At 68.8% G+C, this 56,981-nt stretch carries 52 protein-coding genes (2 of these 52 cut by a window edge); 19 read left to right on the forward strand and 33 right to left on the reverse strand.

The window, feature by feature from the left end:
* The 6 genes from ABZ348_RS19015 to ABZ348_RS19040 form a co-directional block, all read left to right on the forward strand.
* Window positions 1–390, forward strand: the 3' portion of a protein-coding gene (locus ABZ348_RS19015; protein WP_358934433.1) for a carbonic anhydrase. The gene continues 99 nt to the left of window position 1, outside the view; only the last 390 of its 489 coding nucleotides appear in the window; the start codon falls outside the window, past its left edge; its stop codon occupies window positions 388–390.
* Between the two features lie 182 nt (window positions 391–572).
* Window positions 573–1,676 carry a helix-turn-helix domain-containing protein gene (locus ABZ348_RS19020; protein ID WP_358934435.1) on the forward strand — a complete coding sequence of 368 codons (1,104 nt, stop codon included), beginning with the start codon at window positions 573–575 and terminating at the stop codon, window positions 1,674–1,676.
* On the forward strand, window positions 1,673–2,305 hold the full coding sequence (locus ABZ348_RS19025) for a transcriptional regulator (RefSeq protein ID WP_358934437.1): 633 nt from the start codon (window positions 1,673–1,675) through the stop codon (window positions 2,303–2,305). Before ABZ348_RS19020 ends, ABZ348_RS19025 begins: the two co-directional genes overlap by 4 nt.
* 76 nt (window positions 2,306–2,381) lie before the next feature.
* Complete coding sequence (locus ABZ348_RS19030) at window positions 2,382–4,010, forward strand: pyruvate, phosphate dikinase (RefSeq protein ID WP_358934439.1); 1,629 nt, start codon at window positions 2,382–2,384, stop codon at window positions 4,008–4,010.
* A 363-nt stretch (window positions 4,011–4,373) separates the two neighbouring features.
* A complete protein-coding gene (locus tag ABZ348_RS19035) occupies window positions 4,374–7,772 on the forward strand; it encodes a phosphodiester glycosidase family protein (protein WP_358934642.1) in 3,399 nt (1,132 codons plus the stop codon).
* A gap of 299 nt (window positions 7,773–8,071) precedes the next feature.
* Complete coding sequence (locus ABZ348_RS19040) at window positions 8,072–10,114, forward strand: SpoIIE family protein phosphatase (protein WP_358934643.1); 2,043 nt, start codon at window positions 8,072–8,074, stop codon at window positions 10,112–10,114.
* Window positions 10,115–10,201: 87 nt separating this feature from the next.
* Here ABZ348_RS19040 and ABZ348_RS19045 read toward each other — a convergent pair whose 3' ends face one another.
* The 3 genes from ABZ348_RS19045 to ABZ348_RS19055 form a co-directional block, all read right to left on the reverse strand.
* A complete protein-coding gene (locus ABZ348_RS19045; protein ID WP_358934441.1) occupies window positions 10,202–11,248 on the reverse strand; it encodes an enoyl-CoA hydratase/isomerase family protein in 1,047 nt (348 codons plus the stop codon).
* Window positions 11,249–11,349: 101 nt separating this feature from the next.
* On the reverse strand, window positions 11,350–11,970 hold the full coding sequence (locus ABZ348_RS19050) for an L-threonylcarbamoyladenylate synthase (RefSeq protein WP_358934443.1): 621 nt from the start codon (window positions 11,968–11,970) through the stop codon (window positions 11,350–11,352).
* Between the two features lie 9 nt (window positions 11,971–11,979).
* The gene (locus ABZ348_RS19055; RefSeq protein WP_358934445.1) at window positions 11,980–12,945 is read right to left on the reverse strand and encodes a LysR family transcriptional regulator; all 966 of its coding nucleotides are present in this window, start codon (window positions 12,943–12,945) and stop codon (window positions 11,980–11,982) included.
* Window positions 12,946–13,117: 172 nt separating this feature from the next.
* Between ABZ348_RS19055 and ABZ348_RS19060 the strand changes: the two genes are divergently transcribed.
* From ABZ348_RS19060 to ABZ348_RS19085, 6 genes are all read left to right on the forward strand, one after another.
* A complete protein-coding gene (locus ABZ348_RS19060; RefSeq protein WP_358934447.1) occupies window positions 13,118–13,210 on the forward strand; it encodes a putative leader peptide in 93 nt (30 codons plus the stop codon).
* 124 nt (window positions 13,211–13,334) lie between these two features.
* On the forward strand, window positions 13,335–14,495 hold the full coding sequence (sfnG, locus tag ABZ348_RS19065) for a dimethylsulfone monooxygenase SfnG (RefSeq protein ID WP_358934449.1): 1,161 nt from the start codon (window positions 13,335–13,337) through the stop codon (window positions 14,493–14,495).
* 112 nt (window positions 14,496–14,607) lie between these two features.
* The gene (locus ABZ348_RS19070) at window positions 14,608–15,828 is read left to right on the forward strand and encodes an acyl-CoA dehydrogenase family protein (protein WP_358934451.1); all 1,221 of its coding nucleotides are present in this window, start codon (window positions 14,608–14,610) and stop codon (window positions 15,826–15,828) included.
* Window positions 15,829–15,924: 96 nt separating this feature from the next.
* Complete coding sequence (gene ssuE / locus ABZ348_RS19075) at window positions 15,925–16,476, forward strand: NADPH-dependent FMN reductase (RefSeq protein ID WP_358934453.1); 552 nt, start codon at window positions 15,925–15,927, stop codon at window positions 16,474–16,476.
* 1 nt (window position 16,477) lies between these two features.
* The gene (locus tag ABZ348_RS19080) at window positions 16,478–16,612 is read left to right on the forward strand and encodes a hypothetical protein (protein WP_358934455.1); all 135 of its coding nucleotides are present in this window, start codon (window positions 16,478–16,480) and stop codon (window positions 16,610–16,612) included.
* Between the two features lie 383 nt (window positions 16,613–16,995).
* Window positions 16,996–17,166, forward strand: a complete 171-nt coding sequence (locus ABZ348_RS19085; protein WP_358934457.1) for a hypothetical protein — start codon at window positions 16,996–16,998, stop codon at window positions 17,164–17,166.
* A 178-nt stretch (window positions 17,167–17,344) separates the two neighbouring features.
* Here the strand turns inward: ABZ348_RS19085 and ABZ348_RS19090 are convergent, their stop codons facing one another.
* From ABZ348_RS19090 to ABZ348_RS19100, 3 genes are read right to left on the reverse strand one after another with little or no spacing between them, the layout of a single operon-like run.
* The gene (locus ABZ348_RS19090) at window positions 17,345–18,583 is read right to left on the reverse strand and encodes an amidohydrolase family protein (protein WP_358934459.1); all 1,239 of its coding nucleotides are present in this window, start codon (window positions 18,581–18,583) and stop codon (window positions 17,345–17,347) included.
* Window positions 18,576–19,190: a uracil phosphoribosyltransferase gene (locus tag ABZ348_RS19095; protein WP_358934461.1), complete on the reverse strand. Its 615-nt coding sequence runs from the start codon at window positions 19,188–19,190 to the stop codon at window positions 18,576–18,578. The genes ABZ348_RS19090 and ABZ348_RS19095 overlap by 8 nt, the downstream gene beginning before the upstream one ends.
* Window positions 19,187–20,479, reverse strand: coding sequence for a 4Fe-4S cluster-binding domain-containing protein (locus ABZ348_RS19100; RefSeq protein ID WP_358934462.1), 1,293 nt, complete (start codon window positions 20,477–20,479; stop codon window positions 19,187–19,189). The genes ABZ348_RS19095 and ABZ348_RS19100 overlap by 4 nt, the downstream gene beginning before the upstream one ends.
* A 354-nt stretch (window positions 20,480–20,833) precedes the next feature.
* On the opposite strand from ABZ348_RS19100, the gene ABZ348_RS19105 reads away from it, so the two are divergent.
* On the forward strand, window positions 20,834–22,009 hold the full coding sequence (locus ABZ348_RS19105) for an MFS transporter (protein WP_358934464.1): 1,176 nt from the start codon (window positions 20,834–20,836) through the stop codon (window positions 22,007–22,009).
* Between the two features lie 81 nt (window positions 22,010–22,090).
* Here ABZ348_RS19105 and ABZ348_RS19110 read toward each other — a convergent pair whose 3' ends face one another.
* The 5 genes from ABZ348_RS19110 to ABZ348_RS19130 all read right to left on the reverse strand — a co-directional run bounded on the left by ABZ348_RS19110 (window position 22,091) and on the right by ABZ348_RS19130 (window position 27,802).
* Window positions 22,091–22,720: a histidine phosphatase family protein gene (locus ABZ348_RS19110; RefSeq protein WP_358934466.1), complete on the reverse strand. Its 630-nt coding sequence runs from the start codon at window positions 22,718–22,720 to the stop codon at window positions 22,091–22,093.
* Window positions 22,721–22,855: 135 nt separating this feature from the next.
* Window positions 22,856–24,592: an asparagine synthase (glutamine-hydrolyzing) gene (gene asnB, locus ABZ348_RS19115; RefSeq protein ID WP_358934468.1), complete on the reverse strand. Its 1,737-nt coding sequence runs from the start codon at window positions 24,590–24,592 to the stop codon at window positions 22,856–22,858.
* A gap of 58 nt (window positions 24,593–24,650) precedes the next feature.
* Complete coding sequence (locus ABZ348_RS19120; protein ID WP_358934470.1) at window positions 24,651–25,715, reverse strand: hypothetical protein; 1,065 nt, start codon at window positions 25,713–25,715, stop codon at window positions 24,651–24,653.
* 228 nt (window positions 25,716–25,943) lie between these two features.
* The gene (locus ABZ348_RS19125) at window positions 25,944–26,975 is read right to left on the reverse strand and encodes a hypothetical protein (RefSeq protein ID WP_358934472.1); all 1,032 of its coding nucleotides are present in this window, start codon (window positions 26,973–26,975) and stop codon (window positions 25,944–25,946) included.
* 104 nt (window positions 26,976–27,079) lie between these two features.
* The gene (locus tag ABZ348_RS19130; protein WP_358934473.1) at window positions 27,080–27,802 is read right to left on the reverse strand and encodes an SDR family NAD(P)-dependent oxidoreductase; all 723 of its coding nucleotides are present in this window, start codon (window positions 27,800–27,802) and stop codon (window positions 27,080–27,082) included.
* Window positions 27,803–28,063: 261 nt separating this feature from the next.
* Here ABZ348_RS19130 and ABZ348_RS19135 point away from each other — a divergent pair, with 261 nt between their 5' ends.
* Window positions 28,064–28,636, forward strand: coding sequence for a hypothetical protein (locus ABZ348_RS19135; RefSeq protein WP_358934475.1), 573 nt, complete (start codon window positions 28,064–28,066; stop codon window positions 28,634–28,636).
* The gene (locus ABZ348_RS19140; protein WP_358934477.1) at window positions 28,633–29,622 is read left to right on the forward strand and encodes a phosphotransferase; all 990 of its coding nucleotides are present in this window, start codon (window positions 28,633–28,635) and stop codon (window positions 29,620–29,622) included. The genes ABZ348_RS19135 and ABZ348_RS19140 overlap by 4 nt, the downstream gene beginning before the upstream one ends.
* On the opposite strand, the gene ABZ348_RS19145 is transcribed toward ABZ348_RS19140, so the two are convergent.
* From ABZ348_RS19145 to ABZ348_RS19210, 14 genes are all read right to left on the reverse strand, one after another.
* On the reverse strand, window positions 29,617–30,777 hold the full coding sequence (locus ABZ348_RS19145; protein WP_358934478.1) for a hypothetical protein: 1,161 nt from the start codon (window positions 30,775–30,777) through the stop codon (window positions 29,617–29,619). The two genes, ABZ348_RS19140 and ABZ348_RS19145, sit on opposite strands and share 6 nt — an antisense overlap.
* Window positions 30,778–30,803: 26 nt before the next feature.
* Window positions 30,804–31,613, reverse strand: coding sequence for a histidinol-phosphatase (locus ABZ348_RS19150; RefSeq protein ID WP_358934480.1), 810 nt, complete (start codon window positions 31,611–31,613; stop codon window positions 30,804–30,806).
* Between the two features lie 3 nt (window positions 31,614–31,616).
* Window positions 31,617–32,405 (reverse strand): SDR family oxidoreductase, encoded by a 789-nt coding sequence (locus ABZ348_RS19155; protein ID WP_358934482.1) that lies wholly within the window; start codon window positions 32,403–32,405, stop codon window positions 31,617–31,619.
* Window positions 32,402–33,412 (reverse strand): hypothetical protein, encoded by a 1,011-nt coding sequence (locus ABZ348_RS19160; protein WP_358934483.1) that lies wholly within the window; start codon window positions 33,410–33,412, stop codon window positions 32,402–32,404. The genes ABZ348_RS19155 and ABZ348_RS19160 overlap by 4 nt, the downstream gene beginning before the upstream one ends.
* Complete coding sequence (locus tag ABZ348_RS19165; protein ID WP_358934485.1) at window positions 33,409–34,599, reverse strand: methionine adenosyltransferase; 1,191 nt, start codon at window positions 34,597–34,599, stop codon at window positions 33,409–33,411. The genes ABZ348_RS19160 and ABZ348_RS19165 overlap by 4 nt, the downstream gene beginning before the upstream one ends.
* 32 nt (window positions 34,600–34,631) lie before the next feature.
* The gene (locus tag ABZ348_RS19170; protein ID WP_358934487.1) at window positions 34,632–35,699 is read right to left on the reverse strand and encodes an inositol-3-phosphate synthase; all 1,068 of its coding nucleotides are present in this window, start codon (window positions 35,697–35,699) and stop codon (window positions 34,632–34,634) included.
* Window positions 35,700–35,883: 184 nt separating this feature from the next.
* On the reverse strand, window positions 35,884–36,900 hold the full coding sequence (locus ABZ348_RS19175; protein WP_358934488.1) for an NAD(P)-dependent oxidoreductase: 1,017 nt from the start codon (window positions 36,898–36,900) through the stop codon (window positions 35,884–35,886).
* The gene (locus ABZ348_RS19180) at window positions 36,897–37,340 is read right to left on the reverse strand and encodes an SRPBCC family protein (RefSeq protein WP_358934490.1); all 444 of its coding nucleotides are present in this window, start codon (window positions 37,338–37,340) and stop codon (window positions 36,897–36,899) included. Before ABZ348_RS19180 ends, ABZ348_RS19175 begins: the two co-directional genes overlap by 4 nt.
* A 33-nt stretch (window positions 37,341–37,373) precedes the next feature.
* A complete protein-coding gene (locus ABZ348_RS19185; protein WP_358934492.1) occupies window positions 37,374–38,696 on the reverse strand; it encodes an acyl-CoA dehydrogenase family protein in 1,323 nt (440 codons plus the stop codon).
* Between the two features lie 244 nt (window positions 38,697–38,940).
* Window positions 38,941–39,597, reverse strand: a complete 657-nt coding sequence (locus ABZ348_RS19190; protein ID WP_358934494.1) for an HAD family hydrolase — start codon at window positions 39,595–39,597, stop codon at window positions 38,941–38,943.
* A 90-nt stretch (window positions 39,598–39,687) separates the two neighbouring features.
* Complete coding sequence (locus tag ABZ348_RS19195) at window positions 39,688–40,470, reverse strand: ABC transporter permease (protein WP_358934496.1); 783 nt, start codon at window positions 40,468–40,470, stop codon at window positions 39,688–39,690.
* A complete protein-coding gene (locus ABZ348_RS19200; RefSeq protein WP_358934498.1) occupies window positions 40,463–41,566 on the reverse strand; it encodes an ABC transporter ATP-binding protein in 1,104 nt (367 codons plus the stop codon). Before ABZ348_RS19200 ends, ABZ348_RS19195 begins: the two co-directional genes overlap by 8 nt.
* Window positions 41,556–42,128: a hypothetical protein gene (locus ABZ348_RS19205; protein ID WP_358934500.1), complete on the reverse strand. Its 573-nt coding sequence runs from the start codon at window positions 42,126–42,128 to the stop codon at window positions 41,556–41,558. The genes ABZ348_RS19200 and ABZ348_RS19205 overlap by 11 nt, the downstream gene beginning before the upstream one ends.
* Window positions 42,125–43,168 (reverse strand): hypothetical protein, encoded by a 1,044-nt coding sequence (locus tag ABZ348_RS19210; RefSeq protein ID WP_358934502.1) that lies wholly within the window; start codon window positions 43,166–43,168, stop codon window positions 42,125–42,127. The genes ABZ348_RS19205 and ABZ348_RS19210 overlap by 4 nt, the downstream gene beginning before the upstream one ends.
* Window positions 43,169–43,465: 297 nt before the next feature.
* Here ABZ348_RS19210 and ABZ348_RS19215 point away from each other — a divergent pair, with 297 nt between their 5' ends.
* Entirely contained in the window at window positions 43,466–44,737 is a 1,272-nt protein-coding gene (locus tag ABZ348_RS19215) for an aspartate aminotransferase family protein (protein ID WP_358934504.1), read from the forward strand.
* Window positions 44,738–44,940: 203 nt separating this feature from the next.
* Window positions 44,941–45,852, forward strand: coding sequence for a class I SAM-dependent methyltransferase (locus ABZ348_RS19220; RefSeq protein WP_358934506.1), 912 nt, complete (start codon window positions 44,941–44,943; stop codon window positions 45,850–45,852).
* Window positions 45,853–45,948: 96 nt separating this feature from the next.
* Here ABZ348_RS19220 and ABZ348_RS19225 read toward each other — a convergent pair whose 3' ends face one another.
* Together ABZ348_RS19225 and ABZ348_RS19230 are read right to left on the reverse strand one after the other, a co-directional pair.
* On the reverse strand, window positions 45,949–46,686 hold the full coding sequence (locus ABZ348_RS19225; protein WP_358934508.1) for a helix-turn-helix domain-containing protein: 738 nt from the start codon (window positions 46,684–46,686) through the stop codon (window positions 45,949–45,951).
* 680 nt (window positions 46,687–47,366) lie between these two features.
* Complete coding sequence (locus ABZ348_RS19230; protein ID WP_358934510.1) at window positions 47,367–48,470, reverse strand: PP2C family protein-serine/threonine phosphatase; 1,104 nt, start codon at window positions 48,468–48,470, stop codon at window positions 47,367–47,369.
* Window positions 48,471–48,769: 299 nt separating this feature from the next.
* Between ABZ348_RS19230 and ABZ348_RS19235 the strand changes: the two genes are divergently transcribed.
* Window positions 48,770–49,540 carry an SDR family oxidoreductase gene (locus tag ABZ348_RS19235; protein WP_358934512.1) on the forward strand — a complete coding sequence of 257 codons (771 nt, stop codon included), beginning with the start codon at window positions 48,770–48,772 and terminating at the stop codon, window positions 49,538–49,540.
* 76 nt (window positions 49,541–49,616) lie between these two features.
* On the opposite strand, the gene ABZ348_RS19240 is transcribed toward ABZ348_RS19235, so the two are convergent.
* The 5 genes from ABZ348_RS19240 to ABZ348_RS19260 all read right to left on the reverse strand — a co-directional run bounded on the left by ABZ348_RS19240 (window position 49,617) and on the right by ABZ348_RS19260 (window position 54,251).
* Complete coding sequence (locus tag ABZ348_RS19240; protein ID WP_358934514.1) at window positions 49,617–50,585, reverse strand: alpha/beta hydrolase; 969 nt, start codon at window positions 50,583–50,585, stop codon at window positions 49,617–49,619.
* Between the two features lie 89 nt (window positions 50,586–50,674).
* Complete coding sequence (locus ABZ348_RS19245) at window positions 50,675–50,863, reverse strand: hypothetical protein (protein WP_358934516.1); 189 nt, start codon at window positions 50,861–50,863, stop codon at window positions 50,675–50,677.
* 30 nt (window positions 50,864–50,893) lie between these two features.
* Window positions 50,894–52,441 carry an LLM class flavin-dependent oxidoreductase gene (locus ABZ348_RS19250; protein WP_358934518.1) on the reverse strand — a complete coding sequence of 516 codons (1,548 nt, stop codon included), beginning with the start codon at window positions 52,439–52,441 and terminating at the stop codon, window positions 50,894–50,896.
* 79 nt (window positions 52,442–52,520) lie between these two features.
* Entirely contained in the window at window positions 52,521–53,066 is a 546-nt protein-coding gene (locus ABZ348_RS19255) for a MarR family transcriptional regulator (RefSeq protein WP_358934520.1), read from the reverse strand.
* Window positions 53,067–53,180: 114 nt separating this feature from the next.
* Window positions 53,181–54,251: an MBL fold metallo-hydrolase gene (locus ABZ348_RS19260; RefSeq protein WP_358934521.1), complete on the reverse strand. Its 1,071-nt coding sequence runs from the start codon at window positions 54,249–54,251 to the stop codon at window positions 53,181–53,183.
* Window positions 54,252–54,954: 703 nt separating this feature from the next.
* Here ABZ348_RS19260 and ABZ348_RS19265 point away from each other — a divergent pair.
* Complete coding sequence (locus ABZ348_RS19265) at window positions 54,955–55,326, forward strand: hypothetical protein (RefSeq protein WP_358934523.1); 372 nt, start codon at window positions 54,955–54,957, stop codon at window positions 55,324–55,326.
* On the opposite strand, the gene ABZ348_RS19270 is transcribed toward ABZ348_RS19265, so the two are convergent.
* Window positions 55,296–56,981: the 3' portion of an ABC transporter ATP-binding protein gene (locus tag ABZ348_RS19270; protein ID WP_358934525.1), read on the reverse strand. 153 nt of this gene lie beyond the right edge of the window; only the last 1,686 of its 1,839 coding nucleotides appear in the window; its start codon lies off the right edge, out of view; the stop codon is at window positions 55,296–55,298. The two genes, ABZ348_RS19265 and ABZ348_RS19270, sit on opposite strands and share 31 nt — an antisense overlap.

Consider the following 56,981-nt stretch of genomic DNA (forward strand, 5'->3'; position numbering starts at 1 on the left):
GCCTGCATGGACGCACGGCTCAACGTCTACGGCATCCTGGGACTCGAAGAGGGCGAAGCCCACGTCATCCGCAATGCGGGCGGGGTGATCACCGATGATGAGATCCGCTCGCTGGCCATCAGTCAACGACTGCTCGGCACCAGGGAGATCATCCTCATCCACCACACCGACTGCGGAATGCTGACCTTCACCGACGAGTCCTTCGCCGGGCAGTTGGAGAAGGAGACCGGTCACCTCCCGACCTGGGCGGCGGAGGCGTTCCCCGATCTCGACGACGACGTACGGCGGTCCGCGCACCGCATCACATCGAGCCCGTTCCTGCTCCACACCGACTCGGTCCGAGGGTTCGTCTTCGACGTCGCCACCGGAAAGCTCAACGAGGTCGTTTGATCGGACCGGTCCGGCCGCGCCGGCGATCCCGTCACCATGCACCCCGTGCGCCGGTCCGTCCCGCGAGGACCGGCGCACGGGGCTCACTCTCGCCCGGACGGCTCCAAGCATTTCGGATGTCGTAATCATCGGAATGTTCTGTGTATCTTAGTTCTCCCGGAGGAAGAGGGAGGAGCCGAGGCATGGTCCGTCTGACGCGGGCGCAGCAGCAGGAACGCACACGTACGGCCGTGCTGGTGGCGGCGGAGGCCGAGTTCGCCGAACACGGATTCATCGCGGCGAAGGTCGACCGGATCGCCGAGCGCGCCGAGTTGACCCGTGGCGCTGTGTACTCGAACTTCCCGAGCAAACGCGCCCTCTATCTGGCCGTGCTGGTCGACACGGTCGAGCGCGAAGCCAACGACGCTGTCCCTCCGACGTTCCCGCGGGCCATGGCCGATGCGCTGGGTTCGTTCGCCCGTACCTGGCTCGAACGACTGCCTCTCGCCGACGGCACGGGCACTGACGTGCATCCGCGTTCGCTCGCGGCCGTGGTCGATGACGCGCCGACCCGCAACGCACTGGCACGGATCGATCGACTGGAAGTGTTGCTGTTCGCCCTGGCACTGGAGTCGTGCCCGTCCGTGGATGCGGAGCGCACACGGCAGGTGCGCCGGGCCGACCTCGTCCTGAGACTGTTGAAGGGCTCGGGTCCCCTGGCCGATCCGATGCTCGGATCGGATCCCTTCGACGTGACGCACGCCTGCCGGCACCTGGGCGGGCTCGACCTGGCCGACGTCTGGGACCCGCCGCACCTGCCCCACATCGCAGCGGCACACTCCTGCCGAGAACCGTGGACCGCGCCCGGGGAGTTGCCTGACCTGATCACCGGACATCCGGTCGGATTCGAAGGGGACGGCGTGATCGCGGTCCTCGGCACCGACCGCCTGGGCGCGGCGGAGGAGGTCGTCCGCGCTGCCCGCCCGGGCGATCGGGTCACCGTGGCCGTCGTGACGAGCGACCCCGCCGAGATCGGGCGGCTCGTCCGGCTCAGGATCGTCGACTTCACGCGTTGTCTACGCCGTGTGTTCTCGCCGGACGCTGTGTCGCGCCTTCGCCTCGTCCTCGACGACGGCGCCCTGCTCGCCTCGGCCATCGGGGTGGCGGACGCCGCCGACGACACCGAACAGGCGGTACGCATCGACCGGGGCGAGATTGTCGCCCGAGCCCGAGGACGGGGCGCCGCACACGCCGCGGCATCTGCCCGTGCCTCCGCCACCACACGCCCACCCGGGGGGACACCATGACTCTGCCGCTCTCGCCCCACACGTCCAGTACTGACCTGCTCGTGCTGCACACCCTCCGCTGCATCGGCTTCGCCGGCCTCCCCCGCCTGGCCGCAGCCGCGGGGCTGGCCCCGGCCGATGTCGAGTCGGAACTGATCGACCTCGCCGTTGCCGGGCTCGTCACGCACACGGCGGGTGACTTCGGCGGTTGGGGCATCACGGAGGCCGGCCGCGCCCAGGACGCCGAACGGATCACCGCAGAGTTGGATTCGGCCGGTACGCGTGCCGTGGTGGGACAGGCGTACGAGGGCTTCCTGGTCCTCAACCCCGAACTGCTCGACCTCTGCACCGCATGGCAGTTGCGAAGCGTCGACGGTGTGCTGACCACGAACGACCACACCGACCCCGCGTACGACCTGCGGGTCCTGAGTCGGCTCAGGGACTTCGACCAGCGGGCCGAGGACGTCTGTGCCGACCTGTCCGCGGCGATGCTTCGATTCCGACGCTATCGGGTCCGCCTCGCCGATGCGCTGGCCCGTGCCGAGGCCGGTGAGCTCGACTACGTGGCGGACGGCATGGCCTCCTACCACGCCGTGTGGTTCCACCTTCATGAAGACCTGTTGGTCACCCTGGGAATCCCACGACATTGACACCACCTCCCGCCCCTTGGCTCCCGGTCCGGCACCGGAGCAACGGCGAGCGGGCCCTTGGAAGGTCGAGAACGAGATGACGTGGATCCACCCGCTCTCAGCAGAGGTCGACGAGCCGGCGGAAGTCCTGGGTGGCAAGGCCCACGGTCTGGTGGTGCTGCGGCGCCTCCGCCTGCCGGTGCCACCGGGGTTCGTCATCACCACACGGGCCTGTCGAGCCTTCCTCCGTGACGGCCGACCGCCCCGGGGCCTCGATGACGAACTGGCGGCTGCCACGGCCGCACTCGAAGCGACCACACACCGCAACTTGGGAGGTGCGCACAGGCCGTTGGCGGTGTCCGTGCGCTCCGGTGGTGCCGTGTCCATGCCGGGAATGATGAGCACGGTCCTCAACCTCGGCCTCACCGCCGAGGCGACCAGCGGCTTGGCCGCCGAGACGGGGGACCTGCGGTTCGCGCTCGACTCCCGGCTGCGCTTTCTGATCAGCTTCGCCACCGAGGTCTTCGGCGTGGACCGCGACGGCCTCGAAGACATCCGGCGCGAGCTCACCGGACAGGACCGCGGCGGCGAAGCCCGGTTCACCGAGGGCCTGCGAGCCGTCGAAGCACTCATCACCCGACGCGTGGGGGAGTCCGTTCCCCGGAGCGCACCACGACAGTTGGAGCGTGCGGTTGCAGCCGTGTTCTCCTCGTGGGACACCCCTCGGGCGAAGACCTACCGGGAGCTGCACGGCATCCCCGGAGATCGCGGCACGGCCGTCACCGTGCAGACGATGGTGTTCGGGAACCGTGACGACCGCAGTGGGACCGGGGTCGCCTTCAGCCGCAGTCCCAACACCGGGGAGCCCGTGCCGTACGGCGAGGTCCTGTTCGGCAGCCAGGGCGACGAGGTCGTCTCCGGCAGGTCACTGACCCGTCCCCTGCACGATCTGGCCGATCGTGAGCCGACAGTGTGGGCGGCACTCCTTGACGCGTTGCACCGGATCGAGGCGCACTATCGCGATGCGTGCTATGTGGAGTTCACCTTCGAGGCGGGCGAGCTGTGGATCCTACAAGGGCGGACGGGACGACTGGTCGGACGCGCCGCGGTCCGGGTCGCGGTCGACCTCGCCGACGAAGGCGTGATCCACCGCCCCGAGGCACTGTTGCGTGTCTCCCCGTACCAACTCGCACACGTGCGCACTCCGCGCATTGCGGTCTCGGAACCGGTCGACCTCCTCACCCGAGGGCAGGGCGCATCTCCGGGCGTTGCGGTCGGCCGGGTCGCGACCACCGCCGACAGGGCGGTCAGGATGGCTGCGGAGGGCCCGGTCGTCCTGCTGAGGCCGGAGACCTCGCCGCTCGACATGCACGGCCTGGCCGCCGCCACGGGAGTCGTCACGACCCGCGGTGGACCGACCAGCCACGCTGCCGTCGTCGCCCGCGCGCTGGGCAAACCCGCCGTCGTGGGGGCCGTGGAACTCAGCGTCGACGCCGCCGCGGGATGTGTTCGAGCCGGTGAACGCGTCCTTCCCGAAGGCACGCTCATCGCGGTCGACGGGACGGGCGGAGAGGTCGTCGTCGGTGCTCCCCGTCTCGTCTCCGCCGCGGCCGACCCTCATCTGCGTCGGCTGCTCCGCTGGGCGGACGAGGTCGCGGGTGACTCCACGGACCGCAGGGAAACGGCCCGTCTCGCCGCGGCTCACCGGGCCCTCGCCCCCCGCTAGCCGTCCTCTGCAACGGTGCTGAGGTGCAGCGGGGCCCACGGCTGCGCCGGATCACCCAGATGGCCCAGCGGCTACGCGAGTTCGGGTGGCGCCCCGGCCCGGCACGAACCCCGTTGCGGCGCTGCGTCGTTGGAGTCTGCGAGCCCTCGCCGCTCACCCCGCCGCCGGATGCGGCGCGGTCGGTAGCAAGAGCTGAGGTGCCCGAGACCACCGAGTGGCGAGCGGTGCGCGTGATGCCGATCGGGGCACCCCGGGCGCTCGGCCCCGAACAGACCGCAGCCAGGAGTAGTTGTGCACCGAGGCCGTAGAACGCGGCGGACCGTCGTCTTCCTCGCCGCCCTGACCGTGTGGACGGCGGTCCCGATGCCGTCGTCCACCGCGGACTCCACCGTCGATCCGCACCCACAACGGTCGACCGAAGTCCGACGACCCGTTGCGCCTCCACCGCCCAGTGCCACCGCGGGATCTTCCCGTGCGGTGATCGACCCGAACGGCATCGAGACCGCCCGGGCTTCGCGCCCCGTCGCTCCGGGCGTCCGGCTCACCTCGTACGACCGGTTCGAACCGGATGGGTGGCTCCGGGTGGACGCGCTCACCGTCGACCTCACCCGTGACGTCACGGCGGACTACCTCTCCTCCGGCAGGGTCTCCGAGCGACACGTCCTCTCCGAGCTCGCCGCACGACACGATCCCGGACCACGACGCCGAACCGTTGCCGCCGTCAACGCCGACTTCTTCGACATCACCCAGACCGGGGCGCCGCTGGGGCCTGGCATCCGCAACGGCCGTATCGTCCACTCGCCCACACCCGGTGCGCATCGGGCCGTCGGCATCGGGCCCGGGACGGCGGGGCGCATCCTCCAGCTCCACTTCACCGGCACCCTCGAACTGCCGTCGGGCCCACACCCCCTCCACGCCTACAACGCGGCCGACGTGCCCACGGACGGCATCGGCGCCTACACGAGCGCCTGGGGTGCTGCGGACCGCGCCCTCACCGTTGACGCCACCACCACCGCCGAAGCGCTCGTGTCGGCGGGCAGGGTCGTCTCCGTCGCCTCGCGGCCGGGGAGCGGGCCCCTGCCCGCGGACACCACCGCCCTGGTCGGCCGGGGCGCCGGAGCCCGCAAGCTGGCCGCGCTCCGACCGGGGGACCGGGTCACCTGGGAGTTCCGGCCGCGCACCGACGCCGGACCGGTGCCCCGTACCGCGGTGGGTGGTCGCGAACTCCTCGTCGTCGACGGCGTGCCGCGAAGCCACGAGGGCCGGCCCAACAACGCACCGGCACCTCGGACCGCGGTCGGCTTCTCCCGTGACGGTCGTACCCTCCACCTCGTCACCGTCGACGGGCGACAGGCCGACAGCGCGGGAGTCACCCTCACCGAACTCGGCCACCTGCTCCGGCGCGCGGGCGCACACCAGGCGCTGAACCTCGACGGCGGTGGTTCGTCGACGCTCCTGACCCGCCCGGTGGGTCACGACGTCCTCCAGATCGAGAACAGCCCGTCCGACGGCAGCGAACGCACCGTCCCCAACGGGCTCGCACTCACCGTGCCCGACGGCAGCGGGTCGCTGCACGGCTTCCACCTCCACACCCACACCCCCGCGGCCCAGGCACCCACCGCGGACCCGGTCGCCGGCGGCCACCCCGACCGGGTCTTCCCCGGACTCACCCGGCGACTCGACGCAGTGGGACACGACGAGACGTACGGGCCCGCGCCCGGCACACCACGATGGCGGTCCCTGCGGCCCGCCGTCGGACGGGTCGATGCGGAAGGAGTGTTTCGCGCCCGCGCCAGTGGTACCGCGCTGGTCCGGGCCGAACGCGCCGGCGCTCATGGCTCCCTCGCCCTCACGGTCCTCGGCCCGCTCACCCGGATCGACCCCACCGTCCGCCGCGTCTCCCTGGCCGACGCCCGCGGCGCCCGGACCTTCGGCATCGTCGGCCACGATGCTTCCGGCACCAGCGCGCCCGTCGAACCGGACGATGTGCGACTCGACTACGACCGGTCACTCTTCGCCGTGCGTCCGACTGCCACCGGCTCCTTCACGGTGACCTCCCTGACGGGCATCGGTGCGGGGCGGATCACCGCGACGGTCGGGGGCACCACCACCTCCATCGCCGTCAGCACCGGCCTGACCACCCATCGGGCGGCCGACTTCGACGACGCGGACCGCTGGACCTTCAGCCACGCACGAGCAGCCGGCTCCCTGGCCGCCGTCCCCGGCGCCCACCCGGGCACCGGTCTCCAACTGGACTACGACTTCACGCGGTCGACCGCGACCCGCGCCGTCTACGCGGCACCCCCGCGCCCGATCGACGTACCCGGCCAGCCGCAGTCCTTCGGCCTCTGGATCAACGGGGACGGCCGGGGAGCCTGGCCGACCCTGCACCTGAAGGACGCCGCAGGCTCGACCCAACTGCTGCGCGGCCCGTTGGTGACCTGGACCGGCTGGCGGCACATCACCTTCCCGGTCCCGCACGGCGTGGCCCACCCGTTGACGGTCCACCGCTTCTACCTCGCCGAAACCGCCGCGGCGCGCCAGTACCGGGGCCGGCTCGTCATCGACTCGCTCACCGCCGACGTACCGCCCGACGTCACCCTCCCCCCACCGGCCCGCATCGAAGACCCCCTGGTGGACACGGCAGCGCGAACCCGGCACCGGGAGTGGCGGTTCGCGGTGATGTCCGACGCGCAGTTCGTCGCCCGGGAGCCCGACAGCCCCATCGCGCACCGGGCGAGGCGCACGCTGCGGGAGATCAAGGCGGCACGACCCGAGTTCCTGATCATCAACGGGGACCTCGTCGACGAGGGCTCACCCGCGGACCTCACCTTCGCCCGGCGCCTCCTGGTCGAAGAACTCGGCGACGACGTGCCCTGGACCTATGTGCCGGGCAACCACGAGGTCATGGGGGGCCGGATCGACGACTTCACTGCCGCGTTCGGCCCTGCCCACCGCACCTTCGACCACCGCGGGACCCGCTTCCTCACCCTGGACACCTCCCGTCTCTCCCTGCGCGGCGGCGGTTTCCCCCAGATCGCGATGGTGCGGGAACGGCTGGACGCGGCGGCCCGCGACCCGCGCATCGGGTCGGTGGTCCTCGTCCAGCACGTACCGCCCCGCGATCCCACCCCCCAGCGCGGCAGCCAACTCGGCGACCGCAAGGAGGCCGCGCTCCTCGAACGCTGGCTGGCGGACTTCCGGCGTACGACGGGGAAGGGCGCGGTGCTGATCGGCGGGCACGTGGGCGTCTTCCACGCCGATCGGGTCGACGCGGTGCCCCAGCTGATCAACGGGAACTCCGGCAAGACCCCCGCCGGACCGGTCGACGCGGGCGGATTCACCGGCTGGTCGCTCATCGGGATCGACCCGGTCGGAGCCCGCGACCGGATCGCCGCACTGCGACGACCCTGGCTCGGCGGAGCCGACTGGATCTCGGTCCAGACCCGCCCCCATCTCGACTCGCTCGCCCTCGCGGCGCCCGCGGTACTGGTGCCGGGCCGTACCGCTGAGATCCGCGCGACGGTGACACAGGGCACGCGCCGAGTGCCCGTCGACTTCCCCCTGAGCGCGGACTGGAGCGGCTCACCGGACCTGCACATCGGACCGGTGGAGCGCGCCCGCGAACACCACCGGGCGTCCTTCGACCCGACCACCGGCCGGATCACGCCGCTGCGGCCGGGGCATCTGACACTGGCCGTCACGGTGAACACCGCCACGGAGCGCGTACGGATCAGGGTCGGCGCCCAGGGCGGCGGCTGATCGGGCCCGGCGGGCGGGGGAGCGGGCCCGGTCGCGTACGTCCGATGGCGCAGCACAGCCGTCACGGGCATGCACGGGGCGGCCCGGATCCCGTCCCCATCCGGTGTGACGCTCCGGCGGCGAGGGCACGCGCGGTGTGCCGTCCTCACCGTGCGAGAACCCCTCGCAGCGGGCAGCCTTGGTCATGAGCGTTGCGGAGGAGGTGATGCCCTGTGGCCGGGCCGAGTGCCTCCGCGGCGGTGCCCTCCGGCCGTGGGGACGAAGGATTTCCGCCGTTGCTGTCGCTGGCCCTCAGCGGCATGCTGGACGACGTCCGCGCCCAGTCCGGGGGCCTCTACCTGCTCTCGTCGAGTGGACGGATCCTGGAAATGGTGGCGAAGGAGGGACTGCCCCGGGACTTCTCCGCCCCCTGGGAGCGCATCCCCCTCTCGTCACCCATACCGGTGGCGGTCGCCGTACGCGAGCGACAGCTGGTCTGGGTCCCGGGGGAGGAGGAGATGGCCCGCCGCTATCCCCGGATCGCCCTCGTGCTGCCCTATCCGTACTGTCTGGCCGCCCTCCCCATCGCCACCGGGGGAACCGTCTACGGCGCGGTCTACCTCACCTGGCCCATGTCCCACGCGCGCGCACTCTCCCAGGCCGAACGTGAGCAGCTCGTCGCCGCCTGCGATCTGCTGGCCCTCAACCTCCAGCGGGCCGCCGAGCGGGGGAGCCCCATCCTTCCCGAGGCATTCCTCCCGGACACCGACGCCAGTGCCGTGTCAGCCCCGCCGGCCGAGGCGATCCGCACGCTCGCCAGACTGCCCGACGGCATCTGCTCCCTCGATGTCCACGGCCGCATCACCTACGCCAACCCCGCAGCCGCCGACCTCCTCGGCACACCCCCCGCCGCCCTGATCGGACAGCACCTGTGGAGCGCGCTGCCCTGGGTCGACGACCCCCTGTTCGAGGACCGCTACCGGGCGGCGATGCTGAGCCAGCGCGAAACCTCCCTCACCGCACTGCGCCCGCCCCGCACCTGGCTGGCCTTCCGGATGTACCCGGGCCGCGGCGGCATCACCCTGCGCATCACCCCGGCCGCCCGGGAACCCGTGCGCACCCTGACGACCGGCGAATCGGACGCCCCACCCGTACGCCTGGTCACCATCTCCCACATCCTCAGTCTGGCCAGCGCCCTGACCGAAGCGGTGGGCGTCGAAGAAGTGATCGAACTGGTCGCCGACGAGATCATGCCCGCGGTCGGCAGCAGCGCCCTCGCCATGCTGGCCGCCGAGAACGGGCGACTCCGGGTACTGGGACAGCGCGGCTATCAGGACCGCCATCTGGTGGACCGGTTCAACGGCACGCCCCTGACCGCACGGATCCCCGGAACGCAGACGCTGGCCACCGGAATGCCCTCCTTCTTCGCCTCCCGCGCAGAGTTGGAACGCGCCCACCCCGCACGCCACGCCACCCCCGACGGCATGTCCGCGTGGGCCTACCTCCCCCTCATCGCCTCCGGGCGGCCCGTGGGCACCTGCGTACTCGGGTACGACCAGGAACACCGCTTCTCACCGCACGAGCGCGCGGTCCTGACCAGTCTGGGTGGGCTCATCGCCCAAGCCCTGGAACGCGCGATGCTGTACGACGCCAAACACCGGCTCGCCCACGGCCTCCAGGCCGCCCTGCTACCGCGCTCCCTGCCCGCGCTGGACGGTCTGGAAGCCGCCTCCCGCTATCTTCCGATCACCCAGGGCATGGACATCGGCGGCGACTTCTACGATCTTGTTCCCACTGACGGCAAGGCAGCGGCCGTCATCGGTGACGTCCAGGGCCACGACGTGACGGCGGCCGGGCTGATGGGGCAGGTCCGTACGGCCGTCCGCGCCTACACCGCCGTCGGCCAGCCACCGGGAATGGTCCTGGAGTCCACCAACCGACTGCTCATCGAACTGGAAGGGGAACTGCTCGCCAGCTGCATCTATGTGCATCTGGAGCTGGAGGCGCAGCGCGCCCACATCGCCAGGGCGGGCCATCCACCGCCCTTGCTGCGCGACCCGGACGGCCGGGTCCGGGTCCTGGAACTCCCCGGCGGCCCGCTCCTCGGCGTCGACCCGGCGGGCACCTATCCCGTCACCACCATCCCGTTGCACCCGGGGTCGGTCCTCGCGCTCTACACGGACGGGCTCGTGGAAATGCCGGGAATCGACGTCGAAGCGGCCATGGCCGCACTCGCACAACGGCTCAGTCGTGGCGGCGGGGACTCCCTCGAAACCCTCGCCCGTGATCTGACGGGACCGGTGGGCAGCGCAGGGGAACGCGCCGACGACACCACGCTCCTGCTTCTGCGCCCGCTGTACTGAACCGAGGTCACAACGTCAGCGAGCCGCCCCGGCGTCCGATGCCGTACGACTCCTGTGCGTGTGCGTGTGCGTGTGTGGGGAGACCGCTCAGCTGGCCGAGAGACCCAACTCGCCCTCCGCGAGCGGGGCGAAGAAGCGCTCGACGTCTGCGTCCGTCACCCCGTCGAGCGTCGGCGGCGCCCAGCGCGGCGTGCGGTCCTTGTCGATGATCTGTGCCCGTACACCCTCGATGAGATCGGGCGATGCGAGGGCCGCACAGGACACCCGGTACTCCTGGTCCAACACGGCTTCCAGGGTGCCCAGCCCCCGGGCGCGGCGCAGCGCGGCCAGTGTCACCTTCAGCGCCGTGGGCGACCGGGTGAGCAGCACCTCGGCGGCCTCCTTCGCAGCCGGGTCGCCATGATCGAGCAGCCGGGCCACGATGAGCTCCACCGAGTCCTGTGCATAACAGGCGTCGATCCACTCCCGCTGCTCCGCCAGCTCACCCCCGGGCGCGGTCTCCACATGCCGGGGGAGAACCTCCATCACATCCGCCGTTGCGAGTTCGGCGGAGAGCCGCGGCAGCCGATCCGACGGTACGTAGTGGTCGGCGAGCCCGCACAGCAGGGCATCGGCCGCCCCCACCGGGCGACCCGTGAGGGCCAGATGGGTGCCCAGTTCGCCGGGCGCCCGCGCCAAGAGGTGCGTACCGCCCACGTCCGGGACGAAACCGATGCCGGTCTCCGGCATCGCCACCTTCGACGTCTCGGTGACGATACGCACATCACCATGGGCGGAAATGCCGACTCCGCCACCCATCACCAGGCCGTCCATCAGCGCCACATACGGCTTCGGATAGCGCGAGATGCGGGCGTTGAGTCGGTACTCGTCCCGCCAGAAGTCCGCTGACGCACGACCGCCGGCGACCGCATCGGCATGGATCGCCCGGATGTCTCCGCCCGCACAGAGCCCACGGTCGCCCGCACCGGCGATCACCACGGTGGTGATCGTCCCGTCACGTTCCCAGCGGTCGAGTGCGGCGGCAACGGTCAGGACCATGTCGTGGGTGAGTGCATTGAGCGCCCGGGGGCGGTTGAGCAGCACGTACGCCGCACGCCCCTCGGTGCGCAACAACACGGAGTCGTCGTGGACCATCGACTGCCCTTTCCTGCCTTTCCTGGAGGTGGTTGCCGCTCGTGGTCGCCCGGCCTTCGCCCGCCCCCGAGCTGATCGAGCGAACGACAGGGGCGACGTTCCTACTCGAACCGCGAGGGGTCGCCGGCTCCGCGGCGCACGATCTCCGGCTCGCCGCCGGAGAAGTCGATCACGGTGGTGGGCTCGGTGCCGCAGTCGCCCGAGTCGACCACCGCGTCCACCACGTGGTCGAGCCGCTCCTTGATCTCCCAGCCCTGCGTCAACGGTTCGTCCTCGTCGGGCAGCAGCAGGGTGCTGGAGAGCAGGGGCTCACCGAGTTCGGCGAGCAGGGCCTGGGCGACGACGTGGTCGGGAATCCGGACGCCGACCGTCTTCTTCTTCGGGTGCAGCAGTTGGCGCGGCACCTCCTTCGTCGCAGGAAGGATGAAGGTGTACCGACCGGGTGTCGCCGCCTTGATCGAACGGAACACGTCGTTGTCGATGTGGACGAACTGACCGAGCTGGGCGAAGTTCTGGCACACCAAGGTGAAGTGGTGGCGGTCGTCGAGACGCCGGATCGCCCGGATGCGGCTGATCCCGTCACGGCTGCCCAGTTGGCTGCCGAGCGCGTAGCAGGAGTCCGTCGGGTACGCGACGAGCGCCCCGGACCGGATGCTGTCGGCCACACTGCTCAGGGTCCGCCGCTGGGGGTTCTCGGGGTGCACGTCGAAGTACTTAGCCATTGCACGAGTCTACGTGCTGTCCCGCGATCCCCGGCGGTCGCGCGACCGCGGGCGGCCGTGCGCGGACGCCTCATGGGCCGTGTAGTCCGCCGCGCTCCGCACGAACATCGCATGAAGGTCCCGCGCGGCCCTCGTCGTCGTCGCGGACAACGGTCGTTGGATCACCATCAGGACCGCCGGCACATCACCGGCGATGGGGCGTTGGGTGATGATCCCGGACCGCTCCAAAGGGTCCCCGCTGACGCTGAAGTCCGGCAGGACGGTGGCGCCCAGGCCCTCGGCGACCATCAGCTTCCCCATCTCCGCACCGTCCGCGGAGTACGAGAACGCCGGGTTCTGGCCCTCCAAGAGGCGATGGACGTAGCGATGCATCACATGGCCGGAACGCATCACGATGAGCGGCTCGCGCAGGAGGTCCTTGACGGAGACCGTGCGCAAGGAGGCGAGAGGGCTGTCGGCGCGTATGCAGACCACGGGACGTCCGCGCAGCAGTTCGGTGGTCTGGAGACCGGGGGGCTTGTCATCGCCCTGGAGGTAGTTGACGAGCCCGAGGTCGAGGCCCCCTTCCACCAGTTCACGGTGGATGTCCGCCTGCTGTCCGCCCGTGACCTCGATCTGGGTCTCCGGGTGCGCGCTGCGGAACGCCCGGACGGTCGGCACCAGGAGCGGCACGGTGGCCGCATTGACCGTGCCCAACCGAACCATGCGGGTGGTCCGGTGCTGGTCGTCCGACGCCCGTCGCAAGGAGTCGACGGCGTCGAGCACACCCATGATGTGGGGCAGGAGTTCACGCCCCGCCGCGCTGATCCTGGCGCCCGAGCGCCGCCGGTCCAGGAGGTCGACGCCCAGTTCGCGTTCCAAATTGCGGACCGTCTCGCTCAAGGCCGGCTGGGACACATGGAGCGCCTCAGCCGCGCGGCGCAACGATCCGAATCGAGTGACCGCCGCCAGGTATTCGAGCTGTTCGATCCGCATGGGATGTCATCACCTTTCGGCCCCATCGAACTCACGTCCGCGCCGGGCTCATTTCGGTGAAAGGAAAACCCTATCACCGGGTCGATTATGCCGAATCGACCCCAAGAACTCCCCGCGGTACGCTCCTTGGTCAAAGGGCTGTCGAGTAGGCGGAAAGAGGGGTGACACGGCGATGAATGGCTCTCGGAGGCTTTCCGGGCTCACGCGCCGCCGCCACGTGGACCTCGTCCGCGTCTCCAGTGCCCTCTGTCCCACCAGGGGTTGACCCGTTCCTGCACACGCGCACACACCGCCTTCGTCGGGCCGTCATTCCTTGAAATCCCCCCTCTTTCCTCATGCACCCACAGGCCCTGATGTAACGAATTCTTCATGAATTCGAAAGGTAACCCATGGGTTTCGTTAAACCTCGTCCCATTCCGCAATCCGGGAGACCCGATGTCCGTCCCTACTGGGTGCCCAACGTCAGTGGCGGCTTGGTCACCAGCACGATCGAACAGCGCACCGACTGGGGATACGACTACAACCGAGAACTGGCCGTCCTCGCCGAGAACAGCGGCTTTGACTACGCCCTCAGTCAAGTCCGCTACATGGCGAGCTACGGCGCCGAGTACCAACACGAATCCACCAGCTTCAGCCTCGCACTGCTGCTCGCCACCGAGCGGCTCAAGGTCATCGCAGCCGTCCATCCGGGCCTCTGGCACCCCGGCGTTCTGGCGAAGCTCGGCGCAACCGCCGACCACCTGTCCAAGGGCCGGTTCGCCGTCAACGTCGTCAGCGGCTGGTTCAAGGACGAGTTCACCGCACTCGGCGAGCCCTGGTTGGAACACGACGAGCGCTATCGCAGGTCCGAGGAGTTCATCCGGGCCCTGCGCGCCGTCTGGACCGAGGACCACGCCGAGCTCGCCGGCGACTTCTACCGGATCAGGGACTTCTCCTTGAAGCCCAAGCCCTTGAACACCCCCGAACGCCCCCACCCCGAGATCTTCCAAGGGGGCAACTCGACCGCGGCCCGCGCCATGGCGGGACGGGTCTCCGACTGGTACTTCAGCAACGGCAAGGACTTCGACGGCGTCAGCGAGCAACTCGCCGACGTCCGGGTGTCGGCCGCCACGGCCGGCCGGCGGGTTCGGTTCGGGCTGAACGGCTTCCTCATCGCCCGGGACACCGAGGCCGAAGCGCGCGAGGCGCTGCGGGAGATCGTCGCGAAGGCGGACACCGAGGCGGTCCACGGCTTCGGCGCCGCGGTCCGACAGGCCGGACGGTCCGCCGCCGACGGCAAGGGCATGTGGCAGGACTCGTCGTTCGAGGACCTCGTCCAGTACAACGACGGCTTCAGAACCGGTCTGATCGGGACGCCCGAGCAGATCGCCGAACGCATCGTCGCGTACAAGCGCATCGGTGTGGACCTCCTACTGCTCGGCTTTCTGCACTACCTGGAAGAGGTCGAGTACTTCGGCAAGCGGGTGCTGCCCCTGGTTCGCGAACTGGAAGTCCAGCTACCCGACACCGGGCCTCCGGCCGTCACCGCCCCTGCTGTTGCATCCGGCTGAGCCTCCGGCCCACCCGCCCCTTCGAGAGCCCTTCTGAGAACACCTCCCGGAACACCTCTCAGAACACCTCCGAGAACCGTCCGAGAACACCGAAATCAGGGAGAACCCCCGAATGAGCACCACCGCATCCACCGACTGGACGACACTGCCCGTCCCCTCCGACGCCCCCGGCTGGATCGCGCGCGCAGCCGAGGTCAGCGCCGTCCTCGCCGTCGACGCCGCCGCCCGGGACAAGGCCGGTGGCACCCCGTATTCAGAGGTCCGACTGCTGAAGGAAGCCGGACTCGTGACCCTGTTGGGACCGGTCGCCCACGGTGGGGGCGGCCAGAACTGGACCACGGCATACCAGGTGGTGCGAGAAGTGTCCAAGGCAGACGGCTCGATCGGGCAACTGCTCGGCTACCACTACCTGTGGAACTGGGCCGCGCGGCTCGTCGGCACTCCCGAGCAGTGGCAGCAGGTGGAAGCCAACGCAGCACGACACCGCTGGTTCTTCGGCGGCGCGGTCAACCCGCGTGACAACGATGTGACGGTACGAGAGGAGGGCGGCGACACACTCGTCTTCACCGGTCGCAAATCCTTCTCGACCGGGAGCAAGATCTCTGACGTCACGGTGCTCGAAGGCGTGTTGGAGGGGACCGACCAGCACATCTTCGCCATCGTCCCCTCCGACAGCGACGGCCTCGTCTTCCACGACGACTGGGACAACATCGGCCAGCGGCTCACCGAGAGCGGCAGCGTCACCATCGACGGCGTACGCGTGCCATGGGCCGCCGCGGCCGGCTACACGGACAAGAAGTTCACACCGCGCGTCTACAACACCCTGAACGTCCCCACCATCCAACTCGTCTTCATCAACTTCTATCTGGGGATCGCCGCAGGCGCCCTGGAGACCGCGGCCACCTACACCCGCACCAAGACCCGCCCCTGGCTCCACGGCGGCCATGCCCAAGCCGTGGATGAGCCGTACGTCATCGACGTGTACGGCGATCTGACCGCCAAGCTCTGGCAGGCCGAGGCGTTCGCGGACCGCGTGGCCGAGGAGGGGGAACGACTCCACGCCGACCCCGATGCGATCACCCCGCGCGACCGCGGCGCGTTCGAAGTGCGCGTGGCCGCCGCGAAGGCCGTTGTCACGGACGTGGCGCTGGAGGTCACCAACCGGATCTTCGAAGTCACCGGCGCGCGCTCCACGGCCAGCGGAGAGGGCCTCGACCGCTTCTGGCGCAACGTCCGCACCCACACCCTGCACGACCCCGTGGCCTACAAGAGGCGCGAGGTCGGTCGCCATGTGCTGACCGGCGAACTGCCCGAGCCCACCTGGTACTCCTGACCACCCTTCCCCTCCTCACAGCCCCTGCGTCGTTCCGTTCCGTCCCGCCGGTGCCGTCGTGCCGGCGGGACGGCCGTCACCCGAGGTGAATCACCCATGGCCACGATCCTCTCCGTCTCCGGCAGTCCCTCCCGTACGTCCCGCACTTCCCTGCTGCTCCGCCATCTCGACGGGCGGCTCACCGCCCAAGGCCACCGGGTGACTCCCCTCGACGCGCGGACCCTGCCCGCCGAAGCGCTCCTCGCGGCCGACTTCGCCCACCCGGCGATCGTCGAAGCCCAACGGCTCTTCGAGGAAGCCGATGCCGTCGTCGTGGGGACTCCGGTGTACAAAGCCGCCTACTCGGGCTTGTTGAAGGCCCTGCTCGACCTGCTGCCCCAGTACGCACTGGAAGGCAAGACCGTGCTGCCCCTCGCCACGGGCGGCTCCCTCGCCCACGTGCTGGCCATCGACTACGCCCTGCGTCCGGTGCTCACGGCGATGGGCGCGTCACATGTCGTACAGGGTTGGTTCGTCCTCGATCGACACATCACCCCGCTGGAGTCGGGAGGCATCATCGTGGATCCCACGGCGAGAGACGCCCTGGAACGAGCGGTCGACCGGTTCTCCCTGGCGTTGGCAGCCGATGCCGTGCCCCTGGCCGCCTGAGATGGCGGTGCGAGTGATCGCGGACGACGAACGGGCACCGGAGGTCGCGGCCGAGTTGGCCGTCGAGTTTCGGGCCGAAGCGGCGAAGCACGGGCGAACCTTCTCCGTACCCTTCGCCGGGCGGTTGGGGCGGTGAAACCTCGGAGGGGGTCACGACGGCCGATCTGTCCCGTACTGCTCCGTCGTGTCTCCCCCCTGCGGCATGGTCGCGCCCGAGGTGAATCCCTCGAAGCGAACATCACACACTGAAGGGTTCCCACTACACAGCGGTGTGCACGGTGCTGAGGATGTCACACGTCGAATTCCGCGGACATCCCGTTCCGCCCCTGCTCACGACCCCGTACGGTCCGTCAGAGCCGTTTGCGGGCGGTCTCGAACCGTTCCGGTGTGTGGGTGGGACACGCCGATGTGCATCCCCGTGTGCGCGGACCCCGGTGACAACGAATCCCGGAAAACCATCACCACGGCCCGAGTTGGGCGCTACGGTGACGCACCCGCCCCCACTTGCCAGAGGTCCCCATGCGAAGACCACTTCTGACCACTCTCGGGATCATCTTCATCGCACTGTCCGTCTGGGCCATCGCCTCCGCCACCAGGTTCCAGGACGGCCCCGCCCTCATCGTCGACGTCCTCGTCGCCTCGGCCCTCGCCGGCGCGGCCTGGCTCAGCCTCAGCTCCGCCACCCGTTAGCCGTCCCCCGGTACCGTCCGCAACCACTCGACTCCAAGGCAGCCGCCGAACAGGTGCGTTCGCCCCCTCACGAGCGAACTGGCGCAGCTACGCAACGTTCCCACCGTTCGGCCGGCACCTCGGCGACAGCGCGTGTGAGGTTCCGGTCGAGCGGCCCTTCAACGGCACCTGCCCCGGGTCACGGAGCGGGGAAGCAGCGCTCGTGCCGAGTGCGGCACACCAGCCGACCCCGGTGGAACACGACCCGATCCGCCCGCGCGTCCGACAGCGCTCCCTCGATCGTGCTCGCACGCACCGCCAACAGTTCTGCCGGTGCGCCAGGTTCGATACCGCCCGCCTCAAGTCCCATTGTCCTGCGGGCGGACCCACTGACCGCTTCGTATGCGGAACGAGGGGACAGATGCCCCGCCAGGACCAACAACGAGGCCGCCTCCATCGGGTCGAAGCGGCCCAGGGGGTTGAACGGGTCCCTCGCATTGTCACCGCCCGCCGCCACGGTGACTCCGGCGGAACGGAGTGCGGCGAGCGCCGTGAGCCCCCTCGGCACCGGGAGCGCGTGTTCACGGGCCTGGAGGTAGAGGTTCGTCTGTGGACAGGTGACGACCGCGATACCGGCCCGGGCCACCAGGGCGGCCGTACGCTCGACCACGTCGGGCCGCTGGGTACCCAGGCTCACACAGTGGCTCGCGGTCACCCGGTGAGGGAATCCGCTCCCCAGCACCCGCTCGGCGAGCCCTTCCAGGGTGTGGGACTCCGGGTCGAGCGTCTCGTCGATGTGCAGGTCGACCGGCCTGTGCTGGGCGAACGCCGTGTCCATCAGGATGTCCAGACACGCGGCCGGATCCTCGTCGCGGTACGGGGCTCCGCCCACCGCATCGGCGCCCGCCGCGAGGGCGTCGACGAGGAGCGCGCGGTTGTCGGCGCCGGCCACCCCACGGAGGGGAAAGTCCACGAACGCCACGATCTGTAGCTCCGCCTGGCCCAGCAGGAGTTGGCGCACCTCCCGCAGCGCCTCGACGAGGTCGAGACCGGTCTCGGCTCCCACGTCGACATGGGTGCGGATCGCTGTTGCGCCGCTGGCCAGCAACTCCCTCGCCGCACGCAGGGCCCGATCGCGCACATCGGAGCGGGAGATCGACTTCCGGGCCGCGTACCACGCCGCGACGGCCGCATCGAGGCCCCCCGGCCCCCGGTCGCTGCCGAGCCCCCCGAGGAGGACCTTGTCGAAATGACAGTGCGGCTCGGCGGGAGCGGGCAGCAGGAGGTGCCCGGCCAGATCGATCGGCTCACCGGTGCGATCCGGCGCCCCCGGCGAGGTCACCGCCCGGATGCGTCCGCACCGCAGGTGCACGTCCGCTGTGGTGCCGTCGAGCAGCTGGACGTTCGCCAACACCAACGGCTGGGCGGGTTCATCCATCGCTGCCCGGTCCGTCAGGCCCGGGTCTCTTGGCGCTGCCGCTGAAGAGGTCACCTGCGTCGAGCCTCCCCAGATCGGGAGCTACCACCGGGCCGCGGAGGTCCTCGTAGAGGCTGAAGCCGAGGAGATCGATGCCCGCGAGGTGCAGCCGCTCCGTCGCCACGGCAGCGGAGCTGATCACCGCGGCCAACTCGGGCCCCGTGGTGCACCGGGCGGACACCAACGCACCCGCCGCGAGCAGTGTGCCACCGGTGGCCGCAATGCAGTCGATGTAGATCGTCGCCCGGTAGGAGGCCCGGGGGATCGCGGTGAGGTACTCGTGCTCGACGGATTGCTGATCGGGAGACCGCCGCATCCCGACCATGCAGAAGTCCGCCTCGGGAAAGGCCCCGGCGAATCCCGGGTACATCAGCGCTCCACCCCGCAGGACGACCACACAGAGCACGTCGTCCAGAGCGCCGAACTCACCACGGACGATGTCCGCGGTCCGAGGACCCAACACATGACCCAACGCGATGATCCCCTGGCGCACCTCGACGGGGTCGACGGCGTGTTGGAGTCGGGCGAGGCGCTTCTCGGCACCGGAGATCTCTGTAGGAATGATCACCGCGCCGTGCCGCTCTGTCGGACGGTGTCACGACAGATTCTCGCCAGGTCGATGCCCGGATCGCTCAGCAGGGTCGCCAGCGGGTGTTCCGGATCCACGGTTGCGCGCCCATGGTTCACCAGGTCCTGAGTGGCGATCAGCGTGGCGGCGAGGCGTACGTCATCGGGGGCCAACAGATCGTCGACCAGGGAAGCGGAATCGTTCTTGGCCAGCGCAGCTGAGTGGGTCGTCGGATCCAACTCCAACACGAGGTCGGACAGCGCCCAAATTCCTTCGTCCACCAGAAGATGGGTGAGGGGGTCTTCGAAGAAGTAGGCCACCGCTTCGGCGAAATTCTGTTCGCCGAGGAGGAGTTTTCGGTCGGGCGCCGTGCCACAGAAGATCCAGAACGTGCCATCGGAGTTGAGGGTGACCGCAAGCCCCGAAGTGGCCGTGTAGTCGCCCCGAATCGCGTCGTTCACTGCGGTGGCGAGCGAGAGGTTTCCCGGCTTCTTCTCGAAGGGCCCGTAGTATTCCCGGAGCGTTTTGCTGGAACCTCGATGGTCCTCTGCCAGTCGGAGCGCCTTTCCGCTCCGCCGGAAGACATTGAAGGTGATGGGAACGGACCCTCCGGCAGGGAGTAGGAGGATGCGGTTCCAGTCGTCGACCTCCTGGATCTCGGCACCCAGTTCTTCAGCGATCATGAGATCGACGATGCCCATGTCCGGTTGGATGCTGCGCAATCCGGCGGCGAAGTGCGGATTGGTCTCCGACCAACACCGCAGGACATTTCCGTAGTGCTCGATCCGCACGGGGCGGGGCGCGTTGAGGTGGTAGCGGTCGATGCTCAACCGCAGGAGCAGTTCGGGATTGCGGGGATTCCGGGATCTGGCCGCGTCGAGCTGGCCCATGATCCGGGCCGTGCGTTCGGGGGTGGTGGCCCAGTGGCCGGCGGTGACGATCTCGATCCTGGGGACGTCCACGGTCTCCAGGAGCCGCAAGATGCTGGAGAGCTTGAGAAAGGGCTCGCCGCCACCGGTGATGTTGAGCTTCTGCGATGACGATTCCGAGATGAAGCGTATGGCGCCTTCCAGTTCGCTCCTGGAGAGGGCGACCTTCTCGGACTTCCTTTCCAGGTCCGACGAGTACATGCAGTGCTCACAGGCCACCGGACACAACTCGCTCAGATGGATGAAGAAGCTCGACCCGCGTTCGGGGAGTGATTCCAGCCGATGCCGAAAGGAGCGGATGATTCTCTTGCGAGCGAGCACCGGATCGGCAAACGCTTCCTGAACGTGCGGATAGTGCAACCTTGCCTCCCTTCATGGAACGTCAGAAACGAACTCCGGTGGGGGAATCCATTTCCTCCGCGCAAGATTTTCTCTGCAAGATCCACTATTGGGCCCAACTGTCAGCTTCGTGCTTCACCCATCGGCCGTCAAGGACCGGGAAGAGTTGGGGTCGAGTTGGCCTGAATGAGCGCGTGGGAGGGGATTGATTCATCTGCGCCAAGTGATAGACGGGCCATTCCCTGAGATGCTGTACGCCGTTCGGGGTGTCTCCCGGTGAAGTCCGAGGCTCGCAAAGTGATTCCCGATAGGCTGGGTCTTCTGTGTCGTGCCTCCTGGTAGTGACAGCCGGTATTTGGGAGGGAGTGCTTCCGGATGTCGGAACGCACATCGGTATCGGTGGTCCTGGCTGCCGGAGTCCTGGCGGCAGTGTCTCTGGGGAAGTTCTCCCCCTTCCTCGACGAAGTGCGGCACGGCTTCGACCTCTCGCTGACCGCGGCCGGGTGGCTGACCTCCAGCATCACCGTGGTCGCCGCTGCCGCTGCCACAGCGGTCGGCCGGTGGTCGGCCGCCGAGCGGTCCCGGCCGGTGCTCGCCTGGGGGCTGGTCGCCATCGGCGTCAGCGGGCTGCTCACGTCCGTACTCGTCGAGGTGGCCTGGCAGCTCTACGCCCTGCGTCTGGTGGAAGCTGTCGGCTATGTGGCGATCATGGTGGCCGGCCCGAGCCTGCTCGCCCAGGTGAAGGACCACGCCGTACGCAGATGGGCACTGGCGCTCTGGGGCATGTGCATTCCGGCCGGGCTCGCCGTCGCAGCCGCAGTGGGTGGCCTCCTGGCGGGCGCGGGCTGGCGCGCATGGCTCGTGACGGCCGCACTGGCCTCCCTCCTGCTGATCCCGCTGGTGCCCTGGACCGTGTCGCCGTGGAACACCGGATCGCAGGCGGACGACGAGCGCTCCGACGCCTGTCCGCCCGGGCACCCCCGTGCAGCCGTGTGGCTCCTGGCCGGCGGATTCGCCCTCATCACGATGGTCGGCCTGGCCGTGGTGACCATGCTCCCCGTGTTCCTCTCCGCCGAGCAGGGACTGTCACCGGGGCGCGCCGGCGCGCTGACCTCGATCGTCGCCGCGTCCAGCATCTTGGGCAGCGTGGCCGCGGGATACCTCCTCCAGCGCGGCACCCGCTCGGTGTCCCTGTTCGCCTCCGCCCTGGTGATGCCGCTGCTGGGCGCGGGGATCTTCCTCGCACCGCTCTGGTCCGCGTGCTTCGTCGCGGCGGTCCTGCTCATGGTGGTCAACGGCATCGTCGTCGCCACCGTGTTCGCGGTGCTCCCCACGGTCTCGGGCGTGGCAGGCGCCGCACGCGCGGCGGGAACGGTCACCCAAGTCGGCAGTCTGGGAACCCTGCTGGGCCCACCCCTCTTCGGTACGACCAGGGAACTCATCGGCTGGTGGGCGGCCGTACCGCTGGTGCTGACCGTGGCACTGGTAGGGGTCGTGGCCCTGTCGGCGGCCGTCAGAAGCAGCACCACACCGGCCGCCTCGGAAGCCTGAGGACCGGTCGCCCCCGCAGGAGTCGGATCCGAGGAACACCCTGCGAGCGCAACCGATCCCCACAAGATCCGGCCCGCCGCCTCACACGGGGAGATGCCGGACGTCTCCGAGGCTGACGACCTGACGATTGTGGAAGAAGTCGTCCTCCCGCAGGGTGGTGATGCTCCCCGAAGGCGCCCGGAAGTTCACATAGCCCAGGGAGTCGATCGGCATCCCGATCCACCAGGCCACGATGAACGTCAGGACGAACCCATGGGTCACCACGATCTGGTGTTCGTAGGGGTGTTGAAGGACCTCGTCCATGACGGCGTAGACGCGTTCGGCGAATGCCCCCTTGGTCTCCGATCCCGCCACGCCCTCGTCGTGGCCGAGCCGGTCACCGATCGCAGGTGGGGTGATGAAGCGCTGGTCAAGCCACTCCTGCGGCCTTCCCTCGGCCTCCCCGTACGACTTCTCCCGCAGCCGGCGATCGAGGACCTGGCTGATGTCGAAGGCGTGGGCGATCTCCTGAGCGGTCTGGACGGTTCGCTGGAGGTCCGAGGAGATCAGCTCGACCTTTGACTCCTCGGGGATCGCGGCCCGCAGCGCCCTGGCGACGGCGGCAGCGGTGCGTCGACCCGCGGGAGTGAGGTCCGAGTCATGCCAGCCGCCGACGACCCGTTCGACGTGGTGCGTGGCCTCCGGATGGGTGACGACGTGGACGGTGCGCACGAATGGGTGCCTTTCTCGTGGGGAGTTGTACGGGGAGGTCCTGACACAAGGCGGACCGGGACGAGCACGTGTCTTCACAGCCCCGTCTGTCCGTCGCTCCTGCGGGCGGACGACATGACTTTCAAGACATTCTCTCTAGGGAAGGGACAACTCCAGCACCATCAGCCCCCACAACAGACGGGAGTGGTCCTGGCTCTCCCCATGTTCCCCGACAACCCTCCGCAGGGCTGCCGCACTCAGATATCCATCGGTGCAGAGCCGCGGCTCGTTCAGCACGTCGAGGGTGAAGTCCCAGAGATGGGAGCCCGCGCGCATGAAGGCATCGATCGGAAAGGTGAACGGCTGCTTCTGACGTCCCTGGACCCCCGGTGGAACGACTCCCACGCCGGCGTCCCAGAGGATCAGCTTCCGACGGTCCCCGTCCACCTTCACCCCGTCCGGCGCACCACGGGCGAATCGGGTCACGGCCGGTTGGCAGTACGGAACACGACACTCGATCGCGTACGCCATGGAGAGGTGGTCGAGCTTGCGCAGATTCAGACTCGGCAGCTTGTGCAGCCGGTCGAAGGTCAGCAACTGCTCCAGACGGGAGGACGCCGGGCGGCTGAGCAGCTCCAAGGACCGTTGTCGGCTGCTCGCACCGGAGTCGATGTGTTCGCGGTACTCGCGAGTGTAGAGCTGTCGGTACTGCGCCTCGGGGACCAGCGACAGCCGGTCGAGATAGCGGGACGGCCAGGTGTCGTCCCTCGATGCAAGTGCGGTGCTGTAGCGGCGGTAACCACCGAACTGCTCGTCCGCGCCGTCCCCCACGAAGCAGACGCGGAAGCCGCGCCCCGAGATCTCTCGGAACAACGCGTACGCACTGAGCGCATGGGGCGTTGCGTTGGGTGTGCCCAACGCACGTACCATGGCCGGAATCAGATCCGGCAGCTCCGCGTCCCGGACCTCCACCACCTCCAAGGCGATCCCCGCGTGTTCGGCCGCCTCCTTGGCATGCACCAACTCGTCCGAGGAATGGGTGCCCTCGTGGGTGACGTGGAACCCGGTCACATCACCGCGGAGCTCGGTCAACAGCGTCGCGAGGATGCTTGAGTCGAGCCCGCCGGAGACCTGTACGGCGATCGGCGCCGATTGGAGTGACATGTGGGCCACTTCCCGGCCGAGGAGGGCACCCAACCGTTTCGGGGTGTGCACATCCTCGGCCACCGGCGGATCGGGCAGGTGGGTGCGTTCCAGGACGGTCGTCCCGTTGCAGATCAGTCGCCCACCCGCGCGGAGCGAGGAGGTCCCCTGGTACCAGGGCGAGCCGTCCGGTAGGCACTGCCAGTTCATGTAGTCGTCGACGGCTGATGGGGCCAGCTCCGGTGACGTGGGCAGGAGGGCGTCGAGTCCGCTGAGCTCGGACGAGAACGTGACGGCACCGCCCTCGACGGCGTAGTACACGCTCTTGACGGCCAGCGGGTCGCACCACAACTTCAGCTGCGCGCCGGCCCGCAGGTCCACCACCGCGATGGCGTACATCCCTTCGAGCCGGTCGACGAACCGGTCCCCGTGGAGCTCGTAGTACGGCAGGAGGACCGAACCGTCCGAGTCGCCGGCGATGCGCACACCGTGTGCGGCGAGCTCCTGCCGGATGGCCCGGAAGTTGTAGATCTCCCCATTGAACACCGCGTACACCGACCGGTCGGCGTTGGCGAACGGCTGGCAGCCGTGCGCCGGGTCCTGGATGGAGAGGCGGTTGCACCCCAGACCCCAGTTCGATCCCCGTACGTGGTGCTGCTCATCCGGACCGCCCGACAGTTGGGCGTCCCGTGCCGCCTCCAGAGCGCTCGCCTCGACCGCCCGTCCGAAGTATCCGTAGATCCGACACACTTTCCCTCTCCTTGCGGCGCGATCGTGCGGATTCGTGCAGATTTGTTCAGACTCGGTCTCAGACGGAGGTGTTGTTCTCACCGGCGGGTGCCGGGCGGCTGAGCGCCCACTGTTGCAGCGGTAGCCCGTGCTCGGCCGCGCCGCGCGCTTCCATGGAACGCAACAGGTCGCGCAGGAGGGGTACGTCGGCCCTCGCCTCGCGTGCGCGGAAGCAGTACTCGTTGGAGATCTCGGCGTTCCAACTCATCGTCTCGTGCAGCTCGCGCTTCAGCAGGTCCAGGAACTCCTGCCCGCTGACGAACGCCTGCGCCTCGTCCCGCGCCCGGCGGATCCCGGCGAACGCCCCGTCAATGAGATCGAGCCACTCCAGCACGGCCTCGGGCGCCTCGGCCGGGCTCGACACACCGTAGGCGTTGAGATGGCGGAACCGTGTGGTGAGACCGGACAGGGACGCGGGGAGCCGGGAGAGGAAGCGGGCGAGGTACTTGGGGTTGCGATTGGTGTTCCCGTGGACGTGGGTCAGACCGCGGAAGGTGTCCACCCCGAGCTTTCGGGCCGCGATCAGTGCGGATTCGTAGTCCTTCTGCACCCACATGCCCGCCAGGTCGCGGAAGTCGGGATAGCTGCCGACCGCCGTGCGGAAGGCCGTGTAGGCCAGCTCACCGGGTCGCAGGTCGGTCGTGATCCGCTCGAACTCGGGCGCGTTGGTCAGGGGGACGCCGTACGTCAGACGGGACAGCAGCCGAAAGTCGACGGAGGAGGCGGCGAAGCTGGATGATTTGCGGGCGCGGCTCCTCATGTGGTCGTACAACTGCGCGTGTGCCGCGAGCATGTGGGAGATCTCCTCGACCGTCCAGTACTCGACGTCCACTCCGAGCAGGCTGTGGGGGAGGTAGTCGAAGCTGGCCTTCACCCGGTCACCGCTGGTGTAGTACCGCATGTGCCCTTCCCTGGGGAAGGTGTCGCGGTGGAACCGGTGGTCCTTGGTGGGTGCGAAGACCGAGAAGTCGAAGTCCGAGGACGGGGTGCCCGAACCGTCCACGAGGGAGCCGGACAGCATCAGTACATCGCCGTCCACCAGATGGATCTTCGCCCGCACGGCCTCCTCGTCGAATGCGTCCATGCCACTGACTGCGGAGATGTGTTCGTGGAAGGAGAGCACGGCTGTTGTGGTACCTCTCTGTTCATGGTCCGGCCGGGTGACTCGGTTGTAGTGGACTCCACACTGCGCAACAAGAGACGGATTCAGGCCGTTCACCGGAGCGGGGATCGATGGGGGCGGTACCACAACGGCGGTATGCCGTGCGTCGACGGGAGTACCGCTGCGCACCCGTCGTCGAACGTCCGTACCTCATGGAGACAGTTGGTCTCGAAGCAGGTCGGCGAGTCGATCGACCTCGTGGCGCACATCGCGGAACGAGTATCGGAAGCGGAAGGTGGGCAGTGCGGTGAGGGCGGTGTGGGTGCGCAGGAGACCTGCGGGATCCGGCTCATGGCCGAAGATGTTGAGGTGTTTGTTGGGAAGCGGTAGGACGGCCCGGTCCAGCAGTGCCCCACGGCCGGTCGGAGGGACCGGGGAGAACCCCGTATCGGTGGGTTCGTCGGCCAGGCTCAGATGCACGATCGCATCCACCGTGAGGGACCGCCCGATCTCGGTGCCCAGGAGGTCCGCGTACTCCCAGGGGTAGATCAGTGCCGTGCCATGCTGTTCGATTCCGGATGCCCGGAGGCTCGGCAGTGTTTCGTTGGCCGGGTGGGACAGGGACGTCACGACGGATCGGGCCCGCTCCGGTCCGAACAACAGGTCCAAGGTGTCCAGTCGTACCGAAATGGAACGCGGCCAGCCCGTCCCCGTGACCGGTCCCGCCACGGGATCCACCGTCAGGCTCACATCGTCGTTGCAGACCATCACACCGGAACCGTTCAGGACGCTCGCCATGATGAAGGAGGTCTTGCCGGCTCGACTCCCACCGACCAGGGCTACCCCGAGGCCGTTCAGTTCGACGAGCCCGGCATGGAGGAACAACACTCCGCGTCTGCTGGCGGCCGAACGGTGGATCGCCCGGGTGGCCCGCAACAGGGACTGGGTGACCCATGCATCGCCGCGGGGTGCGAGGTGGAACAGGGTCCTTTCGGTGTGGTCGACCGCATAGTCGACGGCGACTTCGCCCAGCGCGGTGACCGACTCGGCCACCGCCCCGTCCGGCGGCGTCGCATGGGAGGCCACCCGCCATGTGCCCGGGTCGGAGGGGCCCGGTTGGAGCGGAAGATAGGGCGAGGCGAGCCGCTGTAGGTCTTCTGCCACGTTCTTCGTGCACAGCAGACCGGTATGGGCGAAGGGCGAGCGAATGGTGTAGTGATCGGTCGAAGTGTCGGCGTCCATTGTGGTGAATCACCCCCGTGTCCAGGGCCGGACGGAAGGGAACCGTACGGCGCGAGTGCCCTCGGTGGGCCGGATGGGTCGGCTGGTGCGTTCCCCCAGGCTGTTCAGCGCCCCCCGCCCTGATCCGTCACGAACGGGCCGCGGACGTCCCACCCCAGTTCGTCCGGGCCGCGGAAGAAGACGCCGTTGGTACGGGCGGAGGGAAGCGCGAGCAGTTCGACGAGATCGGAGGCTGCCGGCCCGGGGGAGCCCGGGGCCGAGTCCGTACCCATGTCCGTCCGGATCCACCCCGGACAGTAGGAGAGGGCAGAGAGATCGCCGGATGCGTCGGCGAAGTGCCGCGCCAGGGTGAGGACGAGGGAGTTGAGGGCCAGTTTGGACGAGCGGTACGCGAAGGAGGAACCGTCGGCGTCCTGGAGCCGCCCCATCCCGGACGAGACGCAGACGATCCGGCCGGAGCCCCGCGCGATCATCCGGGGCGCATGGGCATGTACCAGTCGAACGGCTCCGAACAGGTTGACCTCGAAGGTGTCCCGCAGGTCTTCGGGAGAGAGGGAGAAGAGATCCCCGTACCCTCGGCGGGGATCGTCGAGGTACACGCCCGCGTTGCTGACGACCACGTCCACGTCCTCGTCGGCGAACAGCTCGTCGGCCGCCGGTCGACGCAGGTCGAGCATCCGGTAGTCATCGAGGGCGTCGTTCTGCGGGGAAGCAGTCCGCCCCACTCCCAACACGCGGTACCCCGACGTCTTGAGCGCACGGCAGATGTGGCGCCCCAGACCGCGGGAGACACCGGTCACCAAGGCGCTCGGCGTGTTGTGGACCATGGCGGCTCGCATTCCTCCCGTCTTCACGGAGTGGGTGCGGTGCGGGGGAGCCGGACTCCCCGTACGCGCGCTGATGGACGGCGTGCCGCCCGGGACGACGGCTGACCGGAACCACCTGGAGGTGGAGCGGTTTCCCAGGTGACACCACCCGTTGACCGATAGGATCCGATGGACCGGACCCCGTCGAAACAGTGCGCTCAGATGGCCGCTGAACAGGGCGAGTTGTGCGGGGCTCAGGACCGGACGAGGGGAAGAGCACATATGCGCGGGCATCGGTTACTCGTCACGGGGGCCAGCGCGGTGGGCACAACCACCCTCGGTCGCACCCTGGCCTCCTTGCAGTCGGTTCCACACGCGGACGTCGACGACTACCTCTGGCTCCCCACCGCACCGCCGTACACCCATAAACGCCCCGTGGACGAACGGCTCGCCCTGATGCACGCGTTGTTCGTGCCCCGTGCGGCCTGGGTCCTGTCGGGATCGCTCAAGGGATGGGGCGACAGCATCATCGAGCAGGTTGACGGTGTGGTGTTCCTCGCGCTCGACCCGAGGACCCGCATGGAGCGGTTGATGAGCCGCGAAGTGCTCAGATACGGGGACACGATCGCAGCGGGCGGAGCCAATGAGGCGGCCCACCGGGACTTCCTGGACTGGGCGCGGGGCTATGACGATGCCTCCCTCTCGGGTCGGAGCCTGGCCAAGGACGAGCGTTGGCTTGCCGAGCTCCCCTGTCCTGTGCTGCGGCTCGACAGTGCGAAACCGGTCGAACAACTGGTGGCCGAGGTCGCCGAGTGGCTCGACCGTGCGGTGTCCCCGGACGATCCGCAGTCATGAGCACCCCATCAGCGCCCACGATCCGACGCCTGATCGAGCACATTGCAAGGGGGGATGCCGAAGCGCTCGACGGCAGGGGAGTCAATGCGTCCCACCGCGTGGTCGACGGTGAGCGAAACCTCTCCGTGAAGGTCCACTGCGAGGCACGCTCGACCGCACGGGAGCTGCTCCGCATTCGGAGCGTCGACGCAGAACTGCGGGGGACCGCGTGGTATCCCCCCGTACTCAACATCGGGTTCCACGGGGAGGAGCGTCCGCGACTGGTCGTGGTGCGCCCCTTCGCACCGGGAGAACCCGCGCAGGACACCCGCGACCACATCGATCAACTCGCCCTCGTACTCCGCGATTTGAGCGGACGGACCGCCCGTACCGCGATCCAGGAGGAGCTGATCGCCGACTATGCGTCGCCGTGGTTCGGTGCCGGGGAACGAGAACGCACGATCGGGGCCTTGGACGGTGAAGGGCGGAGTCTGGTGCGGTCGCTGGACATCCACCTCGACGATCTGCGGACCAGCGCACTGCGCCTGACCCGTACGGACGAGCCGGTGATCTACCACGGTGACCTCCACGGTCGGAACCTGCTGACGGACGGGTCCGGTTCCCCGACCGTCATCGACTGGGACGAGACGGGCTACTCCCTGCGACCCGCCGACGCCGGCAAGGCGTTGTGGCTCTCCTGCCGCCGAGGACGGGGTGACTTCGAACTGGATCCCGTGGCAGCCCGTCGCTTCGTCGAACGCCTCCACACGCACCTGCGGATTCCCTACGCCCGCACCGGTGATGTGGCGAAGTTGGGGGCGATCTGGTTTCTGCCCCGGTCCGACCATCTGTCCCTGCTCGCAGAGCGCGATGCTGAACTAGTCCCTTGGTACCTCGGTTGGGTCTCCCGATTCTGGTCCCGTTTCGAGGCCAACACGGAGCTGCTGCTCCGCACGGCCGAGGCCCTCGACGCACGCGGGAGCACGGACGACGAGCAGCGGTCATAGTCCCACCGCGCCCTTGAACTCGTCGGCCAGCCTGGCCACGTCCGCCGCACTGCCCAGGGAACAGCGCAGGACCGGGAGTTTCGCGAGGTGTTCCAGGAAGCCTTCGAACGACGGAGGCGGGGCACGGTGGCGGACGGGGACCCGGAGCCAGTCCTCGCCGTACAGATTGTCATCGAGGGAGAAGCAGTTCCGTCGGACCACCTCACCGGTGTGATCGGGTGTCGACGGCTCCAGCAGGTACTCCGCCTCCCGGTCGATCCGGGGCAGGATCACCCCTGCGAGTGGTGCCTGCGGTACGACATCGACCCCCAGGAGGCGATGCACCTCCTGTGAACTGAGCTTCAGTTTGTCCTCGCCCTGGAACTGGTCCCAGTCCGACCCGGCTCCGGGCAGTCCCGCCCGTACGGACCAACGGTCGAAGTCGCTGATGCCCATGACGTCCAGCGACCCCTTGTTGATGGCCAGCGGCAGCGGGCACGCCGTGACGTCGTAGGAGTGTCCGCGCCGGTCCAGGTGCATCCGGTCATTGCCCATCCAACCGGCGGAGGGCAACAGCCTGGCGAGCGCGATCGCCGTCGTCGACTTGCCGGCTCCGGAGTCCCCGATCACCAGATAGGCGCCGTCGTCGAAGACCAGCGCCGAGGAGTGCAGCACCAGTGAGCCCTCGGCCTTGGCGATCCGCGTGGCCACGTCACGGACGATGCGGGTGAGCCACCGGTCCCCGAGGCCAGAGCGGGGACGCACGATGACGGCGCGGTCCTCGGTGCGCACCAGCGCCGCCACCTCGTCCGAGTTGACGTCCCGCAGGGTGAACACCGTGTGGGCGTCCGCGTCGAACCTCGGCAGTCGGTAGTTGCGGGTGAGCTCGAACTCCCCCCGTCGACCGCCGTCCGCCGCCACACGCAGCAACGAATCGATGTCGGCGGGGTGGAGCGGCAGATCGACCACCGTGAGGTCGGGTGCAGGTCCGGATTCCCGCTCCGGCTCCGGCGTGACGTCGAAGACCCCCAACATGCCCGGCGGACAGAAGGTCTCCGACACCAACGCGTCCGCCTCGGGCGAGAGGGTGACGACCTTCAACAGATGCTCCCTGACCCGCAGAAGGCGCGTGGTCGCACCGGCGGGCTCCACGGCCACGAGTTCGCTGACATTCATCAAAGCTCCCAAAGTGAGTACCGGATTCACGCCAGGGGGCACTGCCGCGCCACACCGCGACGGAAAACCGTCCAGGTCGTGAACCCCATGTCGAGCAGTACTTCGACCACCTCCGGGTACTGGTCGCAGATGCGACCGGGAATGTGGGCGTCCGAAGCGAATGTGAGGGGAACGCCGAAGTGGAGCGCCCGTTCGAGGAGGTCGAATTCGGGATACCAGCCCCCGCACTTCTTGGTGTTCCCGGAGGTGTTGATCTCCATCACGGCACCGGAGTCCCGTATCGCCCGCAGCATCTCGTCCGCCGCTGCGGGTGCCGGGACGGAACCCAACTCGGGAAAGTTGCCCTTGAGCGCGTCCACATGGCCGATGACGTTGAAGAGGTCCGAACGGGCACAGTCGGCCACCGTGCGGAAGAACCGGGACTTGAGCGCGGGAAGTTCGTCCGGTTCGACGGACTCCCACCGGGAGGCGTCGAAGATGTCCTTGCCCTCGAACATGTGCACTGACCCGATGATGTAGTCCAACGGATAGGGGCTCAGCGCCGCGGAGTAGGCGTCCACCTTGCCGTGGAAGTAGTCGGCCTCCGTCGACACGAGGATCTCGATGCTGTGGGCGAACTCCTCCTTGAGGGCGAGTGCCTCCGCGATGTAGGACGGGAACTGAGACTTCGGCATCGCCACCGGAGGCAGTGCGTGGTCCTCATCGGCGGCGAACATCGGGGCGTGGTCCGAAAGCCCGAGCACCTTGACGCCCTTGTCGAGCGCTTCGACGACGTAGTCCCGCAGCGCGCCCGTGGCGTGCCCGCACCGCTGGTGGTGGGTGTGCAGATCGATCACGCGTCACACCGCCAGATATCCGCCGTCGACGACAAGATCGGTACCCGTGATGAAACTCGCATCGGACGACAGGAGGAAGGCGATCGGCGCCGCCACCTCGGACGGGTCCGCGAAGCGTTGGAGCAGGAACTTGCCACCGTGCTCCGGCGCGGCCTCGGCCGCCGCCCGGTCCAACCCCAATGCCTCACGGTGGTACCGCTCGTTGTTGGCGTTCCACACAGTCCCCGGGCTCACCGAATTGACCCGGATGCCCCGCGGAGCCAGGTCCTGGGCCAGACACCGGGTGAGACCGAGCACGGCCGTCTTGCTCGTGTTGTACGTGAGATAGCCGCTCTGCGCGATGTGCGCCGAGATCGACGCCATGTTCACGATCGCCGCGTCCGCCTGGTGTTCCGGCAGTCCGGCGACGAACCGCCGGGTGATCAGGGTCAGACCGACGATGGTGGGATCGAGGACGTCGTGCCAATCCGTCGGCGTCGCCTCCAGTCCCTTGAAGACGAAGCCAGCGGCCAGGTTCACCAGCAGCGTCGGCGTCGGCCAGTCCACGGGAACACCGGCGAAGGCCGCGTCCACCGCCGCCGCGTCCGTCACATCGCCCACGGCCAGCTGCACCGCATGGCCCTTGTGCTGCCAGTGGTCCACCAGGGCACGCCCGTGCTCGGCGCTCCTGTCGTAGACGACGACACGACAGCCCTCCGAACACAGCCGCTCGACGACCGCTGCGCCGATGCCCTGTGCACCGCCGGTCACCACCGCCGTGCGCCCGGCCAACCCGCGCGGGAGATCGCTCATGCTTCGACTTCCTTTCCGGTGGCCGTCCATTGCCGTACGAGGTCGAGGACTGCGGGACGGGAGAGGTGTTCCGTGGCCCCGTGGGGAGCGACCGTCTCGCCGGAGTCCTCGGTCAGGTTGTGATCACCCGCGAGGGCCGCCAACGCCGCCGCCGACACCCCTCGGTCGACCAGTGACCGCCCGAGGGCCGTGCTGGTGACGCCCTCTCCGTCGGCTGCCGCGAAGTACCGCCAGGTCTGGAACATCCCCTCCAGATGACCGGCGGACAGATGGACCCCGTTGCGGCCCTCGGAGAGCGGGGGCAACCCCTGCGCGTCGACCAGGGAGTGCAGGGTGCCGCGGAGCGAGGAGGACGACGCGGCAGCGGGGTGCAGGGCTCCCAGCAGGTGCGTACGCAGGTCCTCGACCTCTCGGGGGCTGTGGCACTCGACCAGGCCCACCAGTGCGGAGGGGCTGTCGTACTGTCCGACCAGGGCGGGGAGGAAGCCGTTCAACACGACCACGGTGCGCCCGTTCAGCTCCAGCACCGAGGCGTACGACCCCGAGCCCAGTTTGTGGATGCCCGCTCGCCGACAGCGGTCGTCGATGGCGGCGGGGGACAGATCCGTGTCCTGCGTCATCGCATCGAACGCGCCGAGGACCTCCACGGCCCCGGAAGCATCGAGGAGCGAGCGCACCTCCCGCCGTGCCGCGGTGCACAGTGCATGGACCCCGTCAGCGGCGACCCGGTGCAGCCGGGGGTAGTGCAGCAGGAGGTAGCGGCGCTCGGCGAAGTACCGGGCGGGCACCAGCGCACAGCGCAGGACGTTCACTTCCCCTTCGCGGAGCACCCGGACGACCTCGGACATCGCATCGGCCGCGTCGGCGGTCTCCAGGACCTCGGGTTTGACCAGGGTGACGAAGTGGGTGCCGGTCACCGGTGTCGGACGGTGGTACGGACCGGTGTCCTGCCGGCGCCCCAGTCCATGGGCCTCGGCGACGACGGTGCGTATGCGTGCCTCGGTCACCACAGGGTGATGCCCGTCTCGATCAACTCCGCCGTCAGGTCGCCGGTGCCGGCCACGGCGGCGTTCACCAGATCGGTGAGGGCCGACTCCTCGGCGTCCACGGTGGTGACGACGACCTCGTCCGGCCGCTCCAGCGGAGCCTCCTTGGAGGTGAAGATGTGGACCTGGGCGGGACCGCCGAACTCCTCGTGCACCTGTTGGGCCAGGCGCATCGCCATGACGTTGTAGATCTTTCCGGTGTGGTCCAGCGGGTTCTTGCCGGCGGGGGCCTCGATGCTCATCGGCCGCATCGGGGTGATCAGGCCGTTGACCCGGTTCCCCCGGCCGACCACGCCCACGTCGCCGGTGTCCGCCACAGAACCCAACGCCGTCAGATAGGGGCGGCCGTTGCGGTCGGTCGCATTCATCAACATGCGGAAGTCCCCGATCTTCAGGGACGTCACGAACTCCTCCAACTCCTGCTGGATCACCGCCTTGCGGGCGAGATAGTGGTCCATCGACTCGATGTGGGCGGCGAGGAACGGCATGTTGACCACCAGGCTGAACGTCTCGCCGCGGCGGCTGCCGAACACCTTGACGTCCCAACCGGAGTCCGGATGACGCTGTTTGAACGCGGCCCCGTTGATCAGGTGTTCCAACTCCGACACCGCGGTCTCCAGCCGGGACAGCGGTGCATAGCCGTGCAACAAATTGGTGTCGTTGGAGACCAACCCGGGCGAACGCAGCGGCACCAGCTCCCCGGGCGACCCCGGCTGGTAGCGCGACACTCCACGGCCGGAGCCCTGGTGGTCGACCACACCGATCTCGACGACCAGATGCCGGGTGGCATCGAACCCGGTGGTGACCTGCGACAGTACGTCGGCAGCGGCCCGGAACACGATGTCCTGTACCGGGATCTCGGTGTCGCCGACCCGGAAGGCCCCCTTCCCGAAGACCTTCACACGATAGGGCGCGGTCAGCTCCCCCCGGCCGTAGTCGATGTCGGCGCCGCCCCCGTAGAGCGTCACCTTGTCGAACCAGTGGTGTGCCACACCCCCGAACTCCTTGAGGCAGTGCAGGGAGTAGTAGCGGGACATGCGCTCCGCCATGGCGTCGCACATGGTGTCCGGGTGCCCCACCCCCTTGCGCTCGACGAGTTCGTACGGCAGGTCCTCAACCGTTCGGGAGTCCCGTTGTATCGAGAGCATTGACCTTCTCCCTTGCTCGTGGCCGGCAGACGTCAGGAGGCGAAGTCCAGGAAGGCGGCCCTCGCCTCGGATTCGGGCAGGCCGTTCGGTGGGCTCTTGAAGAGGATGGCGGCGGCGTCGTCCACGGTGCCGGACAGACCCCGATCGGTGGCGGCCTTGCCCAACCGGACGGCGTTCGCGATGACACCGGCGGCGTTTGGGCTGTCCTCCACGGTGAGCTTCACATCGATCTCCACCTCCGAACCGAGGACGGACGTCGCCTTGATGTGGGCGAAGCACACCTTGGTGTCGGCGAGATGCCCGATGAACCCGGTGGGCCCTGCCACACCGTCGACGTCCGTCACACCGGCCGCACGCAGCGCATTGGCCTTGGAAGCGAACTTGGAGGCCGAACGTCCGGCGTCGGCCAGGTTCAGGAAGTCGGTGTTGCCGCCGACGTTGAGCTGGTAGGTGCTCGACAGCACCAGCCCCCGGCTGAGCAACAGCTCGATCAGGGTGGTGTGGAGGGAGGTGGCCCCCACGTGGCTGCGCAGATCGTCACCGAGGAGAACGACTCCCGCATCCGCGAACCTCCGGCGCAGGTCCACGTCCCTGGCCAGTTCCTCGGGGGTGGCGTTGACCACGGCCACCCCGGCGGCGAGCGCGGCGTGGGCGAACATCCGGATGGCCTGGGACGCCCCGGTGGGCAGGACGATCACCAGGACGTCGACGTCGTACTCGGCCAGGGCCTTGCTGACGTCCTCCTGGGTGGCGTCCCGAGCGGCTGCGGCGGGTTCCACCACTCCACCGAGCGGGCCCGCGAGACCGTCGAGGACCGGTGCGGCGAGCACCGGTGCGTTGCGGTCGGCCCCGAGCGCGGCGAAGTCGGTCGCGCAGATGGCGGGCGCGGTGAACGCCTCCGCCAGGGGGAGCCCGACCTTGGCCGCGTCCACGTCGAACGCAGCGACGATGCTCACGTCCGACAGCCGGTAGCCGCCGACCGTATGACACATCAGGCCGGGCAGCCGAGTGTCCGGGTCCGCCTGTGCCAGGGCGACGAACTGGCTGAAGCTCCAGGCACAGTTGCCGGCACCGGCAAGCGCCACACGTACGGGTTTCATGACAGGGGTGGTTCCTTTCTACGCGAACACCAACTCCAACTCGGCAGCCCAACCCTTGACTTCCGTGATTCCCTCCAAGACCTGACTGACAAGAACCGACTCGGGGAGTGCGGCGGAGCGTTCACGACGGACCTCAACCACTCGTGTGACGGGGTGGTGCGGTGTGCGCGACCGGATCGACACCTCAGGCTCCCCACGGTCGGGGCACCCGACGGGCCGATGCGCTGTGCGTTTCGGCCCAACGGCGTATCGAGTCGTGCAGCACCGGCGCGGTGTCCGCCACCCGATCGGTGACCGCGAACGGTTCGGTGACCGAGAGATAGCCCTGGTAGGCGCGGAAGGCGGTGACCCTCTGCAACTGGGCACGGTCCAGGTACTGCTCGGCGAAGGGCAGGTAGAAGCGGTTCCACTGGTCGGGTGTCACGAAGGGAAGGTGGTCCAAACGGGCCACGCCGGCCTCGGCACGCCAGGAGTTGAGGGAGTCGAGGATGGTGTCGAACACCTCGTCGACCCGTTGGGCCAGGTCACCGCGCCCGAGGACGGACAGTCGATGGCCCGGGGGAGGCCCACCCGCGACGGTGCGGACGATGTGGTCGGCCACGTCGTCCGTGCTGACCATGTCGAGGAGCGCCTTCTCGTCGCCCACCAGGGCGGGCACGGCTCCGCTGCACAGGGCGGAGGGGAGCCAGAAGAACCCGCTGTAGCGATCCAGCCGACCGTCGGACCTGGCTCCTATCACGATGGGAAACCGGACGATGTCCGCGCTCTCCCGTTCGCTGCGCAGCAGACGTTCAGCCGCGGCCTTCGACCACTCGTAGGAGTTGCGGTAGGCGTCGGGCGAGGGCGAGGCGAAGGTGCCCTCCAAGCCGGTGACGTACGAGGAGGAGAGGTGAATGAAGTGGGTCTCGGGTCCGACGGCGGACAGGAGGGCGCGCAACGGGGCGATGTTCGCCTCGGCGGCCCGCTCGGTGGGGAGGTTCCAGCGGGTGTCGGCGGCGCAGTGCACCGCGGCGGTCCACGGCCCGCGCAACGCGTCGGGCACCGCTTCCCGCCCGATGCGCCACGCGTACTGCCGCTCACCCGTCCCGCCGCGACGGCTGACGCCGTACGTCTCGTACCCCGCGGCGTCCAGTGCGCGTTGCACGGCACTGCCCACGGCGCCGGTGGCGCCGGTCACCAGGATGCGTGCGGGCGATCTCACGAGACCGTGATCCGCCGCTCGATGGCCCGGAGCATGTGTTCGGAGTTCTCGCGCAGGGCCTTGGCCGCAACGGGGTTGAGCATGTCGGCCAGGAGGGGGATGCCGATCTCGAAGTCGACCGAGAACGTGACCACGGAGGTGCCGTCCCCGCCGTCCTCGACCCGCCAGTACCCGCGGAACTCGTCGAGGTCGCCGGAGACCTGGGTGAACGTCATGGTGCGCGTCGCCTCGTCGAGCTCGTCCTCCTCCACCCACTCCAGTACGGAGCCCTTGAGGAGGACCGACCACTCGCTGACGCGTGCGCCGGCCTCGGTCTGCCCCCGCACGGTCACCGATTCGACGTTCTCCATGTAGTCGGCGTAGTCCTCCAGCCGGGTGACGGCTTTCCAGGCATCGGTGGCGGGGGCCTCGATCGGCAGATTGACTTCGACGTGGGGCATGGCTCTCTCCTTTGGCAGGGACGGCCGGGCGGCTCAGCCGGCCGGATCGAAGCTGATCTCACGTCCCGTACAGAACGCGCCGACGACCTCGTCGCACGTCAGGAGCGACGGCGGATGGTGATGGACGGCGAGTGAGTCGACCAGGAGTTCGGCCGCTCGCTGACCCCGTCCGTACAGGCGGCTGCCGAGGACCGGTGTGACGGCGCTCAGGACGCGGTCGCGCGTGTCGCTGAGCGTGGCACGCAGTCCCACGGCAGCCGCCAGGGCCGCCCGGCCGGCGATCGCCCCGGATTCGACATCGGCCCCGAGCTGGCGGCAGGCACCGCCGAGCGTCAGCAACTCCCGGGTGGCGCGGCCGAGGAGGGCGGTTCTCGGCCCGTGGGTGCCGGCGTCCACCACCCCGCGGTACGCGAGGTCCAGCAGACCGCTGAGGACACCGTGGTACGTGGCGCTCAGGAGCACCGCGAACCAGGCCATGCCGGAGACCACATTGTCGTCGATGACGTCCGCTGGACCGCGGTGGAAGACGAGCCGATCATCGAGTTCGACATCGCGCAGGACGAGTTTGGCCGTGTCCGAGTCCCGCATTCCGAGCGAGGGCCATTCCCCCTCCACCGAGAGGCCGGGCGAGGCGCTGGGGCACAGCGCGAGGATCGTCTCGTCGGTCCCCGTGACCCGGGCCGTCAAACACACCAGGGTCGCCGTGGAGGCCAGCGAACAGGGGTACTTCACACCGGACACCCGATAGCCCTTGGGGGTTTGGACGGCTTCGGAGCGACTGCTCATGAAGTTGGGGCTGCCTCCCGGCTCGGCGAACGCGGATGCCACCAGCGCCCCGGACCGGGCGATCCCCTCCAACAGCATCCAACTCGTGTCCCGGTGCCGCTTCCAGTAGTCGGTCATCAGCCCCACGGTGAAGGCGTGCATGTTCAACGCGATGGCGGCCGAGGGGTCGACCGTGCCCAAGGCGCGTTGTGCCGATGCCACTTCCACCAGGCTCGCGCCCCCACCGCCGAAGTCCGTCGGGATCGGCAGTGCGGCGTACCCACTCGCGGCGAGCGCACGGATGCGATCCGCGCCGGTACGGGAGTCGGCTGCCCCGCCGGGTTTCCACGCCGTGCTCCAGCCCGCGTCCAGGAGCACCCGGTGGGGGGCGGTTTCGGCGGCTGTGCCGTCGTGGTCGTCCCCGGGGCGGCCGTCCAGCGTCATACCCCACCCCTCCTGGTCCGGCAGTGTGCGGCGGGTCTCGGCCTCGGCACCCCGGAGCACGGTGGGTGCGGCACCGGGGCGCACCACGCCGGCCGCCGGCGGGAGCCCGCGCACCGTGTCGTGATCGCGGGCAGCCCGGCGCGACACGGGCCGGTTGCGAGGGACTGCATGGGATGACTCCTTCTGCACGGCGCGCATGGATACGGACGAACGGCGAGTGACGAATGGCGAGCGACGAACGGCGGGCAACAGAAGAAGGGAACAGAGAAATGGAGTACCGGGACACAGTCCTCGGACGGTGTCGGGGAAACCCTAGGGAGTCCGGGGGCCGGGAACAGCCGGTGTTTCTTTGTGCGGAACACCGGATCGCTGGGGATCGGCGGCAGCGGTTTCAGAGTTCCAGGAGTGACATGAGTTTCGACAGGTCGGGGCGAGCGGGATCGACGAGCACGGTGTCCCAGCCGAGGGCGGCGGCCGGGGCGATGTCGTCCGCCTCGGAGTCACCGACCATCACGCGCCGTGTGAAGTCGCCCTCGCCGATGAGGTGGAAGGCGCGGGGGTCGGGCTTCTTCGGCCCGCCGTCCGCGGTGAACAGCGCCCGGTCGTACACCTCCGGCACCTTCAACCCGTTCAACAGCCTGCGCATCAGCGTGCCCGGGAGATAGCAGTTGGACAACACCCGAACCGCGTGGCCCGCATCCGCAACACGGGTCATCGCCGTCGCCGCCGGCTCGCACAGCGCGTAGCGGTCCTCGTCCGCGCAACCCAGCGCGTACCACAGCGCCCGCTCCAAGGCGGCCTGCTCCCGTAGGACACCGTGCTCCCGCAAGGCGGTGTCCAGCAGGACGAGGGTCGACGGCTGGAGTGCGGATCTGTCGGACATCGCTTCGTACACGGCGCCGAAGACGATGCCGACCACCGCTTTCGCCCGCCGCTCGTCGACGGTCAACACATCGACGAGACAGCCGGTGAACTCCTCGGGGCTCGGAAACGGCCGATGGGACGTCACGAGCGTGTCGAAGCAGTCGAAGACCACGACTGCGGGCATGGTGCCCCCTTCTGCTGGCGGAAGGCCGCTGCACGGCCTGGCCGATGTGAGCTGGGCGGTGCGGCGGGCTCCGGGGCCACGCCGCACCGCTCAGGACCAGGAGATCTTGCGGTGGTCGGTGCGGAAGAAGGCCAGGGTCACGGCGGTGAGACCGATGGCGAACAGACACAACAGGCTCGCCGGCAGCAGTACCGAACGGACCCCACCGCCGTCGAGCACCACCGTGGAGAACCCGCGCATCGCCCAGTAGCTCGGCACCGCGGGCGCGATCGGAAGGGCCCACTCCGGGAGTGCGGAGTGCGGAGTCAGCGCGCCGCCGAGCCCGGCGAAGAACAACGCGGCGAGATTGGCGAAGACGAGGAGTTGGGAAACAGTGCGGCACACCGACACCAGGGCCATGCCGAGCATGACCACGCACAGCGCCAGCGGTACGCCGACCACCACCAGCCCGAGGTAGGAGCCGCGCACCCGCAGCCCGAACAGCAACCCACCGGCGGCGAAGACCACGGCGAGTTGGAGCACGGCCACCGCCAACGGCACCACGACCCGGCCGGCCACCAGCTCGAACGGCCGCGCGGGCCCGGCCCTCAGTCGCTCCCAGGTGTTCCAGCCGTGCTCACGGAACATGGCGAAACCCACGACGTTGACGATGAAGAACAGAAACATCACCGCCATCCCGGGCACGGCCTGTTCGGCTCCGTTGGCGTCCTGGACGCCTTGTGCCCGCAGCGCCACCCGGAACAGCGGCTGCATAAAGCCCATGATGAGCAGGGGCATGACGGTACGCACGATCAGCGGCGCCGGATCGCGCACCATCAGCCGGGCGTCATGGCGGACCAGTGCACCGATCCGTCCCAGCGACCCGTCACCCATGACGTCCCGCACCATGGCTGATGGGCCGCCCGTCGTGCAGGGGCACGGGACCGTCGCCCGCACCGGACTCTGACTCTGACTCGTCAGGTTGGTCCGCCGATGCCCCGGTGGGTTCCGCCGCCTCCGAACCGGGCGGGGCGGCATCCGCCGCGTACCGACGTCCCGTTAGACGGAGGAAGACACTCTCCAGGCTCGGCTGCACCACCCGCAGATTGACCAGCCGCAAAGCAGCCTCACCCAGGGACGCGAGCACATCGGGCGCGGCGAGCTGAGGGTGCTCGACATGGACGCGCAACACGTCGACCGCACGGGTCACCGGCCAGGGCAGGTCCAGTTCCGGCGGCTCGCCGATGAACGTCAGCTCCACGGCACTCTCCCCGTGACGGCGCACCAACTCCTTGAGCGGTCCGCGGGCGATCATGTTTCCGTGGTCCAGCACGGCCACACTCGCATCGAGCGCTTCGACCTCGGCGAGATAGTGCGTGGAGTAGCAGACGGCCGTCCCGGCGGCGGCCATCTCCCGCACGAAGTCGATGAGCCGGGCCCGCGTCTCCACGTCGACGCCCGCCGTGGGTTCGTCGAGCAGCAGCAGCCGCGGCCGGTGCAGCAGGGCCATCGCGGTGTGGACCCGGCGTTGTTCACCGCCCGAGAGATGGGAGACGCGCCGGTCGAGCAGGGAGGCCAAGCCGAGCGGCTCGGCCACCTCCTCGATCCTGCGCCGCACCTCCTTGCCGCGCAACCCGGCCATCTCGGCGAAGAACCGAAGGTTGTGCCGCACGGTCAGCGGAGGATAGACACCCAGTTCCTGCGGAGCCAGGCCCAGCCCCCGACGGGCTCGGCGGGGATCGCGGACCGATGAGACGCCGAGCACCTCGATCTCTCCCGCATCCGGCCGCAGCAGCCCTGCCACCAGGGACATCAAGGTCGTCTTGCCCGCCCCGTTGTGCCCGAGGAGACCGACGATCTCGCCTTCGGCGATGTCGAGGTCCACGTCGTCGAGGGCGGTCGTCGACCCGTACCGCTTGCTCACGCCGCGCAGGGTCAGTGCGAGGGCCCGGTGCGGTGCGTCGGGAGTGCGTCCGGTGTCAGTCGGCACGGCGTGTCCAGGCGTCCGGCAGCAGATCGGGAAGGCCGACGCGCAGTAGGTGCGGCTGCCAGGTGCGGGCCAGTTTGAAGCCCTTCATCAGCCCGCTCGCCGAGCGGACGTCGGGCAGTGGCTCGCCGTAACCGAGCAGGGCTTCCGTCTCCCGCAGATGCTCGCGCAGCCGCTCCACCCACTGCTCCCCGTGCCGTCCCACCGCCTCGCGGCCCTCGGCCGCAAGGAGCAGTCCGGCCTCGATGTCGTCCGCCGGAACCCCGGCGAAGGGGTCAAAGCTCACCTGGTCGCCTCCGATGCTCACTTCGCCCTCGGTGCGCAGACCGCGGACCGACAGCGAGGACTGCACCAGGTCATAGGCCATGAGGACGGCGACTTCGGTCTGACCCGCCGTCACGGCGCCTTCGATGTCCTCCAAACGCGCCCGACACCGCAAGAGGAGGCGGGCCGCCCCGTGTGCGCGGAAGGCGAGGAGCCGCCGCAGGTCGGACAGATGGATGCCGGCCCCATCAGACCCGCTCGTGGCGGTCTCCGTGTCGAGGGTCGTGCGGGTGCTCGTCAAGGGGACACCTCCGGGGTCGGATGGGCGACACCGAGCCACACCATGTCGTGGACGAACAGCGGGAGGACATCGTCGGGAGGGAGCTCGCCCACCGGTCCCGACCAGATGACGGAGTCGTCCCCCGGCTCCGGCAGCTCCCGGCGGAAGGTCTCCACGGCGCGCAGTTGCCAGCGGTCCACGACGGTGCGGTCGTCCAGCACGGTCTGGCCGGTACCGGTCGCCCAGCGCAGTACGGCGTGCAAGGGGGCCTCGGTGCGGACGAGCCGGTCGACCAGGGACAGACAGTGGACCGTCCGTTCCCGGGGTGCGAGTGGTGGCACCAACACCTCGTGGAGCAGGGCGAGGCCCTCGGCGTCGTCGAGGAGTTTGAGCTTCTCACCCACCCACTTCTCGGTGAAGTACAGCTCACCGGCCGCTGCCGTCCGCGCGTTGAGGGCGGCGACCACGGCCTCCCGCCCCCGTACCGCCGCCGCCATGGGCCGGGCGTCGAGCAACCAGCGGGCGGCCAGTGCGAGCCGTTGTGCCTCGATCGTCCACCACTGCTCGACGACGCGTGCGAGCCAGGGACCGCGCACCTGCGCGAGCCAGTCGTCCCACGGCGGCGACACCACCAGCGGCAGGCCCAGTGCCAGCCTGCTCACGGTGTTGATCGCCCGTCGGCGGTGGTTCCAGGCGCCCTCGGAGACGCCGTCGAACCGGGGCCACGGCTCGGCGGTGAGTTCCGCCGTGCTGTCCCGGACGGCGCTCGCCCTGCGGACGTTGATATCGATCAGGGTGCCGTGTTCGTGGGACTGGATCGGAAAGCGGGTGAGCCGGTCGTTCTCGACCAGCACCAGGAGGTCCAGGTCGCTCCGATGATTGCCGAACCCGGCCAGTACCGATCCGGCGACGACCGCGAGCGCGGGGTTGCCCAGCCCTTGGTCGACCTCCTTGCGCACTGCGTCCCGGTCCATTCCTCGTTGTTCCAAGAATGCGTCGAGACGTCTTTCCAGCAGGTCGGAGTCCGGGAACAGGACGGTCCTCGCTGATGTGGTCCCCATGGTGGTCGGTACACCTCCCGATGACGGTGGCGACGGTGCGGCCGACTCCCCTCGGTGACCGCGACCTCGACACCCTCGGCAGCTTCCCAAGTGCCGCGGCCCAGATCAACGAACGTTCCGGCAGCCGGAACGCGACCTTTCATCGGCGCGGACAGGCGGCTAGACATCGTTGCAACGCTGACCGCGGCGTTCTCCCGACACGCCCCTTGGACCGGTGTCCGCACCAGGAGCCGTCGCCCGGGTGAACACGGGCCCGGACGCCTCGGTCCAGCGTCAGGCAGAAGGAGAGCAGGCCCGATGACCGCGACCATCACACTCGGGACCGCCCGGGGAGCACTCGACGCCATTCGACGGCATCTCTCACCCCAACTCGCCCTCGTCTACGGAATGAACGGCTCCGGTGCCATCGAATCGAGTGGCAGGGGAGCCCGCCTCGAACTCTCCGACGGCCGCGCCGCACTCGATTTCGGCAGTTATGCCGTGACACTGCTCGGACAGCGCCATCCCGCGGTCGTGGCCGCGGTACGCGCAGAGTTGGACGCGATGCCGGTCTCCACACGCGTCCTCGGCAACGGCACCACCGCCCGGTTCGCCGCCGCACTGGCCGCCTACGTCGATCCGGACCGGCTGACGAAGGTGTGGCTCGGACTGAACGGCTCCGACGCGGTCGAAGCGGCACTCAAACTGGCCCGCCTCGCGACGGGCCGCACCCGAGTGCTCGCCGTCGAGGGCGCGTACCACGGCAAGTCGCTCGGAGCGCTCGCCGTCACCTGGAACGCGCGCTACCGCCATTCCCTCGAACCCCTGCTGCCCGGGGTGACCCACATCGCCGCGGACCCGTCGTCGATTCCCGGGGCCTTCGCCGATGGCGATGTGGCCGCGGTCCTCGTCGAGCCCGTCCAAGGAGAGGGCGGGGTACGCCCGCTGGACCCCGGATTCCTCCACTCACTGGCGTCTACAGCACATGAGCACGGCGCCTTCGTGATCGTCGACGAGATCCAAACCGGACTGCGCAGATGCGGTCCGAGCCTGGTCAGCACCGACATCGGACTGCGACCCGACGCCGTGCTCCTCGGCAAGGCGCTCGGCGGCGGGGTGCAGCCGGTGTCCGCGGTCGTGGCCACCGAGCGGTTCTACGCCCCCCTGGCCGCCGACCCGTTCGTGCACACCACCACCTTCTCCGGTCACCCGCTGGGCGCAGCGGCCGGAACAGCGGCGCTCGCCGCGGTGGAAACACTGGCGGAGCGGGGCGAACGCCTCGCCCAACTGCTCTCCACGGGCCTGGCCGGGCTCGCCCGACGTCACCCGGAACTGATCACCGAGGTGCGCGGCCGGGGGCTGCTGTGGGGCGTCGAGTTCGTCACCCCCGCCGTCGCCGGAGACGTCCTGTTGGAGTCGGGACGGCGCGGGCTGATGGTGTCCCCGTGCCTGGGACAGCCGGAAGTGCTGCGGCTGCTCCCACCCCTGGTTGCCACAGACGAGGAGGCCGAGGAGGCGCTCGCCGCACTGGACGCCGTCTGTGCCGCGGTGCCCGAGGAGTTCCGGCATCCGGCCCCGACACCACCCTGAGCGGTATCGGGCCCGTACCCAGCCGACGCGACCGCCGGACCGAGGAGCTGCACTGCGATGAACACTGAGAAACCGAAGACGGGAGCCCTCTTCTCACCGGGGCACACCGAGAACTCGCGCACGCCAGCCAGGAAGCGGCCGGTGGAGCCCGACCGGTCGGGCTCGGCTGAAAGGGTGCGTCGCCGCGCTGAGGGGAGGGGACGGTGACCGCCGCGGCCGGTGCGACTCCAGGAGCCGAAGCCCAGTATCGCTACCACCGGGAACTCTTCCCCGCGCTCCATGACTGGGAGCGCACCGAACGGTCGATCGTCGAGTTCACCGGCGAATCGGGGCCCAGCGGGTTGCTTGGTCTGGACCAGATGGGCCACTTCGGACCACAAGGCTGCGATCTGGTCGTCGAGTCCCTGAGCAGCAGGGCCGGGACCGCCTTCAACGGCGCGGCCTTCAACGGCGCGGCTGTGGACCTCTGCGAGCTGGGGAGCGGTTTCGGCGGTGCCCTGCGCTATCTGGTCGACCGGCTCGCCGCCCGGGGGATCGCCGTTCGGCGTGCGTACGGGGTCGATCTCGTCGCCGAGCACTGTGAGGTCAGCCGGCGCATCAGCCGTTCCCAAGGCCGGGCCGAGATGGCGGAGATCTGCGCCTGTGCCACCTCAGTCCCCCTGCCCGACGGTTCGTTGGACGCCGTGGTGGTGACGGGATCGATGCCGCACTTCCCGGAGCCCGGCGAGGTCGTGCGCGAGGCCGGAAGGCTGCTGCGCCCGGCCGGACTGCTCGTCCTCACCGAAGAGGTGAGTCTCACTCCCGGTGCCGACGGCCCGTCAGCGGCATTCCGTGCGAGCCATCCGCACGGGGTCTTCTTCACCACTCCCATCGCCGAACGCGTGCGCCAGTTGGAGCGTGCCGGGTTCGTCGACGTGGAGCGGCACGACCTGACGACCTGGGCGGTGGCACTGCTCGGCGAACGGCTCAAGGTGGTGCGGATCTTCCGGGGCAGCGTTGCCGGGATCTACGGGGAGGAGGCCGTGGACCTCATCCGGCACACCCTCATGGCCGCGCGCGACGAGTATCTGGCGGGCCGACTGCTGCCCACCCTGCTGACGGCGCGTCGGGCGTGAGGCCGGGGCGGCTTGCCCCGATGGCGTGCAGCAGGCGCGCACGACCCAGGGCCGCGCGTGGTGTCCACCGTCCTTTCGGTGGGCTCCTGAAGTGGTTCACCACACCGGCACCAGCTCCGGTGTGCCTTGGAGGACGCGCGACACCGCGGCACAGGCAGCACGCAGATGGGCCGCGACCCGTGCCGGTTGCAACCGTTCCGGAGGCCCTGCGACGGCCAACGCCCCGACGGCCGTGCTCGACGACGTCAGCAGCGGCCCTGCGACTCCGATGACGCCGGTGGTGCCCCGGACGATCACGAAGCCCTGTGCCAGGACCCTGGCCGGGTCCTCCACGACTGCCTGTACGCCACGCGGGGGAAAGGTCCCGTTCCCGCCGTACGCATGGAAGATTCCGGTCGCCGCCAGGGTCGAGGCGCGGTTCTCGGCCTCGGCGTCCGGGCCGGCCCCGGGTCCGTAGGCACGGCGCACCGCGTCCACCAGCGCCGCATCAGGCCCGAAGAGATCGGAGATGAAGACGAACGTACTTCCGTGCGTGAGGCGGTGCAGCTTTTCGGCGTAGGGGAAGGTGAGATCGCGGAGTTTGAGCTGGCGGGGCACTCGGGCACCGAGGACGAATAGTGCAACGCCGAGTCGTAGACCTTTCTCGCCGCGCTCCAGCATCCCTTCCTCTAGAAGCTCGGCAATGATCCGGTGAGCAGTGGCTTTGGGCATGTCGGCCCTGCGAGCTATTTCGGACAGTGGGAGTTCTGGTTCGCCTGATCGAAAACAGCGCAGAATGCTCATACCGCGGGCGAGCATGGAGCGGGAGGACTGCGTCTGGACGGACAAAGACATCTCCTCCGAGCGGACTGGGGGAGGGGTGAGGGATGATCGCGCAACTGACTGTGGAGACAGGCTGTATACGCAGGTCATATGCTGTATGCAGCAAGACTGTGTGCGAGAGTGTTAAGTCTGCTAATAGCAGTTATCGCAGAAGAGCCTGGGAAAGCGACACGAGACGTTCCGAGGCATGTTTTCTCATCCTCACCGAATCCCCCGTTCATTACCAGCGCGGTCGTCGACCGTACAGCTGGACAGAAAGGAGACTTTAGCAGTGCCGTTCGTGATGGTATGAAAGGCGACGCAGACATTCAGCCAAACCGTACTTGATCAATTGATCCGGGTTTGAGGCGGGAGAGTCGCCCTAGGTGCACGGCGTTGAGACGGTCAGGATTGCACGTTGAGAAGCAAGGGGTGGGGCATAAGGTCGACCGATGGGTAATCGGCCATTTTTCTGGCTCGGCCGTAGCGTGGAAGCGTTGATCATATGTCCCCAGCTCCCTGAAGGGTGCCCGGGAACCTCCTGTGATCCCGGGGTGATCAGCTCTCCAGGACCCACCGGCTCGGATACAGGGTCCCAGTTCGGACGGGTGCAGCCGACCAGGCCGAGCACCTCGCGACGCTCATCGCCCGGAACCGAGCGGCCCGCACGGGGTTTGCCGTCGAGGGCGAGATTTTCGGCCGACCGACCGGGTTCACCCGCCGTTGTGCCCTTCCTTCCCCTCAACAGGGGGCGGGACGGTGGTCAGTGCGAGCAGGGCCATGTCGTCAGTGACATGGCCGCCGGTATGGCGCAACACATCGGTCACCACCCAGTCCAGGAGGTGGTGCGGATCGCTGAACGTCTTCCCCGCCAACTCGATGGCCGGATCGTAGAAGACGCCGTGGGCATCGCGCGCCTCCGTCAGACCGTCGGTGTACAGCAACAGCGTTGCGTTCTGCGGAATCGCATACTCCTGGGCCTGAAAGGGCTCGCCCTCCAACCCGGCCATGCCCAGTGGAAGCGCGTACCGGTCGGGGCGCAGCGGCTCGGGAGCCTCACCGGGGCAGAGCAGGAGCGGGGCGGGATGCCCCCGGTTGATCAGCCGCACCACGCCACCTCGATGGGGGATCTCGGCCAGGACCGCCGTGGCGAAGGACTCGTCCGCCTCCTCGCCGCACTGGCGCTCGGCTTCGCGCGCCAGGGCACCGTCCAACCAGTCGGCCACCGCCTCCAGGCCCTCTTCCCGCTCGGACGCCTCACGGAAGGTACCGACGGCCACCGCGACCATCCCCACCGCACCGAGCCCCTTGCCCCGCACGTCCCCGACCACCACCCGGGCACCGCACGGCGTGTTCTGGACGGCGAAGAAGTCGCCGCCGATCAGGGCGTCCGTCGCCGCAGCCTCGTAGCGGGCCGACACCAACAGATCGTCGACCTCCTTCGCAGGCGACGGCAACACGGCACGTTGGGCCGCCTGCGCGATCTCACGGGCGGACGTCAGCCGCTCTCCACCGTGTCGAATCGTTCGGTTGATGGCCAGTGCCAGTGCGGACACCGTGAGCAGGGTGAGCTCCTCCGTGTACGCCTGGGCCTGTGCCACCGTGTTGTCCTGGGCGTGCAGCACCACCACCGCCAGGGTCGACGTCACTCCGGTCAGCAGCGTGCCTGAAAGGGAGTAGAAGGGCGCGGCCACCAACGGAGCCGCGGCGAACAGCGGCATGGCGGTGAACCGCGGCGGCGTGGCGAGCGCGAAGACCACGCCCACCACGATGAGCAACGGGGGCAGTTGCCGAACGAATCGGTGGGAGCCCTTCACCCTGTGGCTGTGCCCTGCCGACCCCGTCGGCAAAACGGACGCTAGGCCAATGGACTGGTGCGGGTGGAGCTGCCCCGGCCCGGGCCCGTGGAGCGCCCCGGGCGATTCCGCATCCACGGGCTGCCACCCAGCGGAGGCCGGCGCCTCGGGGACTGCTTCGGGTGAACGGTGTGACCGGGCGGAACGCGACGTCGGATACTCGCCAGCACTGGCCGCCCGGACTCGGCAGTGTGGTGGGCGTGGCACGAGGCCGAAACCGGCCGCCACCACCTCACTCGCAACCTCGGAGAGGCACCCGTATGTCGTCATCCTCATCTGTCCGGCTGGCTTCCCGCGTCTTCATCGTCACCGGAGGGTCGTCCGGCATCGGATTGGCCGTCGCCCGGCGGCTCGCGGCGGATGGTGCCGCGGTCGTGCTCGGCGCGCGGCGCAAGGACGTGGGGGAGGAGGCCGCTCGGAGCATCAGGGATGCGGGTGGGCAGGCAGTCTTCACGCCCGCCGATGTCTCCGTCGAAGCCGACGCGGCACTGCTGGTCCAGACCGCAATCAAGGAGTTCGGGCGGCTTGACGGAGCCTTCAACAACGCCGGCGGTGTCAACGCCGCAGGCCGGATCTCGGACATAGACGGAGCCTCCTGGGAGGCGGAGATCGCCCAGAACGTCACCAGCGTCTTCAACTGCCTCAAGCATCAGATTCCCGCCCTGCTGGAACGAGGTGGTTCCATCGTGAACAACGCCTCCAACATGGGTGTGGTGGCCCTGCCGGAGGTCGCCCCCTATGTGGCGGCCAAGCACGCCGTGGTGGGGCTGACGCGTGCCACCGCTCTGGAAGTCGCCACGCAGGGCGTGCGGATCAATGCGATCACCACCGGCGGTGTCGACACACCCCTGGCCCGCAACTCCATGCTCACCAGCGATGAGGCGGTCGCACACATCGAGAGCCTCCACCCGGTGAACCGCATTGCACAGCCCGAGGAGATCGCCCCGTTCGTGGCGTTCCTCCTCAGCGCCGAGGCGTCCTTCATCACGGGCGCGGCCCTGGCGATCGACGGCGGCTTCACCACGCGCTGATGCTCCGACACGGTGGCGATCGGATCCGCCACGAGTGGGTTCGAACCCCTGTCGTGGAGTGGTGCTGCAACGACCTCTAAGCCGGGTCGAGTGCGGTGCGCAGGACGGCGATGGCCTGGGCCACTGCGGCCCGGGCTGCCTGGGTGTCATGCAGGGCGTTGAGCATCACGAAGTCATGGATGACGCCCTGGTAGCGGACAGCCGTGACGGGTACGCCCGCTTGGCGCAATCTGCGGGCGTACGCCTCGCCTTCGTCGCGCAGCACGTCCGCCTCGGCGGTGATGACGAGTGCCGGTGGCAGATCCGTCAGCTGCTCGACGCTCGCCCGCAACGGGGAGGCGGTGATCTGGTTCCGCTGGGCGGGGTCGGTCGTGTACTGGTCCCAGAACCACTGCATGGCATCGCGGCGCAGGAAGTATCCGGTGGCGAACTGGTGGTAGGAGGAGGTGTTGAAAGCGGCGTCGGTGACCGGGTAGAAGAGCACCTGATGGCGCAGGGGCACATCGCCGCGTTCTTTGGCCATCAGGGTCAGCGCGATGCTCATGTTCCCGCCCACGGAATCGCCCGCCACCGCGATGCGGGTCGGATCCAGATCCTTCGCGGCGCCGTCGGTGACGACCCAGCGGGCGACGGCGTAGTTCTGTTCGATCGCGGTGGGGTACCTGGCCTCGGGAGACAGGTCATATTCCGGAAAGACGACGGCGGCGCCGGTGCCCACGGCGAGCTCCCGCACAAGACGGTCATGGGTGTGGGCGTTGCCGAAGACCCAGCCTGCGCCGTGGATGTAGATGATCACAGGCAGCGGGCCGGCGGCGCCCACGGGCTTGACGATCCGGGCCCTGACCGAGCCGGTCGGGCCGCCCTGCACCGTGATCCACTCCTCGTCCACCGGCGGCCCTGTGATGCCGTTCGACTGGACCTCGTCGACGGCCTGGCGCCCCTTCTCCGGCCCGAGGTCGAACAGATACGGAGGATTCGCGGTGGCGGCGGCGAAATCCGCCGCGGCCTCCTCCAGTACGGGGGTGACGGGCGCGTCAGCAGCCATCTTCGATCCCTCCACGAGCACTCCGATGGAAGGCCCAGGTCAGGGCCTTGCTCCATTCACCCACCTCCCCCCAACGGCCGCCACCTCGCTCACCCGCCCTCATTCCCGCGCGGTATCCGGGCGAGGGGCACCCCATCGCGGGATTCCTGGCTGAGTACGGACCCGTACTGTGCGAGTAACTGTGGGGGCCAGCGGTCCTGCCAGCTGTGCCGGACGGTGAAGTGGAACGGCACCAGGAGCACCACGGAGAGGATCGTCGTGCCCCGTGTCGCCGTCATCACGGCGAGGAGCCAGTGTCGGGGTCCTCGTCACACGTTGATGCGCAGCCGGTCCAGCGGTTCGACCAACTCGGCCTCTTCGTAGTCGAGATGGGAGATCAGGATGCGGTCCAGCACCTGGGTGAGATCCTGCACCTCACCCAGCTGGCTGTCGTCCTGGACGAGGACGACCAGTGCCGCGTCCAAACGGGCCAGGGCCTCCGCGATGACCTCGTGTTCCTGTTCCAGTCGTTCCACCACGGGCCCCAGCGAGGGCTGCTTCTCGCGGAGCTCGGGAAACATGTACTGGTCCTCGATGGTGTGATGGGTGGTGAGGGTCCGGCTGTAGGCGGTGCAGAAGGAACCGAGGGTCCAGTAGTTCTGTCGCAGTGTGAGGCTGTTGATCATCGAACGGGCCGTCGCCGCATCCTGCTGACCGGCCGCCACCTGGGCCACGGCATCCCTGATCTGCCGCATCTCCTGGCGCAGGTTGTCATGGATGCGTACGAGCCGGGTGCCGGTGCTGTGGGAGTGGGCCCCGGTCGACTGCTGCTTGGGGGCGTGGGGGCGGGTCGCCTCGTCCAGGGGGTCGGCGGACCAGAGGTCGATGTGGTCCGGCGTCGCGGGTCGGACGTGCTGACCGACGGGCGCGGTGGGGCGGATCGACGCCGGGAGCGCGTCGACGGAACCCGTGGAGGAAGCGTGCCCCCGCGCCGCCCTGACGGCAGCACGGACCAGCGGCGCCACGTCCTCGGCGAAGGTGCGCAGCTCACGTTCGGCGTCGGGGCTCGAAGGCGCCAGGACGAAGCCGCTCATCCCCTGAGTCAGGGCGAGGTCGGTCAACTGACGCGCCCAGAGTTCGGGTGGTCCGTTGAGGAACCCGTCCGAGGCGAGGCGGGAGAAGCGGCCGGTCACGGTGTAGATGCGCTGCACGGCCGCGGGGTCGCGCCCGGCGGCACGTGCGGCGGTGTCGATGGTGCGGGTCATCGCCGCCAGCGCTTCCGGCGGTGCGTACGCCGAGGAGGGCAACCAACCGTCACCGAGTCGTCCGGTGAGCTCCAACATGCGCCTCTTGTACGAGCCGACCCAGATGCCGATGGGGTGGGGTGGAAACGGACCGGGGCGGGCGCCGTCGAGGAAGTAGTGTCGACCCGCGAAGTCCGCGCCGGCACCGGGTGTCCACAGCGCCCGGATGACCGTGATCGCCTCTGCCAAGGCGTCGACGGCTTCCCCCGGTGTACGACGGGGCCCTCCGACGGAGACGATCGCGTCCCAGAAGGCGCCGGCTCCGATCCCGAGTTCGGCACGGCCGCCGCTGAGGATGTCCAGCGTGGCGGCCGAGCGGGCGAGGACCGCGGGTGGCCGCAGGGGCAGGTTGGCGACATGGGGGAACAGGGACACGCGCTCGGTCCGGGCCGCGAGGTGGGACAGCAGCGTCCAGGTGTCCAGGAACGCCGGCTGGTAGGGATGGTCCTGGATGCCGATGAGATCCAGTCCGATCCCGTCGGCGACGACGGCCAGTCGTACGAGGTCGTCATGGCCGTCGGCCGTCGGCGTGAGGAAGGCGCCGAACCGCAGGTCGTGTCCGTAGTCCGTCATGTGGGTGTGGTGCTTTCCGTGAGCAGCCGGCCGCCTCGGGCGACCGGGAGGGGAAGCCCGCCGGTGCGGCGGGCTTCGGTCAGCAGGCGTTGGCGGTCTCGTCGTAGCCGACAGCTGCCCAGATCTCGGCCAGTGCGGTGAGCTGCTCCGGGGTGAGCTTGTCGAGGAACTCCCGCCGCAGATTGGTCAGATGGACCTTGCGGGCCCGGCGGTACGCTTTGCTGCCGGCGTCGGTGAGGACCGCATCGAATCCGCGGGCGTCGGACGAGCACTTGCGGCGTTCGACGAAGCCCTGTCGTTCGAGGTCGTCGACGATACGGGTGAGTCCGCTACGGCTGATGAGCAGGGACGCGGCGATGTCCTTCATCCGTAGCTGGCCGCCGGGGGCTTCGGCGAGGGTCAGCAGCACCTCGAAGGAGGACGTGGGCAGGCGCTCGGCCGCGACCAACTCGGTATCGAGGGTGCGCAGGAGCCGCAGATGGGTGGAGAGGAGCCCGAGCCATACGGCCCGCTCGGTGCGGTTCAGCGGGCGCGACGGGGAAAGTTCTCTCGTGGTGGTGGGCTGATGGGCGTGGTCGATCCCGTCGACCTCGGCCGCAGGTGCTTCGTTGGCTCTCGGGCTCATGGCCCCTCCAAAAAGTTTGTTTCACAACGAATTATATCCGGGGACCCTTCTGTTGCGGGGCGGGCCCGGTCGCCAGTACGCCGGGCCCGATCGCTACTTCCTGTGCTGATCCGGTCACTCGCCGGGCTGGGGCAGGATGAGCTTTTCGAAGCCGGAGACCATGCCGTATTCGAGGCGGAGTGCTTCGAGCACGGAGTAGGCGTGGTACTTGGTCATGACGTCGGCTCCGGCGAGGCGCTGGGCCCAGGTCTGGCCGTTGTCCGTGACCTTTTCCAGGGTCTTCTTGGTGACGTAGTTGGTCATCTCGTTGAAGTAGTTCTCCCAGAGGACCCAGGCGTTGGAGAAGCCGATCTTCTCGATGTACTCGAACTCCTGGCCGTGGTTGAGGGCCTCTTTGGAGAACTCGACGATGTCGTGGGTGTAGTCGCGGGAGGCTCGGGCGTCCTCGGGAGTGCCGTAGCGGTTGACGTGGCCGGAGACGACGCCCTTGAAGTCGTAGTCGAGGATCCAGTCGTGTGCCTCGGCCCAGCCGCGAATGTTCTCGGAGGCGTCGCAGTGCTTGAAGGCGCTCCATCCGGGGCTGATGATGTCGATCGCGGCGAGGGCCTTCTGCTGCGGGGCGTAGATGAAGATGTTGCCCGGGGTGTGGTTTACACCGTGGTAGTCGAGGTTGAACCGGACGCCGTTGACGTCGAGGGTGGTGCTCTCGGTGAGTGTGTCGGTGGGCAGGGGCAGCCCCCGTTCCCCGCCCAGGTCCGGCCAGCGTTGGATCATCTCGCGGGTGTAGTCATGGGCGATCACCTTCGGCTTGTCGGCGGCGAAGATCCCGGCGGCTCCGATGTGATCGGAATGCCAGTGGCTATAGATGAGGTGGGTCACCGGCTCATCGGTGACCTCCGCGATCGCCCGCTTCAGGTTCTCCCCGAGCAACGGCGGAGCATCCACCACCACCACACCATTGCCCGTGCGCACGAACATGGTGTCGTACGCCCCCGACGTCACGTAGTACGCACCGTCATGGATCTCCTCGACGTGGTACCCCTTCGCCAACCGCTCCGGCAGAAACAACGCACCGTAGCTGTCGGCCGGAATCGGACGGTAGTCCGCCAACGTGTTCAACGGCATACCCGCCGCACCCAACTGATGCCGATCAGTCGGAGTGCCAGGCTTCTCAAAATCGGTCATGACGCACTTCCTCTTGACTGGTGACTGGTGACTGGTGACTGGAACGCCATACGCAGGGCGCTCCCGGTGTGGAGGGGTGGCTACGCCCCGACGCGCAGGACGGAGATCCGTGGTGTGCGGGGCGGACTCGACCAACCACGACCCCGCACGTATGTCCTTTGCTGCCTGCGCGGTCGGGGTGCACGGACAGTGGTCGACCGTGTGCCGGGAGCAAGTCTCTATATAGTTCGTTCTGCAACGAAGATAAACACGCATTTCTCCATAGGTCAAGCGATGTGGTGTGCAGGCGTTTTTCGATGGTGATCCTGTATGAATGACCAGCTCAGAAGCTGGAAGGGAAGTGCTATAGTTCGTTATGGAACGAACTAGATCTATCGTGTGCTGACCTTGTGGACGAGATGGGATTCCATACAGCGGGGTCGGCTCCGGCCTCGCCGATCGACCGGGTCGCCGTCCCCGAACCTGACTGGCGCGATGCCATCACGGCACGGACCTCGGGACGGTCCGTACTCGTCTTGTACGAATCGCCCCCCATCGTCAAGGCCACCGGCGCGTGCTTCCGCGCCGGCACACCCCACGGCCGCCGTCCTGCCGCAACCGCGCCCCGTTGGGACCTGGTCGGTCACGGCGGCGTTCGGGGCGACGCGGACGAGCGCGCCCACCTCCCTCGGAAAGACGCAGGGCGGCCCCGCATACTGCAACGGTGAAGAGCAATCAGATGGCCCTGGACTGTGCGCTACCCATTGAGGAACGGATCGGACGCCTCGCCCTGGCCTGGATCCGCGGCGGCCGTGACGGCAGCCAACTCGTGACCGGGAAAGCCTTCTTCGCCGTCTACTCCTGGCACCTTCGGCACTGGACGGACCATGACATCACCTGGGCCGAGTACACCGCCGCCTCCTTCCACGGCATCGGGGGCAGCGACGGCTGGAACGCCATGCTGCGCGAGCGAGTCATCTGCGTGAGCTGCGGGGACACCTACCGGCTGGAGAACATCGGGCTCTGTACCGGATGCATGAGGTACGCCTGCTACGACTGTGGTGCTCACGCCTCCTGCACCGGTGAGATCGTCTGAACGGACCTCGTTTCTGATCGGGTCGGGGTGGCGGCGCCCGTGCTCCACGCCTGCCACAACCGTGCGTACGCACCCTGAGCGGCGACGAGTTCGTCATGGGTGCCGTGCTCGATGATCCGGCCGGCATCGAGCACGAGAATCCGATCAGCAGTGACGGCTTGGGAGAGCCGATGGGCGATCACCAGTGCTGCCCGCCCCCGGACGACCGCAGCCGCGGCCAGGTCCAGCAGGGCGGCGTCCGCCGTACCGGCGTCAGCGGTGGCTTCGTCCAGGACCACCAACTCCGGATCGGCGAGCACCAGCCGTGCGAGCGCGATGAGTTGGGCCTGTGCCGCAGTCAGTGGATGCCCGCCGTGCCCCACCGGTGTGTCCAGCCCGTTGGGCAGTGTGGGAACCAGGGGTGCGGCCCCCACCAAGGCGAGTGCCCTGAGGACTTCCTCGTCGTCGCTGACGTGTGCGGTGAGGGTGAGATTGTCGCGCAGGGTGCCCGTGAAGACATGGGTCTCCTGGGTCACGGTCATGATCGCCGCATGGGGGACGCATCGGACGATCCTGCCCGCATCGGGACGATGGACGTCGGCGATCAGTGCGGCGAGCGTGGACTTGCCGGACCCCGTTGCCCCGACCAGCGCGACGGTCTCGTCGCGGGAGATGCGCACGCTGACGTCGCACAGGACCGGCCTCTGAACGCGATACGCGAAGTGCACCCCCTGCACGTCCACCACGGTGTCGTCGACTTCCGGTGCGGTGTCCTCGGTCGACGGCGTTGATTCCCCTTCGTCCGGGGGGCCGGGCCGTTGGATGACACCGATGATCCGTCCGAGAGCGGCGAGCGCGGACTGTGCGTCGTCCATGACGAACAGCAGGGCCGAGATCGGGTCGACGGTACGCAGGAACAGCAGTGCGGCGGCGGTCACCTGACCGGCAGTCGCATCACCGGTGAGGGCGAGCCGCACACCGATGCCGAGGACGGCGATCAGCCCGATCGCCTCGGTCAGATTGAGGCGTCCGAACAGCCGGTTCTGCACGATCCGGGTACGCATCGCCCATCGGACGGCCTGCCAGGTGGCATCCCGGACGTGTCCCAGTTGGCGGTGTTCGAGTCGATGGGCGGTGACGGTCGGGAGTTCGGTGAGCGTCCCCAGGATGTGTTGCCCGCGCCGGGACTGCGTGGCGCGCTCGGCGGCGTACACCTCGGGGGCGGTATGCAGATACCAGCGCACGGCGAAGACGTACGGCAGCACGGTCAGGGCGAAGCCCAACAGGAACCAGGGGTCGAGTGCGCCCATGCCGGCGGCGACGAGCAGGATCGTGAACACCGACACGCACAGCCGCGGCACCACCTCCGGCAGTGTGCCGGAGACCTGGGCGATGTCATCGCCGGCCCGGGTGACGACGTCTCCTGCACCGGCGTCCTCCACCGTGCGACGGGGCAGACCCAGGGCTGCGCCGACGTATGCCTCGCGCAGTTCCGCGATCAGCGTTTCCGCGAACCGGGCCAGCGCGCCCGCAGTGATCCAGGTCAGCACCCCTGCGGCGATCGCCGCCCCGACCAAGGAGGCGACCTGCCACCAGAACGACCCCGGCACCCCCGACCCGTCTGACGCGATCACCGTGTCCACGAGTCGCCCGATGACCAGGGGGAAGACGAGGGA

The sequence above is a fragment of the Streptomyces sp. NPDC005963 genome (assembly GCF_040638655.1).
Taxonomy (GTDB): domain Bacteria; phylum Actinomycetota; class Actinomycetes; order Streptomycetales; family Streptomycetaceae; genus Streptomyces.

Excerpts from the sequence above, each read along its gene's own strand:
- ABZ348_RS19070 (WP_358934451.1), top strand. The coding sequence starts at position 14,608 with ATGAGCACCACCGCATCCACCGACTGGACGACACTGCCCGTCCCCTCC.
- ABZ348_RS19140 (WP_358934477.1), top strand. The coding sequence starts at position 28,633 with ATGAGCACCCCATCAGCGCCCACGATCCGACGCCTGATCGAGCACATT.
- ABZ348_RS19055 (WP_358934445.1), bottom strand. The coding sequence starts at position 12,945 with ATGCGGATCGAACAGCTCGAATACCTGGCGGCGGTCACTCGATTCGGA.
- ABZ348_RS19170 (WP_358934487.1), bottom strand. The coding sequence starts at position 35,699 with ATGAAACCCGTACGTGTGGCGCTTGCCGGTGCCGGCAACTGTGCCTGG.
- ABZ348_RS19210 (WP_358934502.1), bottom strand. The coding sequence starts at position 43,168 with ATGGGGACCACATCAGCGAGGACCGTCCTGTTCCCGGACTCCGACCTG.
- ABZ348_RS19050 (WP_358934443.1), bottom strand. The coding sequence starts at position 11,970 with ATGGCTAAGTACTTCGACGTGCACCCCGAGAACCCCCAGCGGCGGACC.
- ABZ348_RS19120 (WP_358934470.1), bottom strand. The coding sequence starts at position 25,715 with ATGGACGCATTCGACGAGGAGGCCGTGCGGGCGAAGATCCATCTGGTG.
- ABZ348_RS19255 (WP_358934520.1), bottom strand. The coding sequence starts at position 53,066 with ATGAGCCCGAGAGCCAACGAAGCACCTGCGGCCGAGGTCGACGGGATC.
- ABZ348_RS19080 (WP_358934455.1), top strand. The coding sequence starts at position 16,478 with ATGGCGGTGCGAGTGATCGCGGACGACGAACGGGCACCGGAGGTCGCG.
- ABZ348_RS19025 (WP_358934437.1), top strand. The coding sequence starts at position 1,673 with ATGACTCTGCCGCTCTCGCCCCACACGTCCAGTACTGACCTGCTCGTG.
- ABZ348_RS19035 (WP_358934642.1), top strand. The coding sequence starts at position 4,374 with ATGCCGTCGTCCACCGCGGACTCCACCGTCGATCCGCACCCACAACGG.
- ABZ348_RS19235 (WP_358934512.1), top strand. The coding sequence starts at position 48,770 with ATGTCGTCATCCTCATCTGTCCGGCTGGCTTCCCGCGTCTTCATCGTC.
- ABZ348_RS19180 (WP_358934490.1), bottom strand. The coding sequence starts at position 37,340 with ATGCCCCACGTCGAAGTCAATCTGCCGATCGAGGCCCCCGCCACCGAT.
- ABZ348_RS19090 (WP_358934459.1), bottom strand. The coding sequence starts at position 18,583 with ATGGATGAACCCGCCCAGCCGTTGGTGTTGGCGAACGTCCAGCTGCTC.
- ABZ348_RS19250 (WP_358934518.1), bottom strand. The coding sequence starts at position 52,441 with ATGACGGACTACGGACACGACCTGCGGTTCGGCGCCTTCCTCACGCCG.
- ABZ348_RS19135 (WP_358934475.1), top strand. The coding sequence starts at position 28,064 with ATGCGCGGGCATCGGTTACTCGTCACGGGGGCCAGCGCGGTGGGCACA.
- ABZ348_RS19215 (WP_358934504.1), top strand. The coding sequence starts at position 43,466 with ATGACCGCGACCATCACACTCGGGACCGCCCGGGGAGCACTCGACGCC.
- ABZ348_RS19155 (WP_358934482.1), bottom strand. The coding sequence starts at position 32,405 with ATGAGCGATCTCCCGCGCGGGTTGGCCGGGCGCACGGCGGTGGTGACC.
- ABZ348_RS19020 (WP_358934435.1), top strand. The coding sequence starts at position 573 with ATGGTCCGTCTGACGCGGGCGCAGCAGCAGGAACGCACACGTACGGCC.
- ABZ348_RS19085 (WP_358934457.1), top strand. The coding sequence starts at position 16,996 with ATGCGAAGACCACTTCTGACCACTCTCGGGATCATCTTCATCGCACTG.
- ABZ348_RS19195 (WP_358934496.1), bottom strand. The coding sequence starts at position 40,470 with ATGGGTGACGGGTCGCTGGGACGGATCGGTGCACTGGTCCGCCATGAC.
- ABZ348_RS19245 (WP_358934516.1), bottom strand. The coding sequence starts at position 50,863 with ATGACGGCGACACGGGGCACGACGATCCTCTCCGTGGTGCTCCTGGTG.
- ABZ348_RS19040 (WP_358934643.1), top strand. The coding sequence starts at position 8,072 with ATGCTGGACGACGTCCGCGCCCAGTCCGGGGGCCTCTACCTGCTCTCG.
- ABZ348_RS19045 (WP_358934441.1), bottom strand. The coding sequence starts at position 11,248 with ATGGTCCACGACGACTCCGTGTTGTTGCGCACCGAGGGGCGTGCGGCG.
- ssuE (WP_358934453.1), top strand. The coding sequence starts at position 15,925 with ATGGCCACGATCCTCTCCGTCTCCGGCAGTCCCTCCCGTACGTCCCGC.
- ABZ348_RS19030 (WP_358934439.1), top strand. The coding sequence starts at position 2,382 with ATGACGTGGATCCACCCGCTCTCAGCAGAGGTCGACGAGCCGGCGGAA.
- sfnG (WP_358934449.1), top strand. The coding sequence starts at position 13,335 with ATGGGTTTCGTTAAACCTCGTCCCATTCCGCAATCCGGGAGACCCGAT.
- ABZ348_RS19060 (WP_358934447.1), top strand. The coding sequence starts at position 13,118 with ATGAATGGCTCTCGGAGGCTTTCCGGGCTCACGCGCCGCCGCCACGTG.
- ABZ348_RS19125 (WP_358934472.1), bottom strand. The coding sequence starts at position 26,975 with ATGGACGCCGACACTTCGACCGATCACTACACCATTCGCTCGCCCTTC.
- ABZ348_RS19105 (WP_358934464.1), top strand. The coding sequence starts at position 20,834 with ATGTCGGAACGCACATCGGTATCGGTGGTCCTGGCTGCCGGAGTCCTG.
- ABZ348_RS19190 (WP_358934494.1), bottom strand. The coding sequence starts at position 39,597 with ATGCCCGCAGTCGTGGTCTTCGACTGCTTCGACACGCTCGTGACGTCC.
- ABZ348_RS19225 (WP_358934508.1), bottom strand. The coding sequence starts at position 46,686 with ATGTCTTTGTCCGTCCAGACGCAGTCCTCCCGCTCCATGCTCGCCCGC.
- ABZ348_RS19260 (WP_358934521.1), bottom strand. The coding sequence starts at position 54,251 with ATGACCGATTTTGAGAAGCCTGGCACTCCGACTGATCGGCATCAGTTG.
- ABZ348_RS19240 (WP_358934514.1), bottom strand. The coding sequence starts at position 50,585 with ATGGCTGCTGACGCGCCCGTCACCCCCGTACTGGAGGAGGCCGCGGCG.
- ABZ348_RS19145 (WP_358934478.1), bottom strand. The coding sequence starts at position 30,777 with ATGAATGTCAGCGAACTCGTGGCCGTGGAGCCCGCCGGTGCGACCACG.
- ABZ348_RS19130 (WP_358934473.1), bottom strand. The coding sequence starts at position 27,802 with ATGGTCCACAACACGCCGAGCGCCTTGGTGACCGGTGTCTCCCGCGGT.
- ABZ348_RS19165 (WP_358934485.1), bottom strand. The coding sequence starts at position 34,599 with ATGCTCTCGATACAACGGGACTCCCGAACGGTTGAGGACCTGCCGTAC.